Below are 57,671 nucleotides of genomic sequence, written 5' to 3' on the forward strand. Positions count from 1 at the left end.
CATTTGTCATAAATCCGAATAAGATTGTTTTCAACATGCTGGTCGGGTTATACCTGATACGTCCAGCAAAGTGAGCTGGAACATTTTTCAGGTATTTCTCCAAGTCGATTTCCTCCATAAATCGGTCAAAAACCAGCACGGGATCACAGATATTCAGATAATCTGAAATAAACAGTGGCAAAACTGCCTGTTTTGTTTTAAAATAATGTATGTTTGAATTTTTCATGTGCTATGTAAAATTTTAACACAAAAAGAGGATCAGCGGCTCTTTCGAGCTAGTGATCCTCTTTTGTTTTTATAGGGGCATTATTTCACAGCCCCTTTTTCATTCAATGAATTCTATACAGTATGAGCCGGCTCTACTTCCGGTTCTTTATGCTCATACATCACGTTTTGAAGCTTTTCTACATCTAATTCATTTTCCCATTTTGCCACAACAAAGGTAGCAATTCCATTGCCAATGAGATTTGTAAGTGCACGACCTTGTGTCATAAAACGATCTACGCCAAAGATAAGGGCCAATGCGCCTACCGGAATGGAAGGAATGGTCGATAAGGTTGCCGCCAATACAATAAACCCACTGCCGGTAACACCCGAAGCACCTTTTGATGTTAAAAGCAAAACTGCAATAATTGTAAATTGCTGCATAAACGTAAGATCGGTATTCGTAGCCTGCGCTAAAAAGATAGCTGCAACTGTCAAATAAATAGATGTCCCATCTAAATTAAATGAATAGCCCGTTGGTATAACAAGCCCTACAATCGATTTGGAGCAGCCAACTCGTTCCAATTTTTCCATCATACGAGGTAAAACACTTTCGGAAGATGCTGTACCAAACACGACCAATAATTCTTCTTTAAAATAAGCAATATATTTTGTAAAACTAATTCCTGCCCATTTGGCAATCGGCCAAACAACCAAAACAATAAATAAGAAACAAGCAAAGTAAAAAGTTCCTAATAACTTCATCAAAGGACCTAAGGATGCAATCCCATATTTACCGATTGTAAAAGCCATCGCCCCGAATGTACCAATTGGTGCCAAACGCATAATAAGATCAACAATACCAAAAAACACACGAGATACATCACCAATTACGCCTAAAAGCATTTTGCCTTTTTCACCAAACTTTGATAAAGCCCAGCCAAACATAACCGAAAATAAGAGGATCTGTAAAATTTCACCTTTCGCAAAACCATCCACTACGGTATTTGGAATAATATTCATAAAAAACTCACCGACCGTGTGGGTTTGCGCGCCCGTTGTGTACATTGCTACCGAGGCAGAGTCCAATGTACTAGCATCTACATTCATGCCAACCCCTGGTTGCAGCCAATTCACTAAAAAAATGCCAAAAAAAAGTGAACTCGTTGTAACCGCTTCAAAATAAAGCAAAGCTTTACCACCCACACGTCCAACTTTTTTCATATCGCCCATGCCTGCTATTCCACAAACAATTGTACAAAAAATAATTGGTCCAATAATCATTTTAATAAGTTTTATAAATGCATCCCCTAAAGGTTTCATACTTTCACCAACAGACGGATATAAATATCCCACTAAAATCCCAATGATAATAGACGCAAAAACCTGAAAATGCAATGATTTAAAAAAATCTTTTTTCAAAATGACTACACCTGCTTTCAGCTCATATGAATTCGTATACACATAAAACCTGTTACATATCTTCCTATAAAAACTATCGCGCTATATATGAAAGTGCTTATATTCACAAATTGGCGCATTCTGCTGCTTTGCAAAAAGTCTTCTTAGAATATCGGCCTCCTTTTACGCTTAACCCATTAAAATTGTCTTTATCGATAGAATTAAACTATCAAAGCGATGCTTTCACGTTATTATACGCCTAAAATAAAAAAAATACCACCCAGTTTCATAGCATTTTCTAATAAATTTTTTCATTTTATACACAATACACAAAAAAATCGTTAAAAGTATTATATTTTCTGATAATCAGCCATTATTAAAAAAAATAAAAGTTAGAGACGAAAAACATCTCCAGCTTTTATTTTAATCAATCTATTTATTGATGCTATTTGTTGGAAGCCCTAAAGGGTTTTGCCTTACTGGCAAAATACACCCAAGCAGCAGATAGCCTTCTTTATCCGGCTTTTGCAAATCACTTGTTGTTACAGTTTCGCGAAAAGGTGACAAATCGCTTTTTCGTAAGTCAAGCGTAAGCAAATCTTTCTTGATCGCACAGATAAGACCAACCTTAACTAATTTGTCCACTGGGTTATATTGTATCGTGATTGTGCCGATTTGTACTTCATTACAGTCTAAAGCCGTCACCCAGCCTGCCGCCTGAGCATTTTGAATCCATTCTTTCACATTACCAGTCCAATTGGCTCCAGGAGCTGGTGCTATTTTATCAAATTCCTTAATCATATATGTTGGCGCCCAATATTCTTTGAAGCTCTTATAACGAGGTTCTTTCGTCTTCAGCTGATCCACAGAAGACACTGTATATTTATCTGGATTTTGCTCATAGTCACTTTGTCGTACCGGCCAGATATATCCCATAAATTTTTTATTATCCATTTTCAAAAGATCACTATATAAAATAGAACGTATGCTGATTTTATTCCAGCCATCCGTCACTGGTGATTGATGGCTTTCCCCGCCAAAATTATACACAGCCGTTCCCGTAGTAGTTCCTACGTTCATTTCTTCCACTATAATACGATTTGCCAAAACTCGCCTTACGATTGCAACATGACCGCCATCACGTTTAAGTCCCTGCCACTCAACAATAGCACCTGGTATCACATCTCGAACGCTCGTCTTAACAACCCAGCCTGCCTGCCTTGCCTGCAGTACCCAATCATAATTGTATTTCAACCAATTTACGCCTGGTTGAGGTGCAATTTTTTCAAATTCCTGGGCAGCATACTTTGCACAAATTCCATCAGGCAGTCCCTGCCAGCTGGCACCATATGCACTAGCATAAAAGCAAGCAAAAAAAACTCCTATAAATACAAGAACCTTCTGCATAACAAAACACCTCTGTCCTACTACATCTCCCCTTATTCAAAATCAATACGAAATAATTACAATCAATTCAAAACAAAGGATGTTATTATCTAGAATACCACATCAAAGCCCTTTTGTCCTTCTAAGATATTTTTTATTTTCCTGTTGAAAATTTACAAACTATAGCTAGATGAATAATCTTACGTAAGAATTATGAAAAAACTATTTATTTTAACGAAAAAAGCAAAATCGTGTAATATTATTTCAGCATATTTATGATTTTTTATTCAATATTGAAACAGCACTCCAAAAGGTGTTAAATCTATAGAATACCTTTTAGCTCAGTGCTATAGTGTAAACTAGTATATTCATAAATAAATTGAGGTGATCTACAACATGTCAAGGTTTTTAGGATTGGATGGTATAAGAACCATTGCCTGCTTGCTGGTAGTTTTTCATCACATGGTACAACGTTTTGGTGTACCAGCAACCAATGAATTTTTAGCGGCGCTCCAGCGAGCTTTTTGGATTACAGCACCATCCGGCGTCAGTATTTTTTTGTTTTAAGCGGCACCTTGCTTGCCTATCCTTTTTGGAAGCACTATTTAGACAATCAACCGCTGCCGAATTTACGAGAGTATACCTTGCGACGGGCCGCTCGTATTGTACCTGGGTTTTATCTTGTCATAGCCGCGTCTCTGTTATTGGAAATGTTATTTTTGCCAAATTCACCAAACCGCCTTTTGCGCTTCCTAACTGCCCTTACGTTTACTGGTGGATTCCATTATACAACGTTTTTCCCTGTACCAGAACTAAACGGTCCCTTATGGTCCATTAGTTTTGAGGTTTTTTCATATATACTTCTGCCATTTTTCATGACTGGCTTATTTTACTTAGGAAAACGCCATACCTTTCGCAAAGCCCTGTATTATTGGTTTATTGTATTGCTGGTAATTTTTGGTTTAAACAGCCTCATTCAAATGTATTGCCAGCCGGATAACATTAACCGGGGCTGGCAATATGGTGTTGTGGGGGGCGCCAAATATTGGATGCCGAATTACAATCCAATTGGGTTTTTCGCTCACTATATAATCGGAATTTTTGCTGCGGGCTTTTTGGTATGGTTCAGTAAACATCAAATAATTCGAGAAAAATTAGCTGGTTTTCATTTTTTTGATTTACTTTCCCTTGTTGGACTTTTTTCATTTATAATGATTTTATGGACACAAAAAACAACCCCTGATTTTGGTTTCAGCTGGCAAAATCAACCATATTATTATCCATTTCTTGCTTTAAGCATAGGAATAGTCGTTGCAACAGTTCCTTATAGTAAAATTATTGGTCATATTCTAGATAACCCATTTTCTCGTTATACCGCTAAAATTTCCTTTGGCATTTACATTTGGCATTATATTATCATGACACTTGTAATGGTATTTGCTGCACCAAACCATATTCCATCTCCCCTCAAAGATTTTTCCAGCTGGATCACTATTATGGGAATTTCTTTACTCTTAACCTATGCAATTGCTTCTTTATCATGGTACTACCTAGAAAAACCTATTTTGGATTTTGCCCATCAAAAGTTTAAACATCCCAAATAAAAAAGAGGCTGTACATCTGCAAATAAATCTGCGGCTGCACAGCCCTTGTTGTATAAAGATATAGTTTATAGCAAGGAAAAATTGTTCATGCTTTATTTTTTTGTTCTGTAAGATAATAAACAAAGGCAGCCAGCGGCATGCTCAGCCCAATTATAGATGTAAAAAACCATCCATACTGTGCATAAGACCAGCCGCCTATAGCAGAACCAACCGCTCCGCCGAGGAAAAATATTGCCATAAAAATACCATTCAGCCGGCCTCGTATTTCACTTCCTAAAGAATAAATAGCTCGCTGTCCTAAAATTAAATTTCCAGAAACCGCCATATCTAACACAATAGCAGCCACAACCAAAATAGGTAAAGCAAAAACCGTATCTTGCAAAAAATGTGTTAACAAAAAGGCGAATGATCCAAGTATAAAAGCTGCCCCCGTCAAGCAACGTGTCCATCCTCGGTCAGCAAGTCTTCCCGCAATTGGAGCGGCAAGCGCACCAGCAACTCCAGCTAAAGAAAACAAAGCTATACCATTTTGTGATAAAGCAAACGCATCTACCAGCCACAAAGGCATAACAGTCCAAAAAAGACTAAAGGCACTGAATAAAAAAGCTTGGTAGATGGCACGACGTCTTAAAATAGAAATTGTTGTAAAAAGGCCCCATAACGATTTGATCAGTTGTCCATACTTCATCGTAGGTACTGGCTTTCGTTCAGGAAGATATTTTCTAAGCATGACCATGATCAATACAATCAAAACTGCCGCTAAAATAAAGACTGCGTTCCAATCCCAGGCTGCCGTAATAAAGCTGGCTACTGGTCTGGCCAGCATAATACCAAATAGTAAACCACTCATTACATTTCCTACAGCCCGACCGCGTTGCTCATCGGAGCTGAGATACGCCGCATACGGAACTAAAATTTGAACAGCAACCGCACCTATTCCAATAAAAAAAGATGCGATGAAAAATATGTTTGCTGTTGGAATTACGACGAGAGCCACCAATGCCAGTAACAGAATCACCAATACGGACAAAATTAATTTTCTATTTTCGATCAGATCACTCAACGGCACGATAAACAGAAGCCCTAGTCCATAACCAATTTGTGTCAACGTAACAATCATTCCTGATAGCTGTGGTGAAATGCCTAACGCTAGGCTGATTGGTCCGATGAGCGGCTGCGCAAAATATAAATTTGCTACAATAACACCACAGGCTATTGCCAGCATAAGCATCAACCACTGCGGAATTTTTTGATTTTCCTGAGATTTTATATTCATTATTCCTACCTCTATTCATTATTATTTCTTTTACAAAACTGAACGTTTAGTTTTATTAATTTAATAATAAACTAAACGTTCAGTTTTGTAAAGTATTTTTTTATTCGCTTTCCAAATTTAATTTTATTTTATATAATGTACGTATAGTTTTATAATACAGGCCATAAATTGGGAGGTATTTTATTGAATAAAAAAACTGGACGCCCCCGTAGTGCACAGACAGAACAAGCTATACTAGCCGCTTCCTATGATTTACTGCTCGAAAATAATTTTGCTGCGATAACCGTTGATAAAATAGCGGAACGAGCCAAAGTTAGTAAAGCCACAATCTATAAATGGTGGCCAAATAAAGCCGCGGTAATCATGGACAGCTTTATGGCAACGGCTTCGGCAAAACTTCCGCCGCCTGATACTGGATCAGCGATTAAAGATATTACGCTGCAGGCAACAAACTTGGCAAATTTTTTAAATACGCACGAAGGTAAAATCTTAACTGCCTTAATTGGTCATGGACAATCCGATACCGGCCTGGCAGAAGCTTACTTACAACGCTATTTCAAGCCACGTCGTCTTGATTCTCATCATATTTTAAAACGAGGCATTGCCTCGGGTGAATTTAGGGCAGATATCGATATTGAGTTATCAATTGATTTGATTTATGCCCCAATTTTTTATCGATTGTTAATAACTCATGAACCAGTGAACGATCGATTCGTTAATAAAGTAATACAGACCTTACTGTTAGGCATTCAAGGCGCACTACAAGAAAAAGAACATAAATAACAAAAAGATAACTCGTATTCTATAAAAGAATTATGAGTTATCTTTTTTAGTTTCACTACACCTTACGGTATCTACTAAAATGAATTATCAAAATGGTGATATCATTTTTGCAATATGAATATTTGTATTTTTGGATAAATCAATAAATTCTCCATCCAATGTTTTTACAATCGGTAAGCTATAGGCACTAGAATTAAAAAAGACGATTTGCGCTTCTTTTCCATTCGAAAGCATAATCCGATTGTTAAGCAAGCTGTTCTTTATTTGGCCAATAAAAATCATGCAAATTTTCAAATCAAATTTATCAAACATACCTGCCGTAAGTGTATCTAAGACAGGAAATGGATTATTACACGTATCCTTATAAGCTACATTATGAAAAAAATCAGCTACGCCAATGACTCTGGCATAAGGGTGAATCTTATCGCCTTGTGCACCAGTTGGATATCCACCACCATCCGAACGTTCTCGGTGCTGTACAATCCCCAAAATAACCTGATTGGAAAGGCCTTGTGTCTTTTTTAGCAACGCTGCTGTTTTTGCAAAATCAGTTTTTGTCCGCAAATCATCAATTGAATGCATTGATAAATTCCCTATATCGTGCAGCAAACTTGCCATGACAACGCCCGCAATATCAGCTTCACTCCACTTTAGCTGATGGGCAATCATCCCTGAAAAATAAGCTACCATAACAGAATGACGAGGAATAAAGTCGGTCAATGTCGCTTGGTTAATAAGTAAGGCATTCATCACTTCAAAACTATGAACCGGACTAATTGCCGAACAAATAAGCTGCACTGAATTTCTTATCTGTGCAACCGGAATAATATCAAATTTACGAACAATATCAAAATTCACGCCTACCGTTTGAACAATTTCATTCTGCTCATTTAAACAAGCTAAACACTCTAGACTTTCAGTCGGTCTTTCTGTTAACGTTTCCACTGGTTCAGCCTCTGCTTCGGTTGAATCAACAAAAACACTTTGGACATCCCAAGTTATCAATAAAGTGATATGTCGCGGTGTCAGGTCTACACCTTTACCGAGTAATACCTTTCCATTTAGTGAAAGTGCCGCATCCGCCAAAATCATTCCTGGTATCAAATTGTCTACTGGCATTAATTTAGCTGCCATACATCCATGTCTCCCTTCAATCAAGAGCATTGATATCCCTCAATGCACAGCAAAATCAATATTATATATTTATATATAATGCATTAAAGAAATTATAACGTATTAGGCTGTCAGGAATTGGCTATAGGGCATCGTTTACGTCCTCCATAATGCCACTCAACCCTATATCCAATTCCTGACGATTGCCATATAAAATATTTAATTCAATTCTATATAGAGAGATACTTCAATTCTATTAATTACCTAAATACAGTTCAATCGCTTCAATATAGTTATCGGTTGTTTTGCAAAATACTTAATAAAAATTCATTTTTCATACAAAAAATAGAACTTTTGTCTAGCTTATCATAAACCATCAAAATAAAAGAGCCCTTTACACCGCGCAAATCCCATATTTCGGCAGCAATTCATTTAAGATATAGGTGCGGTGAATTTGCAAAGCATCATGAAATAATTTCCAATCCGACAGAAGAAAAGCATCGCTATATTCGACAGTCTGCTCAAGTTGATGAACATCCAATTCTGTTCCCAACGCCAGATATTCCCATGATTTTTCACCTTGCTTATAATATTCTGGAATTTCATCAACACCAGGAATCGAATGACTATTTATTTCTCGCTGCCAGTCAGTATGCCGCACCTCTGTTTCATGACCCGTAAAATTGGTAAATGTTTTCCGCAAAATTTGTTCTTGTTCCGCCGAAAGCCCAATAGTCGTATCAAACATTGTTTCAATATCTTCAGGAATCGTGCCTTGTTTGAATAAACATAGTGTTTTATAAATATGGTTCGCTGCATCAATAAAAATCTCTATGTTATTGCGCTTCATAAAGTTTTCCGTTCCGGCGCCCGGATTTCTGCCATCTTCATATTCAAAAGACCATTCGCTCACATAAGGTAAATCCGGATATGTGAATACAGCCCCATGACCGAGTGGCAGATATTTATTGATCCAAGCATGGGTTTTATCTTCCGCTTTAAGAATAAATTCATCAACAGTTTTTATAATTCCGGTACCACTTTCTTTATATTGCAGATTTTTTATTTGGTTCTTTTTACTGATGATCCCTGAAAACCCTTGATGTGCCCAGCTATCGGCATAGATATGCAGGGTAATACCCAAACGATGCAGCTCTGTTCGGCTGCCTTTTTGCTTTAGGCATTCCAATATCATTTCACGACCTACATAGCTGTTGGGATAGCAAATCAAGCGATCTGTCATGTCTTGTTCCGCTGCCTGTCCAGCAGGTAAGCCTAAGTTTCCTGGTAAAAAATGAAAAGGAACCCATACAAACTGATCTTCAATTTCATTTATATTATGGCATAGATCAAAAGCTGAATGAGCTGAACTCACCCTGGAAAACATTGCTCCATTGGTAAATTTGACGACACCAGAGTGAATGGCATCATCAACATATTGTGAGCTATGCGCTATCGTATCCGATTCAACTGCACTATAGCCTGCCCATTGTGCTAAAACATAAACTACATCATAATGGAAATCTTTTTGCATTATAACAACTCCCTTAAAATATATTTCATATACAGTTTTAAATTCTCTGTCATTACCAGATTTACTTCTTATTTATAAAAAAATCCATCCTGCTGTATTTACTTCGCTATATTCAGGGACATTTCCTTGTCCTTCTTGAAATATATCTATTTTCAAGCACTTTGCTTTACCCATTATAGTTTAACCAAACCCCCGTAATATAACGCAGTATCCTTTCATGCAGCCTATATTATATGTTCACTCTTAACAGAAATTTAAGTATTATTTAACAAATTAATAACATGATTATCCGCATAGCGTGCTATGCTTTTACCGTAATAAAAAATAGTATACTGCGATCTGAGAGGTGATCTTTATTGTTTATTCCCCCCCAAAAGAAGAGTCTATGGCCACTGGTTCAAGGTTTATCCTATTTAGCTCCCTCCCTTTTATTGTTTATATGTTTTGTATTCTATCCTTTATTAAAATCAATCCAGCTCAGTCTCTTCAATACTGATTTAATCGGACAAGAAACAATATATATAGGCTTTCAACGCTATATCGACATGTTTTCTTCATTGCAGTTCCTTCATAGCTTATGGGCAACCGTGCTATTTACAATATACACTGTATTGCCTGGTATGCTAATTGCGCTGGGTCTTGCCTATATTGCAAATTGGCAGCTGCGAGGTATTGCTGTTTTTCAGACAATTTTTGCCTTTCCCTTATCGATTGCCGTCGCTGGCGCATCCATGATTTTCATGATGCTTTTCAATCCAACGGCCGGAGTTTTTGCTTATTTTCTGCAAATATTTCATCTACCGGCCATTTCTTGGCTAGCCGATCCAAATTGGGCTCTTATCTCTGTTTCCCTCGTGGCAATTTGGCGTGGTCTGGGGTTTAACATCATTATTTTCCTGGGCGGATTGCAATCCATTCCCAAGCACTTATATGAAAGTGCTGGAATGGACGGTGCCTCTCCCTGGCGGCAATTCATCGACATTACCTTGCCGCTTTTATCTCCAACGAGCTTTTTTGTTTTTATTGTTTCTATTATTAATTCCATGCAGACTTTTGGTGAAATTAATATTTTAACCCAGGGCGGACCATCCGAAAGCACCAATGTAATTGTGTATTCAATTTATCGAGAGGGTTTTTTTAACTTAAATTATAGTTATGCTAGTGCAGAATCGATTATATTATTCTTTATCATCCTGCTTCTTACTTTATTTGAATTCTGGTTATTGGAAAGAAAGGTGTTTTATCGATGAAAGATATCCTTCGATATTTCTTTTTAACAGCAGCCGCTTTTTTCATTCTAGCACCTTTTTTATATGCTGTTGCCGTCAGTTTTGAGACTGCATCAGAAGCTGCGACTTTCCCGCCCCAATTTATTCCTTCGGGCTTTTATACCGACAGTTATAGCAAAGCTATTGCTACTGCTCCCATTTTCCATTTCATTTTAAACAGTTTTATTGTTTCTATTTTAGTTACAGCCGGACAGGTATTTACCTGTAGTTTAGCGGCTTTCGCTTTTGCTTTTTTAGAGTTTCCTTATAAAAAATTACTATTTTCCTTATTTCTCTCTACCATGATGATTCCTTGGGAAGCTACCATTATACCGAATTATTTTACAATACGGTCCTTGGAATGGCTGGACACCTATCAAGGACTTTCCGTACCGTTTTTTGCTTCAGCTTTTGGCACTTTTTTATTGCGGCAATATTTTCAAACTTTACCGCGAGAAATTTTTGAAGCTGCCCGCATGGATGGCTGTGGGCATTTCCGTTTTTTTATCACGATGGTATTGCCATTATCGCGCCCGGCTCTGGCTACATTAACGATATATGCTTTTTTAACTACATATAATCAATATCTGTGGCCTTTATTAATAACCAATACCGATACTATGCGAACGGTACAAATTGGTTTAGCCATGCTGCAATGGGATCAAGGAATCTCTTGGAATACGACAATGGCAGGTATCGTGCTTGTATCTTTACCTACCATCCTATTACTGGTCTTAGGGCAAAAACAATTAGTCCGAGGGCTGACTGCAGGATCTACAAAAGGTTAAAGATAAAATATGAGGATGTGACAAAATGACAAAAAGCTTTTTAAAAAAATTAATTACTTTCGCAACACTTATTATTACAGTATTTGCCATCAGTGGCTGCGGCACAAAAACTGAACCTGTCTCTGAAAACAAACCTGTAAAAATCGTTTTTTGGTATGCAGTCGGTGGCAAAGTCGGTGAAGCCACAAAAACACTCGTTGATGAATTCAATTCCTCCCATCCCGATATTCAGGTTGAAGCTGTATTTCAAGGTGATTATGATTCAGCCATTAACAAATTGAAACAATCCATCCCTTCGAAAGGGACACCAAATGTAATGCAGGTATATGATATTGGCACACGTTTTATGATTGACAGCAAAGCTGTCATCCCTGTTCAAAAATGGATTGACCAGGAAAAATTTGATATGTCCACTTATGAACCAAATATATTAGCCTATTATACCGTCGATAATAAACTATATTCGATGCCATTTAATACATCCACACCAATTTTATATTATAACAAAACAATGTTTAAAGAAGCGGGATTAGATCCAGAAAACTCGCCAAAAACATTTGAAGACGTTACAGCTGCGGCTCAAAAACTGACTAATAGAGATGCCAATGGTACTGTTACAAGACCAGGGCTTTCAGTAGCTATTTATGGTTGGTTTTTCGAACAATTTTTGGCTGAACAAAACGCTCCTTATACAAACAATGGGAATGGTCGTGACAGCCTGACAACTGCTGTTTCTTTTAATTCACCACAAGGCGAAAAAACACTAGCTTGGTGGTCCGGTATGGTCAAAGATGGTACGGCTTCCAATATGGGTCGAAAGACAGCGGATACATTAAAAGCCTTCATTGCCGGTCAGACAGCCATGACAATTGATTCTACTGGAAATCTTGGTGATATCATGGACGGTGTGAATGGAAAATTTGACGTAGGTACAGGGTTTATGCCGCATCCAGCTGATGCAAAAGACGGTGGAGTTATCATTGGCGGCGCTTCGCTCTGGATGCTTGCCGGTCATTCAGACCCTGAAGAAAAAGCCTCCTGGGAATTCATTAAATTCATGACAGCAGCAAAACAACAAGCATTTTGGCATATAAAAACAGGCTACTTCCCAGTAACAAAAGCAGCATATGATGACCCGGACTTGAAAAAATATGAGGAAAAATATCCACAATTTAAAGTTGCGATTGAACAGCTTCACAATACGCCAATTAATCGTAATACGCAGGGTGGCTTGCTTGGTGTATTTACGCAGTCACGCCAAGAAATTGAAAGCGCGATCGAACAAGTATTAAATGGACAGAGTACGCCGCGTGATGCACTTCAGAAAGCATCTGATACGGTAAACGGTGCAATCGAACGATATAATCAAACAACCAAGTAGAAAGGAATTGCCCATGGCTACAATAAAACTACAACAAATAAGCAAATCATTTACAGATCATATTGCCGTAGCGCCATTTGACTTAACAATAGAAGATGGTGAATTTCTCGTACTGGTTGGTCCCTCCGGCTGTGGCAAAACAACGACACTGCGAATATTAGCGGGCTTAGAGACACCAAGTGCCGGACAGCTGTTCCTTGATGAAAAAGATATTACAAATTGCGAACCTAAAGATCGTGATATTGCGATGGTTTTTCAAAATTATGCTTTATATCCACATATGAATGTATATGATAATATGTCCTACGCCTTAAAACTGCGTAAATTATCAAAGTCACAAATTGCAGCTGCCGTTGAAAAAGCAGCTACAATGTTAGGACTGAAAGATTTGCTTAAACGATATCCCCGTGAACTGTCTGGCGGTCAGCAGCAACGGGTAGCATTAGGTCGGGCTATTGTGCGGCAGCCTAAGGTATTCCTTATGGATGAACCACTCAGTAATCTCGATGCCAAGCTCCGTGTTCAAACACGTGCTGAACTGATTGCTTTACACAATAAGCTCAAGACCACCATCGTCTACGTAACCCATGATCAAGTCGAAGCGATGACGATGGGGACTCGAATCGTCATTATGAAAGATGGTTTTGTTCAGCAAATAGGAAAACCGATCGACTTATATAATCGACCCGTCAATCGGTTTGTTGCCGAATTCATCGGTGCGCCGCCCATGCAATTTTTAAGTGGCTCTATTGTTAAAAATGAAGAAAATCTTATTTTCCAAGGCGATGGTTTTGCACTAAACCTACAAGGTCGAGGTGAAGCAGCGTCAGAAATTTATCTTGGTATACGTCCTGAAAATCTGCACCTGTGCACCGAAAAAACTCCCAATTCTTTTTCAGCCCAAGTATTGATTGTAGAAAATATCGGTTCCGAAGCCATTATTCATTGTGACGTGGGACATGAAAAAATAGCTATAAAAATCCCAGTACCACAAACTTTGCCAAAAATCAGCGAAATTCTATTTGTGATACCGGGTAAAGGTGATTTGCATATTTTTGCCAAAGGTAGCGAAAAGTCTATGGCTATTGTACAACTATCGCTTTAACCAACAATCTGGATAATCGCTAAAAATCCCCTGAATGTTTAGCTTCTTGACAAAGTTAAATTCTTCCAAAGTATTCACTGTATAACTATTAACGCCGATTCCAGCATCATGTGCTATCTTGATCCATTTTGCATCAAGATAATACCAATGTGAATGCAGGTAATCGGCGTTTGTTTGTTTGATGAAGCTAAGAACATCCACCGGATAACAGGAAAATAATACGCCTGTTTTAAAATGATTATCTAACTCTTTAATTTTACATAAAGAAGGGTGATAAAACGAAGATATGTTGAGTCTACCATAAAGGTCAAAATCCTTCGGTGCAATTGTTTTCATGATATGAACTAATTTTTCTTCAATGCCTTCGTAAATGACTGGGCCATTTTTGATTTCAATATTTAAATACAAAGGCGTTTTTACATACCATGTAAAAAACTCAATGAATGTTGCGATTTTGATTCCTACAAAAGACTCTCCATACCAAGACCCAAAATCAAATTGCTGGAGCTCTTGCAATGTAAAGTCACGAATCCAACCACTTCCATTACTGGTGCGATCAATCGTATGGTCATGACAAATAACAAGTTCTCCATCTTTGGTCATCTGTACATCAAGTTCTATACCATCAACCTTTAGCTCTAATGCTTTTTGAAACGCAGCCATCGTATTTTCTGGTGTATAACCACGAGCACCGCGGTGGGCATAAATCATCATGATAGTTTCCTCCTTACATTTAACAAACGAATATATGCAAACTATTTAATTTTATACTACGACATTAATTGACAGGCTTAATCTCTGTATCATAGTCACGACCTTGTACCATCCGTTTACGGCTGGCATCAAACTGAGAGTTAATGATGCTTTTCGCCGGATCAAATTCACTGGTCTTTATGTCAACAAGATCCAAGACCGTATGAATCATATCATCCGTCATATAAGGCTTGTTTACAGCAGCTTGAATCTGTCGCCATTTTTCCGGATATTTCGCTTTAAACAGATCCGATGCCCAAATAATCATCGGTACTTCCAGCATATAACGATTCGGGTTTTCTTCCACATGACCAGCAAAATTGCTATTGTCATAAATCGTTTCACCATGATCTGGCAGATAAATAACCAGTGCTTCCTGCTCGCTGAACTTATCGATAATACCACTTACAATATAGTCGTTATAGTAGATTGCATTCGCATATTGCGCCAAAACAATTTTCTGTTCCTCTGTCGCTTCGCGCGTAATATCATCTTTCGTAAATTTAGCAAAACTATAGGGAAAACGACTATAATACAAGCTATGTCCCCCCATAAGATGAATCACATAAAAATTTTTTGCTGCTTGTTCTTGCATAGCACCATCGAGCATCGGAAATAATTCTCCGTCTAAACTGCCAAAATCTTCATGAGAATCACGCAGCCGCGTAAATTCATGTTTGGTACTCCGTTTGGCATAAAGCTGGGCTACATTCCCCCAAATACCTGCACTTTCCTGATTGGACAGCCAAAATGTCTTGTAACCGGCGTTATTCATGACATCAATCAAATTATTGTACTCATACCATTCTTTATCCGATTCATAGTCCGCAAAGGTAAATAAATCGCGTAGTACAGCCACCGTTGTTGAATGAGGACTGATACAATCGGTAAAAACACTGATTTCATTTTTGCGTTTCAGTTCATCTAAATTGGGTGTGTTCGGTAAATCATAACCATATAAATGCATGTGATGACGACTCGTTGCCTCCCCTAAAATAAATACAACCTGCGGAATCTCACTTTTATTATCCGTAATGCTGCTCTCCACATTGAGTTTCGAAGACAGTTCCTGATACGCTTCAATATTATTCACTGCCGTCTGTATGGATGCATAGGTACGCTGTACAGGCAAGTCCAAGGAACCATTTTCAAGCAAACCTGCATAAGCTGTACAAATACGCAGAGTTGCAAGGCTGCTTACGATTAATAATAAAAACACCAGTCGATTTTGTTTGCGCCGACTTATTTTTATACGAGCTAAGATACGATATCGCTGCACAAAAACTAAAAATAAAATCATACCAACAACGGCTGCCACACCTTGAAAGCCAATGTACATTTTCCAAAACTCAACTGCTTCATGCGAGTTCGTTTCTAAAACAGCATTGATAATTCCGGCACCAATTAATGCTTTATAATTATACATAGCAAACATTTCAATAAGAAACGGTAGACCACTGATGAAAAGCAAAATTCCCTTCAACACCTTTTTTATTTTAACGGTAGGAAAAATTTGCACCACCATAGTCACTGCCGTCACAGCCATAAAAAGACTAAATCCATACCCAATCACAAGTTCTATTTCTTTCGCACGCCAAAGCGACCAAGCCATTGTCGTATAATTCAATAAAAACAGCAAACCCATAAACCCAAAATTATTTTGAAAAAGTTTTTGCACCCACCCTGCTACACGCAAAAGCTTCCATTTTTTTTGATTTGTCCTCACGAACTCAACCTCATTCTGCTCTTTTTATATGTTAAAAAGACTATTTTTTAAACAAGTTTAGCATTATCACTATAGCCCATTCTTTTAAACTTTTCAATATTTTTCAGAAAATTTCCGACAACTTTTTAGGGTGCACTAGAAAAAAGACTACCTTACATTGTAAGGCAGTCCTAAGCATTTTTTTATTTTCGTTCGATCAGAGCAGATAAAGATTCATCTGCCGATTCATCAATATTTTGTTTGTTAATACCAAAAGCATAATAGCAAATCGTGATAATAATACAAAAAGCCGCGCCCACCAACAAGGATAGCTGCGTTTCTTCATTAAAGCACATCCCAATAAGAACCAAACATAAAAAAACAATTACAACATAATTACTGATTGGGAAAAATAGGGATTTAAACGGATGATCTTTCATTTTCTCTGCCCATTTTTTCCGAAATTTAATTTGACTAATGCATAACACAACCCAGGGAATCATCCCCGGCAAAATACTGGCACTATAAATATAAACAAAAAGCTTCGAATGAGGATAGATATAATTTAACAAGACACCCACTAGCAAACAGGCAATCGTCACCTTAATTGCATTCGCCGGGACACCATTTTTTGAAATTTTCCCTAAGAACTTTGGCGCCTGTCCATTTTTCGCTAACGTATAAAGCATGCGACCGGCACTATAGATTCCGCTATTACAGCCTGACATTGCAGCTGTAAGCACCACAAAATTAATAATTCCAGCCGCTGCCGCAATACCTATTTTGGCAAAGGTCAAAACAAATGGACTACCTAATGTGCTAATTTGATCCCATGGATAAATTGTTGTAATAACAAAAATTGCTCCAATATAAAAAATCAAAATACGCCAAATAATATTTTTCGTTGCCTTTCTAAGGGTATTTTTCGGGTCTTGTGCTTCGCCAGCTGTAATACCAACCAATTCAACCCCTTGGTAAGAAGCAGTTACCAGACAAAGCGCAAAGACAAACCCTTGCCAGCCACCGGCAAAAAATCCACCGTTATTATACAAATTCCCCAGGCCAACGGCCTGTCCGCCATTGCCAAAGCCAAAAAATATCATACCAAAGCCAATCAACAGCATCGCTAAAATAGTCACAACTTTAATCAACGCAAACCAAAATTCACATTCACCATAATATTTTACAGAAGCTAAGTTAGCGGCAGCGACAATGCCCACACCAATCAAGGCCGGCAGCCAAGCTGGCAGATCCGTAAACCAATAATTCATATAAATACCAATGGCCGTAACTTCTGACATCCCGACAGTTACCCATAAAAACCAATAACACCAAGCGGTCAGATAACCAGCCCAAGGACTGATATACTTATTTGCATATGTTGCAAAAGAACCCGTAACCGGTTCTAAAAAGAGCATTTCTCCCATAATACGCATGACAAAAAACATCACAGCTCCAGCTAAAGCATACGCAAGCAGCACGGATGGCCCCGCCCATTTAATCGTACTTGCTGATCCCATGAATAATCCTACGCCGATCGTACCGCCTAAAGCAATCAATTCAATATGGCGTGCTTTCAGCCCACGGCTTAATTCTTTCTCTTCCACCAAACGTTCCCCTCTCAAATCGTAATGAAATAAAACATTGAAACAATATTTGTCTTGTTACCATAGACTATTTTACTCTTTTATACACATTCTTGCAAAAAAATATTGAATTTATCACAACATATAAAGAATTATAAAAATATTGAATTTATATGTCCTCTTCACAGAGACTATTAATTGGAAACAATAATAATCAGCAAATTCCAAACTCTTTAAATACACCAGTAAAATAGGTGCTTAATTTTACTAAACCTATTTTCATGATAAAACATGCCGAAAAGAAGAAAGATTTCTCATCAAAATGTACTCTCACAAAAAACATTCATTTGAAAATAATTTTGTTCTTTGTCTGAATACATTTCACAGTGCAAATCAATGTTTTCAATACTTTTATTTCAAAAGTAAGGGGTATCGCACTAGACAAAAACATGTCTTGTTTTAATTTTCATACCAAACGTATGCTTTTGGTCCATCATAACTCATAAATATTACGAGCAAAATAGAAAAAGTGGATTGTTTATATGCCTCAACATAAACAATCCACTTGTCTTTCTTACTTCACAAAATTTTTTTGAGCGATTTCTCAACTAATTAACAGCCAAGGATGCATCCCTTATACAGAATAATCGATTGTATGTGTTGTTGTTGGTATAATAGAACTTTTTGCATCTGGCAGGGAATTCAGCATAGATGCCATACTATCTTGCTTTTGTTGATAATACTTGTCAATAATTGAATCAATCGTTGTACCATCATCTTTTACTTTTTCACCAAACATTTTTGCAACAGTCTTATCCGCAAGTTGTTCAATTTCATCCACCGCGGAAGAATTAATCGTTTTCGCCGCTTCACCTAGAGCATCTTGTGAGTCTTTGATATCTTTCGTATAGGTATCCACTTGCTTACTCAAAGCATCTTCTTTTTTATCGCGAAGCGCCTGTGTTTCATCAGATACTGGACCATAAAGAGCAAATTCTGTATCTTGTTTTTTCATAGATTCTAAGTCTTTTTTTGCACTTACCAGATAGCGCTGTGAACTCTTTAGTTTTATATTTAAACCAAATACCTGTTTAAATGAATTTCCAAATTTCGTGTAGGCATCCTCATCTCTTGCCGCGGCACTTATCGTTGCCGTATCCCGTTCACTGGCAACCTGCGTTTGACCGGTTCCACTTTTTTGTAAATACGGCTGAAATACACTTGCCGTACTCGTTTTACTAATATTCATACCCGCTTCCTCCGCCATGATATTTATATCTCTTACATCCTACATAAATTATTCTCCACACAAAAAAAAAATCCTGTGAAACATCCTAAATTTAAAATCATACCGTACAATCTACATTATGTGGCACAGAACTTCCGCCCCTGCCCGAATCATGAGCAGTTGCCGTACTCGGCAGTAAGCTGAGCATGGCGTTTTGACCTGCCTGATGTTTTTTATAATATTTAGCGATAATTGCATCAATCGTTACCCCATCATCTACGACTTTTTCCCCAAACATTCTCGCCACGTCTTTATCCGCCAACTCTGAAATCTCCGCGGCGGCCCCAGCATCTATATTTTTCACAGCTGTCCTTAATGAATCTTCCGTGTCTTTGATATCTTTTGTATACGTATCAACTTGTTTTGTCAAGACATCTTCTCTTTTCGTTCGCAGAGCCTTTGTTTCATCCAGTACAGGACCATATAAAGACATTTCATGATCCTGCTGCTTCATTGATTCCAGATCTTTTTGCGTACTTTTTAAGTAACGCTGCGAACTCTTTAATTTGATATCCAGTCCATACACTTGTTTATAAGGCATGCCAAAGTCATTCGAAGCTTCATTTTCGCTGTCATTCACTTCAACAACTGCGGCATCAGCCTTTTGCCGACTCGTTTGCAGCGTCTGTTGAAATATACGTGCCGTGCTTGTTTTGGTAATATACATAATATCGTCCTCCTCCATGATATTGACTAGAGATGTATATCAATCCATTGATACACAGATAAGTCTAGTTTTTGTACCCTGCATAAATTATTCTTCACAAAAAAAAAAATCCTGCGAATGTTCCATAATTTTTCAGTCATTCAGGGACACTCGTAAAAAATGACAAGCAAGCCTGCAGCATTATGATGGCAATAAACATCACTTTTCACCTTCTTTTGAAAACATGTATGTTAAAACAAAAATAGGCCATCTTTTATATAGAATTCAATTCCAGATAAAAGATGGCCTACACTTCTTACTATTTATATTATTTTTCGTCTTTAATGGCCGATTCAAGCGTATGCCAGGATAAAACAGCACACTTCACCCTTGCCGGCATATTCGAAATGTTTTTTAAAGCAATAGCTTCATCTAAAATTTCCAAATCATCATCATCCGTAATTTCACGTTTAATCATGCCTAAAAATGTATCAATGAATTCTTGGGCTTTTTCAACATTCTGTCCACGAATCAGATCAATCATCATTGAAGTAGATGCCTGTGATATGGCACAACCAATTCCGGTAAAGGCTGCATCTTCAATCACACCATTACAAACTTTCAATTCCAAAGAAATTTCATCGCCACAGCTTGGATTTCGTCCCTTTAGCACAATCGTCGGTTCCACTAAATGTTTTTTATTACGACCCGATTTATTATGCTCGGCAATCATTTCTGTATAGACACCACTAAGATCCATAACCTAATACTCCTCTCACGCGGCTTAGGCTGTCAATCAGCTTATCTACATCCTCACGTGTATTATAAAAATAAAGACTCGCCCTGCATGTTGCATTCACACCTAAATACTGCATCAATGGATGCGCACAATGATGACCGGCACGAATCGCAACACCATCCGCATCTAAGATCGTCGATACATCATGTGGATGTATATCGGCAACATTAAAAGCAATAACGCCTGTTTTAACCGATAAATCGTCACTGCCATAAAGTGTAATATAGGGAAGTGCCTTCAATTTTGGAATGGCATACTGAATCAAATCCGCTTCAATCGCTTCTATTTTGTCAAAGCCAATTTTCCCAATATATTCAATAGCTGCTGCGAGACCTGCCGCCCCCCCGACATTTTGCGTACCAGCTTCAAATTTAGCCGGAAGCGGTGCAAAGGTCGTCTCTTGCTCCCATACATAATCAATCATATCACCACCGCATAAAAATGGCGGCATTTTATCAAGAAGTGCTTCTTTTCCATAAAGTACGCCAATCCCCATTGGTGAAAGCATCTTATGACCGGAAAAAACAAGAAAATCAATATCTAACGCTTGTACATCAACTTTAAAATGTGGTACACTTTGTGCCCCATCCACAATCACTATAGCGCCTACACTGTGCGCTTTTTTCACAATATCAGCGATCGGATTTATAATCCCCAAAACATTTGAGACTTGCGTTACCGCAACAATTTTTGTTTTATCAGTAATTTTCGCATCAATTTCTTGTTGCGTAATCCGTCCGACTGAATCCAGATATATATATTTTAAAGTAGCACCTTTGGCTTTCGCCACCTGCTGCCATGGCACAAGATTACTATGATGTTCGGCAATCGAAATTACAATCTCATCGCCAGATTCAATAAAATTCATTCCATAACTATAGGCTAATAAATTTAAAGATTCTGTCGCATTTTTCGTAAAAATAACTTCATACGAGTTTGCCGCACCAATAAATTTTTGTACCGTTTCACGAGCACCTTCATAGATTTCTGTAGCCTTAACGCTTAAATCATAAGCCCCACGATGCGGGTTGGCATTAAATGTCGTGTAATAGTCATCAACCGCTTGAATTACCGAAAGAGGTTTTTGCGTTGTTGCCCCATTATCTAAGTAAACCAGCGATTTGCCATTCATTGGTTTTTGTAAAATCGGAAAATCTTTTATATATTCATTCGGCATGGCTCAACCGCCTCCTAATATAAGTCGAAATTTGTGTTTTGATTTCAGACACGGGGATTTTATCAAGCGCTGGCTGAAAAGAAGCTTCTACAACTAATTTTTCTGCATCACTCAAACTAAGTCCCCGGCTCATGAGATAAAATAATTTATCTTCATCCATTTTCCCGATACTGACGGCATGATGACCTTCAACATCTGATTCACCCGAAAGCATAAGTGGCACGGAACGATTTCGCACGTTAGGACTGAGCAAAACAATTTCTTCCGCTTCATTGCCAATTGCACCACGAGAACCTTTGAGAAAATCTAATGTTCCTCTAAATGTTTTTTGACTTTTATCCATCAATGCACCATGAATTTCCATGTTCCCGATTGATTTTTTACCTTTATGTGAAACTACATAATTCATATCCAATTTGCGTTCTTTATCACCAAAGTAAATCGCCTGTACCTGCACCGTGCTGTTATCACCTGCTAAGTTCGTCCTACAGCTTGTAATTGCCTGTGCTGCGCCAAGCTCAACCGTTGTAATATCCACCTGTGCATCCGATTCAGCAAATACATTGATGGCATCTAGATGAATATCCTGCTCGGATAACATTTGTACTTTTATCAAATGAACGCTGGCACCTTGTTCGGCATAAACTTTGGTAATCCCATTATGAAATCCTCTGGATTCATCCGCTGCTTGATAGCCAATGACGATTGTGGCTTCACTGTTTTTGCGAGCAAGAATCATATGCTGATCAACAAGCGTCTTATCTTGATCATCAAGTTCATATTGAAGCAAAATCGGATCTTTCACCTGATCGTTTGCTGCTATTTCAATGTAAAAGCCGCTGTTTTGATTGACTTGCACAAATTCTTGCAATTCTTCATTTAGCCCTGCATTCAATTCGTCTAAAACCGGATACTCTTGATTGTTCTGATCCAGATTTATAATTGAAACAGCCGGATTGCTTGTTTTAAGCGGCTGCTTTTTATAGGTCCCGATTGCTGGGATTTCATTTTCCAGCTTGGTTCCATTAACCCCCAACCAGTTCCAAGTCCGTACTGGAATAGGATTTACAATTGTATTATATTTTTCCATACTATCATCCCCTATCCCATCGTACCTTCAAGTTCAAGATTAACTAAGTTATTCATTTCCACCGCATATTCGAGTGGCAGTTCTTTCGCAATCGGTTCCACAAAACCTCTGACAATCATTGCTTTTGCTTCTTCTTCGCTAATGCCACGACTCATCAAGTAAAAAATCGCCTCATCACTGATACGACCAATTTTCGCTTCATGACCGATATCTACATCATCATTTAAAATATCCATAACTGGGAGTGTATCCGACCGTGAAAGATCATCCAGCATCAACGATTCGCAATTAACCGAGGATTTCGAATGATGCGCATTCGGAGCAACTTTAATAGCACCACGATATACAACAACCCCACCATCTTTGGAAATAGAACGTGTACTAATATTAGAAGAGGTATACGGTGCCGCATGAATCACAGCCGCGCCTGTATCCAAGGTCTGCCCTTTCGCCGCAAACGTAACACCCGTAAATTCTGCCCGAGCATGCTCGCCACGCAAAATACTACGCGGATACAGCATTGAAATTTTCGATCCGAATGATCCCGAAACCCATTCAATTAAACCATCTTTATCCACTAAGGCACGTTTGGTATTGAGATTCAACATATTACGTGACCAGTTTTCAATTGTTGAATACCGGAGACGTGCCCCTTCTTTTACATATAATTCTACACAACCAGCATGTAGATTCGTTACATTATATTTCGGTGCCGAACAACCTTCGATAAAGTGAAGGCTCGCCTCTTTATCAACAATAATCAACGTATGTTCAAACTGCCCGGCTCCTGGTGAATTTAAACGAAAATACGATTGCAACGGAATATCAACATGCACGCCAGGTGGTACATAAACAAAAGATCCTCCTGACCATACTGCACCATGCAATGCGACAAATTTATGATCTTTTGGTGTCACCAACTGCATAAAATATTCTTTGACCATGGATTCATAGTCGCGAAGCGCACTTTCCATATCTGTGTAAACTACACCCTGCTTCACCAAATCTTCTTTAATGCTATGGTAAACAACTTCTGAATCATATTGCGCACCGACTCCAGCGAGTGATTCTTTCTCTGCTTGTGGAATACCCAAACGATCAAACGTATTTTTAATATCTTCTGGAACTTCTTTCCAATCGCCCTTCATTGTCGTGTCAGGGCGAACGTAGGTAACAATATGATCCATATCTAGTTCATCAAGGGCTGGTCCCCAACTAGGAAGTGCTGTATTATTATAAACTTCAAGTGACCGAAGCCTGAAATCCAGCATCCAATCCGGATCATTTTTTTCTTTTGAAATTGCTCGGACGATGTCTTCCGTCAAGCCTTGGTTTGCTTTATAACTATAGCGATCTTCATTTTTTATATCATAAAGACTGCGTTCAATATCTTCGACAAATGTTTTTTTCTTCTCCATAAACTTGGATCACCTCACTTATATCAATTCTAAATCAAAAAATCCTGTTTATACCTTCATTATTTCAAATGAAGGAAACCATTTTCACTAATTTCATCAATAAGTGTCGCATCACCATGTTTAATAATCTTCCCATCCATTAAGATATGTACATGATCCACTTTTAGATGTTCTAATATCTTTGTGTTATGTGTAATAATCAAACAGGAATTTTCTTTGGTATGAAAATGTTTTACACCAGCCGATACGATCTGCACTGCATCGACATCAAGCCCGGAATCCGTTTCATCTAGCATTGCCAGTTTTGGATTAATCATCATCATTTGCAAAATTTCATTGCGTTTTTTTTCACCGCCGGAAAAGCCAACATTCATATAACGAGATGCATAAGACTCATCCATTTTTAGAGTTGCCATCGTTTTTTCTAATGATTTTTTAAAAGCCATTATTTTTATATTTTCGCCATCAATCGATTTTTTTGCTGTCCGAAGTAAGTTTTCCACCGTAATACCAGGAATTTCTTCTGGATTTTGAAACGATAAAAAAAGACCCCTTCTCGCACGTTCATACGTTTTAAGTGTTGTAAGGTCTTCTCCTTCAAAAGCAATTGATCCCGCGATTATTTCATATTTTGGATGTCCCATAATCAAATTCATTAATGTAGATTTTCCTGAACCATTCGGACCTAAGATGACATGAATTTCACCTTTATTTACTTGAAGATCTAACCCCTTCAAGATTTCTTTTCCGTCAATGGCTGCATGTAACCCACGTATTTCTAAAAATTTTTCTGCCATTTTTACACCTCTTATTCTAGCAATCATCTGCAATTTATATTAAAAGTAAACTATCCTTATCGAAATACTAGGAATTAAATTTATTGTATTGCTTTTTTTATCCGCTGTCAAGATATGCAATAAATCAAAATCACAGATTTATGAGTTTTATCATTAATATCATTTATACTTGTTTTTCTTATCAAATACGCTGTCATACTCTTGAGCAACGCTCAGCCCTTATGATATAAGGGTTAGTCAAATTTCTATAGCAGGCATTGATAAATCTGATATGAAAGTATGCTTTTTTTCTCTTCACATAATAATTTTATTTAGTGTGAATTATTATTAAATAAAAATTAATATCCGTACTATATCTTGTTAAATCTAAACCAGAAAAAATATTCGCTTAGTATTTCATCTATTTTAACCTATAACTTTAAAAGCAACGCAAATAAATCCCGTTTTATTAATCTCAACATACGTAAAGAATTGCATCAAAATCACAAGCTCCTTTAACATCTTAGTCAATCCACAAAATGTAACCCGTATCAGCCTTATTTTAAAGCCAGAGAACGTTTATCTATGGCACGCTCTGTCGCTAAGATACCATCTAAATGGTCATATTCATGCTGAATCAATTCAGCTAAATCACCTTCTAATAAAGTGCTTTGCTGTTTACCAAAAAAATCTGTATATTCAAGCTGGCAGCGTTTGAACCGCTGTACCTTGACCAACAAATTAGGAAAGCTCATGCAATCATCCCATAACTCTATCATCTCCGTATCGGGAAAGCACAGACTTGGATTCACTAAAAGTTTAGGTTCACCTATATTCAAATAAATAATCCGCTTCATAACACCAATCTGCGGTGCAGCTACAGCCCGCCCCGCTTTATATGTATGTCGAAAGTCCATTAAAGTATCATGAAGATCTTTCATAACCACTTCCAGCATAGACCATTCTTTGAGCAAAACAGGTTTTGATATATCGTAAAGACATGAATTACCTAATTTAAGTATTTCTTTCACTGCCATCAAAATCCGCCTCCTTATATACATGTATAAAAAGCAGACAACTTTTCAGTTCTCTGCTTTTTGTTTTCTATTTTATACGAATTAAGCCCTAGGCTTTAAGTATTTATAAATTGTATAACGAGAAATGTTTAATTTTTCAGCAATAATTGGAATGCCCTTCGTAAAGTCAAAAGCACCACGTTCCATAAGCAATTCAATCATTTTTAGACGATCGCCTCGATTAAACATAGCCACTGGCTTTCCCACTATTTTCAAACATTCATCAAAAATATCCTGCAATAAATTACCCGATGAAGAAATGGCTTCTTCAATCGGCTGCCCGACCGCCGTAAATTCTTCTAAGGATGCTTTTGCCATAGCCAAATGCGTGTAATCATAATTGATGCCTAATGCATAATGATAATCGTCGCCGCGTAAATGAAACGTTGAGCTTTTAAGCAAACGTCCATCTTTCATTTTGCCTAAACAATTAACCAAATCTTTGCCCTCAAAAAAATCATCAACCTCTTTGACTCCCAAAATTGTCAGGCTCTCACCCTGTTTACGCTGTGTTACTTGTCCGTGATAGATGGAAACAATCGATGATTTTTTATTGTTCATATCGTGAATGAGTGTCTCACAAGAATTTCCAAACATGTTTGCCAAACCAGCCGCAACTCGGTTCAAAAATTCTAAGGCTTCTTTTTTTTCCAAAACTGCCACCGCCTTCTCTATATAAAATACCATTTGCGGCAGTTTTTTTCAATTCAATTATTTACTCGAAGGTTTACCACTGCCGGTTCAGAGCTATACGTATTGGCAATACGATTTTTGAAAAAGCTTAAAATAAGCGATATTACAACAATCGACAATGCGGAAAACAAAGTATCCGTTAAACTCACAGCAAATGTTCCTATGCCGATAATAACACTGTCAAAAACCAAATTAAGCCGCCCTGGATTCCAGCCAAAACGCTTTTGCAGATAAACAGTTACGACACCCGTTCCAGCGATTGAACTTCGACCCGAAAATAAAGCAGCGAGTCCAATGCCCATTAAACAGCCGCCAAATAAAGCACCGCCCCATGGTGAAATCACAAGTTCCGGTAAAAAGCGTTCGATACCAGTAAAACAAGAAACGATTCCCACCGAAAAAACCGTTGCCACTGTGAAGTTCCATCCCATGCCACGAATCGATAATATATAAAATGGTAAGTTGACCATAAAAAATACATAATCAAACGGAACCGATAATATATAGGATAAATTCAATGCAAGCCCCGTTGTTCCGCCCGTCGTAATATGTGCATGTTTAAAAATCAAAATGCTTAGACTTATCAATAAACACCCTAAAATAAGTTTTATACCTCGTTTCATTGTCTGCACTCCCTTTGTTTGTTAATGTATCTATCATAAGTCGAATTATTTTTATTGTCAACAAAGTTTGTTCATTATAAACAAAGTGTTTATTTGTGAAAAAGAGGTATATATAACTTGCATTAAATATTCTATATGGCAAAACTTTAAAAATATTAACACAACATTAATCATTTCTTAACGCAAACAAACGTTATAAACTCTATTCTAGAGTTGAGAAGATGTTCTCAGTGAAGAGGGGGATACTATGAAAAAGTACTATGTCATAGATACCAATGTTTTGCTGCATTCACCGAATGCTTTATATGCATTTAGTGAACACAATGTCGTCATTCCTGAAGTTGTTATCGAGGAATTAGATCGCTTTAAAAAAGAATCCACGGAACGTGGTGCAAACAGCCGTCATATTAGCCGTATCATTGATCGGCTGCGCCTGCAGGGAAATTTACTCGAAGGCGTCCCACTGAATGATAACGGTGGTATTTTGATTCTGGAAGCAAACCATACAGCTACACAAATGCCGTCACATTGGGACAAATCAAATGCCGACAATCGTATCCTGCAAGTCTGCAAAGGTTTAGCAGAAAGCGGCAATCAAACGATTTTAGTCAGCCGTGATACAAATATGCGAGTAAAAGCCTCCATTTTAAATATTCAAGCTGAAGACTTTCGTAACGACAAAGTTTCCAGTATTGATCAACAATATACTGGACGTGTCGTTGCCTATACTTCGAGTGATATCATCAATGACTTCCACAAAGACGAAACGCAAACGATTGATCCAGCAAATTTGTATATTTTTGATGAATCAGCCAGCGTCTTAACTTCAGCCACGTTCGTCACCAACCAATTTCTCTTGATAAAATCAACCGACAAAGAGCGGCATACCGCTCTAGGACGTTTTGATGGGAAAAAAATCGTTCATTTGCGCTATCAAAAAACCAATCCATTTGGCGTTACACCAAAAAATGTTGGGCAGATCTTTATGCAAGAATGTCTCATGATGAACTCTACCGAAGCTCCGCTTGTTATCTTAAAAGGAATCTCTGGAACTGCCAAAACGTTTTATTCCTTAGCCGTGGGGCTCCACAATTACATGGACTGCCAGCCAAAAGTATATCAGCATATCCTGATTTGCCGCCCCAATGCCATGCTTGATGAAGGGATTGGTTTCCTGCCTGGTACGGAAGCCGAAAAAATTGAACCTTATATGCGTGCCATTAAAGACAATTTATTTACCTTAATGTCAGGAAGCAACTCTACGGAAGAAAAAGATGTCCTGCAAACCGAAGATACAGTCAATATGTTATTTGAAAAACGAATCATCCAAACCGAAGCACTGGCTTACCAACGCGGTCGTTCCTTGCAAAAATACTGGGTAATTTTTGATGAAATGCAAAACTCTACCCCACGCCAGGCAAAAGCCGTTTTAACCAGACCGGGGCTTGGCACAAAAATAATTTTACTTGGCGATCCAGCACAAATCGATAATCCATTGTTGGACAGCCAATCAAATGGTCTCAGTTATGCGAGTGAAAAAATGATGGGTTCCAAACTCTGCTTTCAAGTGACGATGCTGCCAGAAGAATGTGAACGATCACCGCTTGCCGCCGAAGCTGCTATGCGGTTATAAAATAAAAGAGCACCGGGCGCAAAAATGCACGGTGCTCTTTTATTTTTCATTCATCGTCAATAACAAATCTGTTAATCTTCTTCATCATAGGCATGCAGCGCTATTGGTAAAGCCGCAACAACTTTATTGCCAACGGCTGGAAGTGGCAGCAAAACTGCACTTTTTATTTCGTCTCTTGTTGCGCCTAATTCTTTTGCATGTTTTACGTGAAATGGCAGCCCCGTCAATAGTCCAACCGTACTAAGTACTGCAATATACGCAATTTCTTCTGTTTTTGCATCCAAGGTACTGGCATCATCTAATTTTTTTACCGCATCCAGCCAAACCTGAGCGTGCTTTGGGGCTTCTTTTAAAAAAGTTTCAAATGTCGTACTTACTTGCTTCATAACAATTCCTCCCCTATTTCCCTTGATACAATCAATCACCTTTTATGGCAATATGTAAAACATAAAAGACCAAAAATGAATATGCTATCATTTTATGGATCGTTCGCAGCTTTTTATTTTGCGGCATGCATCGAATTTTATGTCCTATATACAATAAAAATAATAACAACAAAAGTGCCAAAATCCCAAAAGCAATACTAAGATTAAAATTATGTACCCCACGAAACCACACAAAATAAACGTGCAAGATTCCGGCATAAATTGCTACCGTACCGACCAAAGGATGCAACAAGCGAACATCTTTCATTAGATTCTTATATAGCTGGTTCATCGTTTGCGAAAGAGCAATTTTATTGCGTGTGATTTGAAGATAAATTTCCCGCAATACGTAATTCATAAAAGCAATTATGGCGATGATAATTGTTATAGTACCAAATTCTTTACCAATTCCTTTGATCGCACGAAAGGACAAATTCGTCCCTAAATACCCCATATGATCCATGCCAATGACCAAAAAAGCTAAAATCAATAAGCTTATATTTAACCCAATTAAATTTTCACTCAAATGAGCTACTCTATTTTCAATTGGTTTGTACATACGACCACACTCCTTTTTTCTAAAACCGACCCGTTATTTTTTTATATTGCCTAATTTATTTGTAGTCTTATCTATATATGGCATTAAACATTTTATATGGCAATCGGATGTAATTTCTTTAATGCGTTCTATATACATAAGTAATTTCTGTATTTTATCTTTAACTCCTTTGATTCATTAAGAATAATATTTTTCAGCCACCATTAAAGGGCAAAATATCATGCTGAAATATTGACCCTTAATGCATATCCGAGCGATAAACAGGTTCTGCTTTTCGAGTGCGTTTATGTCTTTGATGGGCTTTCCATGATACGAAAAAGACCAGCACAAAAATGAACATACTCCAGAGTGTTGCTTTGCTTAGTAAGCCTGCGAAAGCGATCATTAAAATTGAAATCGCAAATTTCAATTTTACATTATCTAAAATACGAAACCCTGCCGCTAAACCAATCATGGCATTTGCCAAGAAAAAAACATTAGCACAGGCAACCAAACTATCCAATGTTAAAACATCCCCAGCAAGCAAACTCAGTGTAATCATATGAATTCCCGTAAGTGTAAAAATAGCATTGACCGGACTTCCATAGCGATTCGTTTGTGCCAAATAAGCTGGCAGCCTGCCATTTTCAGCTCGTTTTGCATTCATTCTGGTAACAGCACCAACAATCATAAGATATGTAGAAATACAAAGTCCTGCCGCTACAATACTTAAAAACGGCACAGCTAGACTACCAAATAAAGGCTGCATGATAGCGATTATTGTATGTTCACCTAAAAAGCTCTGCAGTGATAAGGCCACCAGAAGGTATACACCAGTTATAATGATAACACTGATCGTCATGGCTTTACGTAATGTTCTTTCAGGATTCTTGATGTCCTCGATATAATTACCAATAACCTCCCAGCCAACAATAGCCCAAAACAAAAGTAACAAGCTATAACCAAAATCAGGCAAGGAGACCATCGTCTGTGGTAATTGAATATCGGCTGCCGTCACTAAAGTATATAAACTACCGGCCGCTAATGAGACAACCGTACAAGCCGTAACGAGTAAATTAAACCGAGCAAAGGATTTAACGCCGCTTACAAGTAAGCCAATACAAATAAAAACTAAAATACATACAATAAATTCGCTATTTAGCATCTTAAGAAAGCTGAAGTTTTTTAAAAATCCAGCTGCCGTCAACAAAACCGCCATCGGACCGAAGAAAACAGCCGTCGTAAGAAAATTAGAGCAAAGTTCTTGCCAGAAAGGCCCCAGCATTTTCCCCACCGCCAAAGCAACCCCTTCATTCCCTGGACTTTTCAAACTTAAATAGATAAATACATAGGCAAATACACTGCCTAATATCATAATCACCAACCAAGCCACAATTGCCCAGTCACCAATTTTGTCATAAACAATCGGCGGCAGTAATAAAATTGCTGACCCAATAATCGGACCAATAATAAGTCCACAAAGTGAAAAAAGACCAATACCCTTACTTTTATTCATTAAATTCTCCTTCTTAGCGAAATTTATTCCTATTAGAATACCACCCACCTGCTGATTTGTAAAACAATTCACATAAAAAAATTTTCTATTACAAAGCGGTTGTACAATAGTTTCTTTACCTTGGTACAAAATAGGTCAATATCATACAAGAAATCCCTATTGTTTTATAGTATGATTACGGAAGACGAACAAAGGAGCGATGTCGATGGTACCTGAAACAAGGACTGTTTGTTTTGATGCCGATTTAAATATTGAAGCCTATAGTTTTAAAGGAATCAGGCAAAAATTTCCTACACATTTCCATGAATATTATGTAATCGGTTTTATTGAAAATGGTCGACGGGAATTATTTTGTAAAAACAAACATTATATAGTAGAACGCGACACTTTAATTATTTTTAATCCACAAGACAGCCATATGTGTCAGCAGCTGGATAACCAGCCTTTAGATTATCGCTGTATTAACATTTCTGTAGACAATATGCAAAAAATCGTCCGGGAAATAACGCAGAAAACATATCTGCCCTACTTTACAGAGCCAGTATTATGCGACAGCGAATTGGTCTCTGCCTTACATGATTTGCATGAAATGCTTATGCATCAGGAAAAAGACTTCAAAAAAGATGAATTGTTTTTGCTGATCATGGAAGAATTAATTTTTGAACACGCCGATACGATCTTTGATCAAAATTCAATAGAACCTTCCGCTGAAATAAAAATCATTTGTGATTTTTTACAAGCGAATTACAGTGAAAACATAAAATTAAATGATCTGAGTCAGTTAGCTAACATAAGCAAATACCACTTATTACGATCGTTCACAAAACAAAAAGGCATATCGCCTTACTGTTATTTAGAAGCGATTCGTATCAGCGCAGCAAAAAAACTGCTAGAACAACAATGTTCACCCCTAAACGTCGCCTTGCAAACAGGTTTCTCAGACCAAAGTCATTTTTCAAATTTCTTCAAAAGAATCATTGGGCTCACACCAAAACAATATATGAATATTTTTATAACGGAGACAAAACATAAAAAATGAGGAGAATTTTGTATGTCAATAGAAGAAAATAAATGTGTAATGATTATCGATTCAACCCTGCCGCTTGGCTTGATTGCCAACACTTCAGCAATTCTTGGTATTACTCTTGGCCATAAACTCAATAGCATTATCGGAGAAGATCTCATTGACGCTTCTCAGACAAAACATCTTGGTATAACCAATATTCCCATCCCAATTTTAAACGGGAGCACGACAACAATACATGAAGTACTAGAAAAAATCAAGAATAATAACTGGAATGATCTAGTCATCGTTGATTTTTCTAACACGGCCCAAACTTGCAAAGATTATCAAATTTATAAAGAAAAAGTTAAATCCATTCCCTCTGCCATGTTTCAGTACTTAGGTATCGGCCTCTATGGTTCGAGCCGCAAAATAAACAAATTGACTGGCAATATGCCCTTACTGCGATAAAAAAGCCCTCTACCTTTGACTTTGTTGTGATTTTATACTAAACTATAATTGATAACAATACTCATCTATTTAACATTTGAATTTTCTTACAATTTGCTATATCCTATAAGTGGTAGTCTAAAATTAAAACAAAGTAGTTAAAGGAGTGATTTACATGGAATATCGTATTGAAACAGACTCGCTCGGAGAAATTAAGGTTCCAGCAGATAAGTTATGGGGTGCTCAAACACAGCGTTCTTTCGAAAACTTTCAAATTGGCACCGAAAAAATCCCCCAGGAAATGGTGGAAGTCTTCGCTTTATTAAAACGTGCCTCTGCGGCCGTAAACAAAAATTTAGAAACACTAGATTCTGGCAGAGCTGATGCAATTATTGAAGCCTGTGACGAAGTATTAGCTGGTAAACTTGACGGGAATTTTCCACTAGCTGTATGGCAGACAGGCAGCGGCACACAGTTTAATATGAATATGAATGAAGTTCTGGCTCATCGGGCTGCACAAATTTTAGCCGAACAAGGCAAAGAAATTGCCGTCCATCCAAATGATCATGTAAATTGCTCTCAAAGCTCAAATGATATATTTCCCACCGCCCTACATGTAGTTGGGCTCACCCTCATTAAAAAACAGCTTTTTCCCGCACTGGACGATCTAGCTGCAACGCTTGAAAAAAAGTCAAAAGATTTTATGGATGTTGTCAAAACCGGACGCACACATCTTATGGATGCTACCCCACTCACATTAGGGCAGGAAATTAGCGGCTGGGCACGAATGATACGCCGCAATCAGGAAATGTTGACTGCTGGTATCAATTTTCTGCGTGATCTCGCTATGGGAGGCACTGCCGTCGGAACAGGAATCAATACCCATCCCCTGTTCGCCGTAAAAATTGCCGAAGAAATCAGCAAATTGACTAATGAACATTTCCAAACCGCACCCAATAAGTTCCAAGCATTATCGAGCCGAGATGAAATTGCTGCTGTCCATGGCTTGCTCAAAGCATTAGCCGCTGATCTTATGAAAATAGCCAATGATGTACGGTGGCTTGCCAGCGGACCTCGTTGCGGACTCGGTGAAATCACGATTCCTGCCAACGAACCAGGCAGTTCAATCATGCCATCAAAAGTAAATCCAACCCAGGCTGAAGCCTTAACCATGGTGGTCACACAAGTCTTTGGCAATGATACTACCGTTTCATTTGCGGCCAGTCAGGGAAATTTCCAGTTGAATGTATTTATGCCAGTTATGGCTTATAACTTAATTCAAAGCATCCGCTTACTGAGTGACAGTATGAATTCTTTTAATCATAACTGTCTGGTTGGTATTGAACCAAACCGCGAAAAAATTGAATTCAACTTAAGTCAATCCCTTATTTTAGTTACTGGTTTAGTACCATTAATTGGCTACGATAAAGCCGCTGAAATTGCCCATCGAGCTGAAAAAGAAGGCATTACGCTAAAAGAAGCTGCTTTAGCAACTGGCTATGTAGATGCAGCCATCTATAATCATTACATGGACCCCGCCCGCCTCACAAAACCACAATCACAAGGCTAACTTAAAAGACATATCAAGCAAAAGATTCGATTTTTCAACCTTTGCTTGATATGTCTTTTTTTTATAAAATATAGTCATATATAGAACGCATTAAACATTTTATATAGCAATCGTCAGGAATGGGGTATAAGGTTGAGTGGCGTTACGTAGGAAGCAAACGATGCCCTATACCCCATTTCTGGCAGACTGATAGACTTGGATGTACTTTCCGTTCTATCTAAATGAAGTATTCTCAACCTTATAATTCCTGTCTGGTAAACGAATCAGCAGTTTAATATTCCTCAATTTATCTAGAAAATAGTTTGAGAATTTACGGCATTTTCTTTAGCAGTTACGATATCCGCCTGAATTCGATATATACCTACACCATTTCCATCGAGTGAAGATTTATATTTTTCCATTAGATTTCCCGTTAACGGCTGACTATAATAGTTTGGCATATATTTGTCTATCATTTTTTGCATAACAACTGCCGATTCTGCAAAATCAATTAATTTTTCTGCTTTGCCAAAAATCATGACACTCATATAAGCTGTATCAGCATGACACGGTACTGGATCGATTACAGTACCGTGTTCTGCATAAATCGTAAAACACACTGGCGGGTTCTGAGCAAGAAGGACATTTTTCTTGCCTGATCCCATTCCATGAAAATAGATGGCATTTTTATGCCAGATATAATTAACCGGTACTGCATAGGGAAAAGACTCACCCGTTAAAGCAAGTATACCAATACGGGATGATAAAAGAAAAGCTTCGATTTGTTGTTGATCACTGCAAATCCGTTGTGTATAACGAACCGTCTCCATTAAAGAACACCCTCTCTGTCCATTTTTTCCAATTGCGTGAGAAAACAAAACATCCATTGATTATCCTGTTTGATATATTCCACATGAGCCTCTAATTCTTCCGCCGACTGCACATAGGGGCCTGGTCTCATTTCATTTTTACAATGCTCAACCAGCGCCCGGATAATTTCAACTGTATTTTCCAGATGGAACTGAAATCCAAAAATTTTTCTCTTATAGATAAAAGCTTGGTTTTTACAAGCTTCATTTTCAGCAATACATATTGCATCCTCGGACAAAATACTGAAGGTATCTCCATGCCACTCAAAAACAATGGGTTCTGGTGGAAAAAAGGAAAACAAGGGAGATTTCCTTGCTTCTTCACTTAACTGAACCGGAAACCAGCCAATTTCCAGCTGCGGATTTTTGGTAACTTTCCCGCCAATCACGTCGGCAATGAGTTGTGCGCCCAGACATAAACCAATAATAACCTTCCCTTGCTGAATGGATTTTTTTATGAAATCTTTTTCAGCTGCCAGCCAAGGATAATGTTCTTCCTCGTAAATATTCATTGGCCCGCCCATAATAACCAGCCAGTCAAACTCGCTCTGTTTCGGTAAAATTTCATTTTTATATAAATGAGTACTCGTTACGGTATACTGATTTTTTTCAGCCCAGACCAAGATACTACCAGGATTTTCAAATGGAACATGCTGTAAATAATGGAGTCGCATCGTTTTCAATCCCTTCTTAACGGCTCGTAAAGCTCAGATTTTACTTTTCAATGCAGAAATTTTATGTTGATCAAATAGCCCTTGTACTTTTTGGCATAACCTAATAACTCGCTTACCATCTTCTTCCTCTGGTGTGCCATGCTGATAATTTTCCAGTGAACAAATCCCAAAAATCACATCCAACGATCTTATTTCGGCACTTAATAAAGGCGGAATGATCATAAAAGTTTCAATGGAGTCCATAAGGCAGATATAATTATGATTTCGTGGCTCTACACCATGCAGATTCGATAAGGCAATTAAATAATTTTCCAAGGCAATAGCCGCCACATTGAACACCACACTATTCGCTTGACCTTCTTGTAAAAAATTCTCCGCTCGATGATGAAAACCCTGCGCCGTATGATAGGCTTCGACAAAACTATCGATGTCTGCTTCATTTTGTATGCTATTAATCATAATTTTTCAGCCTCTTTTTTTAGGAATGCTGCCAGAACTGATCGACATCAGAAACTGACAGCATTGCCTGCTATTTATTCTATTTACAATGCCGCTGCACTGCTAAAATGTGATTCAGTTTACCATACATTGAGTAACCATTCTTTATTTTTCTTATGTTCCATATCCTCAAATATCGTATTGGCCATGGTTTCCGCTAACCAAGTAGCACCAGCATAACCCACAACCGGGTGACGATACAAACCCGCACGATCATAGGTTGGGAAGCCGACACGTACCATCGGGATATTATAATCAATGGATATAAACCTGCCTTTGGAGTGTCCTAAAATAAGATCCAATTCAATTTCTTTATTTTTGATCCGACTTTCCAGTTCCCATAAATCGGCATTGGTTATGACCTCCATCTCGAAATCGACTTTTTCTTCAAAAGCTTTGAGACGAGCATCTTTCTTATAAGTTGAATTATCATCCCCTAAAAGCAGTAATACCGGTTTCATTTCCAAATCCAGACAAAATTCAGCCAAACCAATCACCAAATCCGGATGTCCATAGATAGCAACTTTTTTATCCGCAAAAAACATGTGTACCAAATCCGTGAGTGCATCAATCGCAATACCGCGTTCCCTAACTAAAGAAAGAGGAATTTCTTTACCTGTCATTTTTTTTAGATTTTGTAAAAATGTGTCCGTATTACGTATACCAATCGGTGTTGGTCCAATCACCGCCGGAACGTTAAATTCACTTTCTAGGTATTCCGCTGCAGCGCCGCCCTCATACCGATTTAAGGCAATCGTCCCCATAGCATTCGCCGTTCCAATGATATCTTCAACTGGTGTACTGCCATGTGAAACAGCATCACCATTTGGCATTAATGGTGAATCAAAACTCTCGATTTCAAACAGAACCGTAGCTGCAATATCCATTTCAGCCAAAAGATGCTTCAGTGCCGTTACATCTCCCGGATTAACCCAACCCGTAAACAAGTTAATTTTCCCATTGGGTTGATCTTTTTTCGCCAAAGTTCTGACAAAAGCATCCAAAGCCACATCATAGCCAGTAACCTGACTTCCTTTAAAGCTTGGCGTATGAACACTAATCAAATGAACTTCACGACCAGCATATTTTTCTTTCAATAGTCCAGCATTTAATTTACGAACAACCCCATCAACATCATCACCAATGACTTCCGTTGAACAAGTTGTGATGATTGGAATCACCTTCACATCCGGATATCGCATCAAAAGAACATCTACCGCTTCTTCAACACGATGAACCGCCCCGAATACAGCACCATCTTCATGTACGGACGAAGATGCTATATCAAAATTATCTTTAAAATGCTGGGCAAATAGCAGCCGAACAAACATTACGCAGCCTTGACCGCCATGAACAATCGCAATACAATCTTTGATTCCGATGCTGGCATATTGAGCACCGCAAGGCTGACAGGTAAATATCGGGTTGATAATGCCGGCACGCTCTTTTTCTTTCACTTCACAAGACATCATAAAAAATCGACTCCCTTTTTGATTTTCTTTGCCGCTGTAACAGCGCACCGTATTTATTTAACTATATAAGTTGCATTAAATATTCTATATGGCAATCGTTAGGAATGGGGTATAGGGTTGAGTGGAATTAAGACTGCTAGGCTAGATGTAATTTCTTTAGTGCATTATATATAGTTTAATACCGTTGATCGGTAAGTTCTTTATTTAATGAACCCGTAATTGTCAAATAATCTATGCGATCTTTCAGGTCCTGCATAAGAAGTTTAATATCCTTTTTATCCATTGCACCAAGCCATGGATAGGTTGCTTTAAAATCTTTAGCTAAAACCATTGCATCGACCCAATAACATTTATCAGCAGGCGTTTCACAATCAACCGGTTCTTCACATAAAAGCTGCATCGTTTTCGTTAATACACCCTCATTTTGTTTTTCACGATCCCAGGCCCGTGAATGAAACTGCCATAAACACCATTTCATTATATAATCCACAAGCTGCTCAACCTTGTCTTTTCTTGAATCATCCATTCTCCAGCACCTCCTTATACTACCTTCACAAGTTTATGGCTTGGTTCGGGATATGTTTTATCACGTAATTTTGTCACGCAGTCATAATCTCCAGTATAAGGCTGTTCTTCCGGTGGAGTGATTGCCGTTTTATCGATATTCACATCCGAAATCAGCTGTCTGGTTGAAAAACCGCTGCCATCTACTTCTGTCTGGCTGATATCAATGCTGGCAAGTTGATGAATCGGCGAATATAGTGCATTGTAAATATCTCTTGCAAAGCGAACCCAGCCTTCAAAGCCTTTGTAAGGTCCATTGTGATAAGCATGGGCATTTAGATATTGTATCCCTAATTTTTTAGCAACTTCGCCCGGACGAACGCCTGTAAAAATAATATCTGGTTTTAGCGTCTTCATCGCTTCGATTCCTTCCAGCTCATTTGGATCGTCAATCGCAAGTGCACCTTCACTGCAGCGAGCGATACCTTTTTCAAAATCCCCCTGATGCCCGAATTTAGAATAAACCGAAACGACATCCAGACCCATTTCTTCTTCAATGACATGAGCCCAATGCCAAAGTTTTGATCCACCCGGCCACAAGCATACTTTTTTACCTTTCAATCGTTTCGCATACCAATCCAGTTCCGGCTTCCAACGAGCTGTTTCTTCATCGATGATGGCCTGCGCTTCTTTTTCAAGTCCAAAGAACATGGCCACTTTCATCAGCGACTCGGCAAGTGGTTTAAAGCCAAATCCATCAATATCAAGGCGTGGAATTCCATATCTGACTTTGAGTTCATTACAGATATATTCGGAAGATCGCGCACATTCCAATACATTAAGCTGCGCCCGGTGCATACCTCTTAGTTCATCATACGAACCATTACCCGTAAAAGTTGACAGAACCTGGATTCCCATCCGCTTAAAATAATCCACCATCACTTCGGTGTCACCTTGGATATTATAATCACCCACATAGTTAATCACATGGTCACTGGTTATTTTCGGCTCAACCGTGCCAACTTTTTGGTTGATCCATGCAATATTGATTTTGTGATGGCCCCCTGATTGACTCGGTCCGCCAAAACCCGGTGAATTACAAACGAAGATATCTACATCACCCAATTCATCCGTCACTTCCTGGGCAACTGCTTCTATATCATCACCAATTAAAGCCGTAGCGCACGTTTGATAAATCGTCATACGTTTGATATCGGGAAAAGCTTTAAATGCTTCCAGCATATTTTGTTTTAGTTGTTTTTCAGCCCCAAATATAATATGTTTTTCTTTTACATCCGTCGCATAGGTATATTTTAGTTGAAAATTATCATTATCACTGATATACCGTTTTGTCTGCCACGTATCATAAGTACACCCCACCGGGCCATGGCTCATATGGATAACATCCTTCATTGGTGCACCGATAACGTGCTTGGCCCCACAATATGCACAGCCGCGTTCGGAAATCGTTCCCGGTATTGTATTTAAATAACCAAGCGGCAAACAAGATGTCAAATCTTCCCCGGGACCCTTGATAACAGCATGTTTTGCTCTTTCAGGAATACATTCACTGCATTTAAATGTATGATATGGCATGATTTTTCCCCCTCACAAAAATTCGTTCATTCACTGAGCAGCCTCTTAAATTGCGGCATCGCCATGTTCATTCGTTCTGACACGAACAGCATCTAATAATGGCAGAATAAATATTTTCCCATCGCCCACATTATGCTGGGTTTTATTAACTTTAATAATGGCTTGAACGATTGTTTGAACCTGCTCATCATGAGCCAAAATCGTAAACATTCGGCAGGGAAATAATCCCCGGCCATCTAAAAACTCGGTTGCCACCTGTTCTGCCTTGGGATCTTCCGGATTCGTCTTTGCCAGTAATTGTTTTTTGCGGTCAGCAATGATTTCTATATTTTCGACAACTTTACCGCGGCCTATCGCTTTTAAAGCAGTAAACCCCGCCACACCAGCCTCAACTAAAGCTTTTTTTGTAGGACCAACTTTATTCATTCGAATCACAGCTATGATTTCTTTCATAACGCCACTCCCTTATAACCCAGCTAAACCGCTGGAAACCGTATAAACTTCGTCGATTGCACTGATAAAGATTTTTCCATCACCAAATGATCCATTTTCACCGACTTTTGCATGACGTAAAATAACATCCAGTATTTTATCTTTTTCGGCCTCTTCAATAACTACCATAATAAGGCTTTTCGGAATCTCATCATAAACAATATCGCCAAATTTAATACCATTTTGTTTTCCGCGCCCCACAACATCAACAACAGTGGCGGCATTAAACCCCGCTCGTGAAAGTTCCTGAAGAACACTATCTTTTTTATCTGGTCTGATAATTGCACGAACCATAATCATAAATAACTACCCCCTTACGTTTTAGTATTTAATCAGCAAGACCATATTTCACAACCATCGCTTCTAGTTCATCCATACTTAATGGTTTCGGAATAACAAAATTGTCATTTTCAATAATTTTGCGGGCTAATTCACCATATTCATGAGCCTGATTACAATCAGCATCATACTCAACCACTGTTTTTTTATTAAATTCTGCTTTCTGTACAATATTATCGCGTGGTACAAAATGGAGCAGTTGAGTGCCAATAGCGGCAGTAAATTCTTCTAAAAATTCTCTTTCCCGATCTACTTTACGGCTATTGCAAATGATGCCGCCAAGTCTGACCCCGCTTTGTTTTGCATATTTTAAAAGTCCTTTACAAATATTATTAGCTGCATAAACAGCCATCATTTCTCCAGAGGCAACAATATATACTTCTTGTGCCTTTCCTTCCCGAATCGGCATTGCAAACCCGCCGCAGACAACGTCACCCAGAACATCAAAAAACACAAAATCCAAATCCGATGTATATGCACCATTTTTTTCCATGAGATCAATAGAGGTTATAACACCGCGTCCTGCACAGCCAACACCAGGTTCCGGTCCACCAGATTCCACGCAGCGGATGCCGCCAAAGCCTGCTTTAACTACCCGGTCCACTGTAATTTTTTCTTCGCCCTCATCACGCAAAATATCCATCAGTGTTTTTTGATTCATTCCCCCAAGAATTAACCGCGTTGAATCTGCTTTAGGATCACAACCATGAATAAATACTTTTTTGTCATAAAAATGCATCATTGCTGCTGCCGTATTTTGTTGTGTAGTGGATTTGCCAATACCGCCTTTACCATAAATCGCAATTTTTCTTGTCATTTTATACACTCCTCATATTTACATACTTTTTATCCATTGCTAAAAAAACAAACTCTTTGTATAAAAAGTGCTGCTCCCACGATTGCCAAAATTCGCCCGCCTCTTTTTACATTGTTCTTGAAAAAAGAAAATCAACCTGTTATAATCGAGAATGGGTAAATTAAATAGACCTAGTACCACTGGGAATAAAAGATTTGCCTGCGCTTCATGGATATTCGTGGTATCCATGAAGCTTTTTATTTTTTCGGATTTTATTCGTTTGACCACCTCCTTGCGATATACTCTTAAAATCAAATGAGTTTGCCTGTACGGCAATAGCTAGCGTCTTGAATATAAAAATGGGTAAAGTTAATAGACCTAGCACCACTGGGATAGAAAAACGATAAAGCTGGCAAAGTTCCCTGGATATTCGTGGTATCCATGAAACAATTTTGTTCAATTGTCAAAATAAAATAAAAAAAATCAACCAACCGAATTGCAAAACGGTCAATTGATACCTCTTTGTACCTGTATTTAATTTTGGATTTACATATAACATATACCAAAAAAGATAGAGAGTCAACATATTTTTCACGAAATACGGACAATTGTGTAATTATAGTGAATTGTTAATACAATTCAAAAAAAACATTATTAAATTCGGCAAATCATTTTTTAACTTAATATAAGCAGATAAAAGAAAAGAAAACCTGTTATTTCATTGAACATCTGTAAAATGAATGCCAGGTTTTCCCTGTTTTTATATGTTTTTTTACTTATTACGAGCCCATTTTGCAATCGCCCGAATATCATCCGGCGTTGTTCGGCAGCAACCGCCAATTGCCCGCGCCCCGGCCTTATACCATTGTTTTGTATAATCAACAAAAGAATTTTCCGCCGCAGCCCCATGCCAGTCTTTCGTTGTTGCATCATATTGTTCACCTGAGTTTGGATAAACAAGAATTGGTTTATTTGTTTGTGAACGAATGATTTCTATAAGCGATTTTACATATTGCGGCGCCGTGCAATTGATGCCAATCGCCGCTACCTGATTCTGCTGGTCAAGCCAGGCTGCACAATCCAGTATTTTTTCGCCACTACTAATATGTTCTTCATCTTTGGCACTAAAACTAATCCATGCCGACATATCTTTATACGTTTGCAGTACGGCAACAATCGCTTTTGCCTCCGCTAAACACGGCAAGGTTTCACAAGCTAAAATATCCGGCTGTGCCTCAATCAAAGCTTTTAAACGCGGTGCGTGAAAATCACGTAATTCACATTCCCCAATCTTATAATGACCTCGATATTCAGACCCATCTGCTAAAAAAGCTCCATAAGGCCCTACAGATGCGGCAACCACAGGTTTGGGACGATTCGACCTGTTTTCAGGATGCACCCAAAATTCATCACGCTCTTTTTTAGCAATCTCGACCGACAAACGGATTAATGACAAAGCTTCTTCTTTTGTCATCCCTCGACGCATAAACCCTTCAATCGTTGCCTGATAACTTGCTGTAATTGCCACATCGGCACCCGCGGCAAAATAATCAGCATGGACTTTCCCAATCATCTCCGGCTGCTCCATTAAAATTTTAGCAGACCAAAGTTCATCATTAATATCGCAGCCCCGCCGCTCAAGTTCCGTTGAAAAAGCTCCATCTAAAATAACCAAGGGAAACTCTTTTAATATAGATTGAATTGCATTATTCATTTTTCCTAACCTCCAGCTTGCATTTTCTCTCTTCTATTATACGTAAAGAGGCGAACTTACGGCAACCTATTCAACTGGCGGTTTTTTACCAAACCATTTCACATAGATCTTTTCATATTCTCCGTTTTGTTTGATCTCTGCCAAACCCTTATCAATTTTAGCCAAGAGTTCCGTATTGTTTTTTGCCACAGCAATTCCTAGATCTTCACTATTAATTGGTGTATCAACCGTTTTGGTTTCTTTGCTTTTATCTTGTAATGTGTAATATTCATTTACCGGAATATCATTAATAACGGCATCTACACCACCCGCCTTTAATTCCAAAAAGGCATCTGCAATGGTATTGAATTCACGGATTTTTACATTTTCTATCTTACGTGCGGCTTCAGCTCCAGTCGAACCAATCGAGACCGCCACATTTTTCCCTGCTAAATCAGCTACCGACTTAATATCAGTATTATTCGCACGAACCACAATGCCTAAACCTGCTTTATAATAGGATTGTGAAAACTCCACTTTTTGCGATCGATCGTCATCGATTGTCATATCAGAAATGGCAATGTCCAAATTACCAGTCTGTAATGCCGGGATTAATCCATCAAAATTCAAATTATTAATTTCCACGTCAAACCCGGCTTGTTTGGCAACCGCTTTAATCAAATCAATATCAAAGCCAATATAATCCTTCGTCTTTTCATCTTGAAAACCAAATGGTGCATAAGAAGCATCCATTCCGACTTGAAGGGTTTTACCTGCGGTAGTCTCTTGTTTGCCGCACCCCGCTAATCCTATAATGAAAAGGAATAATAACAAAATTACACTTACAGTTTTTTTTGACACTAAAAAAACCTCCCAGTCTCGTTTGCAATAAATATAGGCTAAAAAAGGTCAAAGTCCACCCTATCCAGAGTAACTTTGACCTTCAGATGTCTGATCAGCCTTTGCTGTGTAATATAATACCATTATATTTTTTATAATGCAATATTTTATTCCCATTTTACTTTGCTATAAATCCACAACCATTAGACAATCTTCTATGAAACTGAATATAGTTTTTCTTTAATATACATCTATGCTGTTTTTTTAAGATACGATTGTGCATTCCGTCAAACAATAAAAGCTAAATTTTATCTTTGCAGACTTGTTTTTCTTACTTTAGCATACCATAATTTATTTTGAAATTCACGGACTTGCTTGGACGAAACACAAAAAAGGGGGTATAATAGGAAATAAATACTACATGGTTTTTTCTTAATATTCTATACATACTTGATGACAAAGTGCACCAAAATAATAGATGTAGACTTAAGAAAAAGGGGCGTATGATGATGAATCCATTGAATGCTTTAAATGTAAAACAAAAATTACTTCTTTTGATTGGCGTATTCAGCATTGGTCTAATAGGAGTTGGGTTTGTAGGATTTTATTCGTTACAGCAAGTAAATCAAAATATGAATTCACTGTATACGAATGAATTAACTGGTATTGATTTAGCACATTCTAACAAATTTATCACCGGTCGAATCGAATCCAATATGGCAAGTTTAATGGCGACTACAAATATCACCGAAAAAAAGACATTTTATAATGATATCAACCAAAAAGTCAATGATTTTGATGAAAATCTTGACAAGTATGAAAAATTATCATTAAATTCAGAAGAAACAAATAATTTAGATGAACTTCGTAAAGCACTGCCAGCCTATCGCACAGCGCGCAAAGAAACCATTGAATTATCCATGCAAAATAAAAATGCCGAAGCCAGCCTCTTATATAAAACAAAAGTTGCTCCGCTATCAAGAGAATTTGTTCATAAAATGGAAGTCATGACCGATTTAGCAAAAAAAGCCGCTGATCAAATGAATCAGACTGCTCAAGCGAGCTTTACAACTACCATCGCTATATTTTCCGGTATTATTGTGATTTCAATTTTGGCCGGACTCACTTTGGGATTCATTATTGTTACACAAATTAGTACAAGACTGAATGATGCTGTCCATTTTTTAGCTAAAATTGCCGATGGTGATTTTTCTCAAGATGTCCCCCAGCACAGTCTGCTTGATCGCAGTGAATTTGGCACCTTATCCAAAGCGGTCGACAAAATGAATAAAAGCAACCGCAATTTAATTCAACAACTTACAACTACCTCAGCGAACCTCGCCGATTCCTCACAAGGTTTATCGGCAAGTGCTGAACAATCAGCGCAAGCATCCAATCAAGTGGCCCAGTCTATAACCACCGTTGCCCTGGGAGCCAATAAACAACTGGAACTAGCCAATATAACGAGTACAGTCGTCAATGAAATGACAAAAGGTATTCAGCAGGTTACAAACAATACCATGATTGTCGCAGAATCTGCCCAAAAAACATCATTAACCGCAGATGAAGGCGGAAAAGCAATCCAGACTGCAGTACACCAAATGCAGGTCATTGAAGAAAAGACGCACCATACCGCTGCTGTTGTCAGTGAATTAGAAGAAAAGTCCAAACAAATTGGTAAGATTGTGGAAGTCATCTCCACTATAGCCGGACAAACAAATCTGCTGGCTTTAAATGCAGCCATTGAAGCAGCCCGTGCTGGAGATGCCGGTCGCGGCTTTTCCGTTGTTGCTGAAGAGGTCCGAAAGCTTGCTGAGCAATCCAGTCAATCGACAAAAGAAATCATCGATTTAATCACAGAAATTCAAGCTAAAACAAATAATGCTGTAACGTTTATGACAGACAGCAAAAAGGAAGTAAATGCCGGAACTGCCGTTGTAAATATCGCCGGACAAAGTTTTACTGGCATCGTGCAAATGGTACAACAGATCTCTGAACAGATCCATGAAATTTCCGCTGCCAGTGAGCAGTTAGCCAGTGGCAGCCAAAGTGTTATCGATTCAGCAGAGAAAATTGCACAGGAAAGCAAGCGTAGTGCCGAACAAACGCAGACCATCTCCGCTGCAACCGAAGAGCAATCTGCCTCGATGGAGGAAATCGCTGCCTCGAGTCAAAAGTTAAACAGTATGGCTCTCGACCTGCAGACAACGATTCACAATTTCAAAGTTTAGAAAATTTTTAAATCAGGCAATTTTTTTATTCATGTCCACAAATACAATATCATTTGAAAATAAAATACTATTTTTATGGACATATGCGACACCGTATATTATTCTATAGATAGTACTTGTGTATGAGATTTCATAGGCGAAATCTCCGTTCGATTCGATAAAGCATCGTCTCTTGCGGGAATTTTTACTATGAAATTTTTTTGTCTAAATTCACTTGATGCAGGATAATATTTGGCTTTTACACAAATAAAAAATAGCGTATAATTTTATTTTCGTGTAAAATAAGAATATCGTGCCTATGTTTTACATCTTTTGTCGAAAAGAGACCTTTACACATCCCTTTTCCAGAAAAGATGTAATCTCAATATAGAAGCTACAGTTGCAGCAAAATGAAAATCAGGCAAAAGATAAACGGTAAAACTTTTAGTTTAAAGAGAATGGAGTGTATTCGGTGAGTATTAACGAAGAAGAACTTTCCCTCCCTATGGGAAAAGAAGCAGAGGCTGCGCAGCCACAACAACTTAAAAGAAGTCTTAAGACGCGTCATATGAATATGATTGCCATCGGCGGGGCCCTGGGAACAGGCTTATTTTTAGCAAGTGGTGCTTCCATCAGCACAGCAGGTCCAGGCGGTGCTTTAACTGCATACGCCGTAATCGGTATTATGGTATATTTTATTATGACAAGTTTAGGCGAAATGGCAACGTATTTGCCGGTATCAGGCTCATTCGGCACCTATGCTTCGCGGTTTGTCGACCCCGCTTTAGGCTTTGCAATTGGCTGGAATTATTGGCTTAACTGGGCCATTACATTAGCGGTAGAAATCGTTGCGGGTGCATTGGTCATGAAATTTTGGTTTCCCGATACGCCCGCAATTATCTGGAGTGCTGCTTTTTTAATTATTTTATTTGTATTGAATTATTTATCAACCCGCGCCTATGGCGAAAGTGAATATTGGTTTGCCAGTATTAAAGTTGCGATGGTTGTGGTTTTTCTAATTATTGGTACCTTGTTGATTTTTGGTGTAATCGGTGGACCATCGCCTGGTTTTTCCAACTGGACAAATGGTGATGCACCATTTGTTGGCGGTGCTGGTTCCATTGTCGGCATCTTCATGATTGCTGCCTTTTCTTTCCAAGGAACTGAATTAGTCGGCATTGCTGCCGGCGAGAGTGAAGACCCTGAAAAAAATGTTCCGAAAGCAATTAATAATGTTTTTTGGCGCATCTTGCTATTTTATATTGGTACCATGATTGTCATCGGTTTTCTATTACCGTATACGGATGCTAACCTTTTAAAAACAGATGTTGAAAGCGTTGCGGTAAGTCCATTTACCCTGGCACTTGATCGTGCCGGCTTCAATGCTGCTGCATCATTAATGAACTTTGTTATTTTAACCTCCGTATTATCCTGCGGAAATTCCGGACTTTATGCTTCAACACGCATGTTATATGCAATGGCAAAAGAAGGCAAAGCACCAGCTATGTTTACCAAAGTCAATCGTCGCGGAGTACCGACAAATGCGTTATTCCTTACAACGATCTTCGGTTTATTAGCATTTCTTACCTCTTTACTCGGGGAAGGAACAGCTTATACCTGGCTGCTCAATCTATCAGGCATGACTGGATTTGTCGTTTGGGTAGGCATCGCCATTTGCCATTATCGCTTTCGCCGTGCCTTTGTTGCACAGGGAAAAGATTTAAGTACTTTAAAATATCGTGCTACACTATTCCCTTTCGGTTCATTTTTCGCTTTAGCATTATGCCTGGTCGTAATGCTTGGACAAAATTATGGTGCCTTTATGGGAAGTTCCGTCGACTGGAACGGTGCCTTAGCAACTTATATTGGTATTCCTATTATATTGATTTTCTATTTCTGGTATAAAATTAAACATAAAACAAAATTAATTCCATTAAAAGAAATTGATCTTGACCCAACAAACTTAAGCGATCACTAATCCTATTGATAAAGATTATATAACATAACAAAAGCCGATGAAACTAGCAGTCCCCCTGCAGGTTTCATCGGCTTTTTTCATTTTCTACTATTTAGACTTTAAACTTAACAATGAGATCTTGCAGTTCTGTGGCCAAATGAGCCAGGCTCTGACTGGCTGAGGCAATTTCCTGCATTGATGCGGATTGTTCTTCGGTTGCCGCAGATACAGACTGTGCTTCCGCTGAACTGTTTTTACTGATTGCATCAATTTCTTCTATCGAGTGCAGCATAGCCTTACTACCATCCGCCATAGAATCAATCGATCCAGAAATGGCTGCTATCTCATCCGATAGATGATGGATAACTTGAACTATATTTTTAAATGTTTCATCGGCTGAATTCACAGCTTCGATACCACTAATAATACTTGCTTTTCCATCTTTACTAACCATAACGGCTTTTTCCATATCTATTTGATTGCGCTTCACAAGTTCAGCAATTTGTTGCGATGATTTATGCGATTCTTCCGCTAGTTTCCGTACTTCTTCAGCGACAACCGCAAAACCGCGACCTTGCTCCCCAGCTCTGGCTGCTTCAATCGCAGCATTCAGTGCCAGCAAATTGGTCTGCCCGGCAATGTTTGCGATTAAATCAACGATATTGCTGATTTCTTGTGATCCTTGTGCTAATTCTTCTACTGCCTGCTGAATTTGTTCTGACCCAGTGCTGATCTGCTGCATCTGTTCCACCGCATTCGCAATTGCACTGCGTCCTAAATCAACATCACCGTTCGCCTTATGAGTAACTTCCCCCACACCTTTAGCCTTCAAAGCGATTTCCGCTGCCGTCTGAGCAACGCCATTCGCAATCCCATTCACTTTTTTAGCTGCGTTGGATTGTTTTTCTACACCTTCGGCAATACCAGTAATGGAAACAGCCACCTGATTAGATGCTTCGGCGGATTGGCCAGCACTTTCTTTGAGCATTTCACTGGATGAGGCAACTTGCTGCGATTCATTTTGGATCTTTTTAATGAGCGTACGTAAGGTGGTCCTCATATCACGGAATCCTTTTGCGAGCTGCCCAAATTCATCTTCCCCCTCAACACTAAGAGGCTTATCTTGAAAGTCTCCATCATTTAAGAGTTTGCATTCATCACGAATCAATTGGATTGGTTCAGCAATTTTTTTTGCAAATAAATAAATGAATAAACTAGCAATTATAATAAAAAAGATTGATATACCAATCATATATGTGGATAATTTCTTAATTGGAGCTGCAACTTCAGCTTCTGGAGCCGTAATGATCATAACCCACCGTTGTCCATAAAGTTCAATCGGCGTCAATTCAGCTATATCTTCACGACCAAATAAATCCGTATAAGAAACCACTTCGGCGGTCCCTTTTTCCACGACCGTTTTAAATGCTGCCATCAAATTTTTGTCCAATTCCGTTTTATCAGCTTTGATAGCTGGATTAATCTGCTTTTCTGTCAAATTCAAAGTGTTAATCAGTTCAGGGTTTTTGTTATTTGCAATAACGATCCCTTCGGTTTCAGCGATATATCCATATCCTGAAGTCTGGAATTCGACTTGATCCAATACTTTTGACAATTTTTCCAGCGTAATGCTCCCCATCATCATACCAACAAATTTACCATTTTCAAAAGCTGGTGCTGTCAAAACCAAAATAAGTTTACCAGTATCTGCCGAAACTACCGGCGATGGTACATAGGCTTTTTTTGTTTCTTTTACTTTTTTGAAGTATTCCCGATCAGCCCGATTAAAATGCTTACCATCGGCACGAACACAGTTCCCATTCAAATCTGAATAATATAAGGAGTCAAAACCCAATCGTTTTTGTGATTCTGCCAAATATGCTATTTTAGCGTTATCATCTGCGCCCCGTAGGACTTTATCCGTTCCCAGCTCTTCCAACCGAATAACGCGTTCATCGATTCCCTGTTCCACTTCTGTTGCAGCTTTTTGTCCCATTGCCTTTACTGTTTCATTATTTGCCCTATTTAACGAAGTATTCGCCATATAATAGCTGATACTCGATAAAATAAGAAAGCTTAAAATAAAGATCGGCATTAGCATGACTAAAAATTTTGTCTGCACATTTTTAAAATTCAAATTTACCACAACCCTATTCTTTTTCTTTTTATAATAAAAACCACAAATTTGAAATTACTTTTGAAAATTCTTGCGATAAGACAAGCTGCCCTCTACTTTCAGCAAAATCAATTGCAGTTCCATTTTTTGCAATTATCGAAACAATAACTATAGTTTATAATTATATCATATGAAAAATACACTGCACAGTAGCCAAAGTGCTTATTTTTACCAGTTTACAAAAATGTAAAATATTTCTATTTTGTATTACACCTCCAAAGCATATTTATTGTAGAGTCAAAAAAACAAGCTGAAAACGCTCTCATAAGAGTTATTTCAGCTTGTTTTTTCTAAATACTATTATTATTTTGTGTTCGTAGTTTTGCCTTCATCTACTGATACAACATAATCTTTATTCAACCCAAAACCTTCTAATATTTTAGTCAATGTTCCATCCGCTTTCATATCATTGAGCGTTTTATTGACTTCCGCTAAGAAATCTTTGTCTTCAAAGCGTAAAGCCGCCCCTATTTTACCGGCTGCTTCTGCATCATATGGACTTAAAACACGAAGATCCAAACTAGAATTTTGTTTAAGTGTATAAGAAGCTACAATACCATCTGTGACACAGGCATCAATCTTCCCCGTATTAACTGCCATCATCAGTTCAGCCTGGCTGTTGAATATCTTTAGGTCTTTGGCTTTGCCAGCATCCAGCCATTTTTGAGCAACTTCCAGGAAGGCTGTTCCTTTTTGTCCACCGAGAACTTTATCTTTTAAATCATCTTTTGTTTGAATCGTAGAATCTTTTTTCACAACAACGGCTTCACCCTCTTTATACCAAACATCGGTAAACAAGGCTTTATCCAACCGTTCTTTTTTGATATACATCGCATCCGTTACCATATCAATCGTTTTATTATTTAACTCCAATAAGAGATTCTCAAACGGAATCTGTTTCATTTCCACTTTCTCAATGCCCAGTCGTTTTGCAACTTCTTTAATAATCACCGCATCAACGCCAGAAAATTGATTTGTACTTGCATCCATATAAGCAAACGGAGCATCATTGGATGATCCTACAACCAATACCCCTTTTTCTCTTAAAGCCGTCAAGGTTTTACTGGTTCCAGAATCAGCTTTCGCCGCTGGAGCACTTGATTTTGCCGCCTCGTCAGAAGACCCACATCCGGATACAAGCATAGCGAATACAAACATGCACACTGTCAAAAAGGTAAATTTTTTACACAAATTATTCATAGTTTATCAGCCTCTCTTTAATAAAAATAAATTATAACGGAAAACTCGCAATATACCCTATTTTCTAGTTATTACAACAAAACTCAACGCCGATTTGTTTTTAATTTATATTCAATGAATTTTACAAGATGTGACAATGGTATACTAATCACCAAATATGCCAAAGCCAAATACGTATAAGATTCTATTGTAAAAAATGTTTGTGAGGCAAAGCTCTGTGTCCTAAGCAGCAATTCATTCACTGCAACATATGCCAGCAGCGAGGTATCTTTTACCATCATAACCAAATAATTACCTAATGATGGAATAATACTTCGTAAGGCCTGCGGAATCACAATCCGAAACAAGGCTTGGTATTTACCGAAACCCAATACCAGAGCAGCTTCCGTCTGTCCACTATCCACGGCAACAATAGCCCCGCGAATGACTTCAGACATATAACAACCATAGTTGACACCAAGCCCCAAGATCCCTGCGGTCAGCGGTGCTATCTGCATATCTACTTTATAGCCAAATAAACTTGCCAGTAAATTAATTAATAATGGTACTACATAGTAGATATAAACCAACTGTACCAAAAGTGGCGTGCCACGAATTATTTCCAAAAAAACATATAAAATGCCTTTGATGATTTTCAGACTGGAAAGTCTGCCGATAGCAATAATCATCCCAATGATGGTTGCCAGTAAAAAACCTAAAATAGTTGCTTGAATAACAACGCCAAAACCATGCATAAGGGAAGGAACTAATAATTCAGCGGCTTGGCCAAAATGAAGCTGCATTAAAGTGTTCATATAATCTGACCTCCTTATAAAACTCTTGCCAAAAACGCCTGTGTACGCTCGTGTTTGGGGTTGTTAAATATTTTTTCTGGTGGACCTTCTTCGACAATATAGCCCTTATCCATAAAAATAACACGGTCGGCCACATCTCTCGCAAATCCCATTTCATGTGTCACAACCACCATTGTCATTCCATCAGCTGCCAGCTGTTTCATGACTTCCAAGACATCGCCCACGAGTTCAGGGTCTAAAGCGGATGTTGGTTCATCAAACAAGAGCATATTCGGCTGCATAGCCAGAGCCCGAGCAATCGCTACGCGCTGCTGCTGTCCACCTGATAATGTGGCTGGATAGACATCAGCTTTATCAGCTAATCCGACTTTTTCCAGCAAACTCATAGCCAGTTCCTTTGCCGCTTCTTTTTTCATATGATTGATATGGATCGGTGCATACGTAATATTTTTCAATACCGTAAACATCGGAAAGAGATTAAACCGCTGAAAAACCATGCCCACTTCCCGGCGAAGCTTCTTACTATCTAAATCCGCATCCAAAATTATTCCATTATAATAAACCTTCCCACTCGTTGGTACTTCTAATAAATTCAAGCACCGCAAAAATGTGCTTTTCCCTGAGCCCGACGGTCCAATAATGCAAACGACTTCACCTTTTTCAATATTCATGCTGATACTCTTTAATACGTCTAAATCACCAAATTTTTTCCCTAACTTATATATATTAAACATAATTACCTCCAGCATCTTTCCGTGTTATTCAACACCCTATTTCAACAATTGGAATATCTCCTGTGAAGGAAATCACTACTAAAAAAAGCACAAAAAGCAAAGATCTTTTATTAGCATCTTTGCTTTTTAACTCTGCTTTATTCACTTATTGATTCTAACCATCGGTAATAACTAAAAATGGCGCTCACAAGTATTCTAAAATACTCGTGAGCGCCATTACTCAACAAATTTATTATTTCTTTCATTCTACCATTCAATAATCCTGTCGTCAATGTTAATAATGCACAAAGATCATTTATTTTTTTAGTAAATATTTTGATTTTGAATTTAGGCTTTTTTGTTTTCCACAATCAACAACTATACATTGTTTCCAGTAAATGTTTACCCGTTTTTGTTTTAAAAATTTTCTCTTCAATGCTTTGAATTGCCTGTTGTGACATCCCGTCTTCATATATATTTACCAAAAAATCCGCTTCTACCAGAATTTGATAATCGAGCCCATCAATATCCTTATAGGTGTGATGATGCCCTATCAAATAGCAGACTCGCTCAATTACCGCTTCGGTATAACCTACGGAAACCAACATAGGTTTGGCAATGGCAGGACCTTCTTTTTCCTGATAAGTTCCCGCACTGCTCTGATATTTTTCTTCACTCACTTTAATGCCAATATCATGAACAATCGCTGTTATTTCTAAAAGAAACTGCACATCTTCCGGCAAATTTTCTGATTTTCCAATAAGTCTTGCAAAGTCATAAACTTTTAGAAAATGCTGAACCCGTTTTGCATCTCCAGCATAATAATCAATCATTTTATGAAGTAATTTAACCTGCATAACATCGGCCACAGCTCTATCCATAAGGTTTCCTCCTTTTTTCTCACAGTACAACTATAGAATATAGTTTACCGTAGTCAGATGCTTCTAGCAATAAAAATTTCACTATCTATATTGTTCAATCTGTTTGCATACACAGTCCGCGGCATTTTCCAGCTCGCCCATATCAAACAATAATTGTAATATTCCATAACGATTACGTAATTCTTTAGCGTAAACAATACTATTTTTGAGCAATTCGGGCGTCACACCAATCTCTTTTGGCAGATATGGTGCCTGAATTTTTTTCATGGCAGCAATGATTTTTTCCGGTGTAGGCAAGGCATCCGCCAATTTTATAAAATCTTCTCGATGCTGCTGCAATACGGCTAATCGTTTAGCTACTGCGACATCACTATTTTTGTGTACATTTTCTTCTAAAGACAAAACCCCAGGAGCAGATATTCCATAGGCTTTTTTGATGGATTTTATCCAGATCTTCTCATCAAAGGAAGGCTGTGGAAAAGCTTTGCCGCTTGCCAATATTTTTTTTGCATATTGATAAAGTAATAATGCAATAACCGTACCGACACCGACCTTTGTTCCATGCAACGGATCCTCTTGACCACTTTGTAAAAACATCATCTCCCAATAATGCGCTAAATGATGTTCGCTGCCCGATGCAGGTCTTGAATTGCCTACATAACTCATCCCTACTCCGGCGAGTACCAAGCCCTCCATAATAGCTCCCATCGCTTTTTTATTGCGTGATGGGATACCATCAATCGAGGTTTCCAAAGCTTTTAAGGCATCCTGCATAATACCATCAACAAACTCACAATAATATTCTCCCGTAATCAAATGAGATAGTTTCCATTCCGTAAGGCAGATATATTTGCCAAAAACATCGCCGACACCAGCCGTAATCATACACATAGGTGCTTTTGACAAAACATCCACATCACCAAGAATCGCTTTAGCATGACCCATTTTTTCATAAGTTGTTTTTAAATTATGAATCAGCATTGGTGTAACATCCGAAGCATAACCGTCCATAGATGGTGCTGTTCCAACAATAAAATAATCAATTTTCATCTTGTGAGAAATGAACCGACAGGAATCATTGATCGTTCCTGAACCTACGGCTATAATCAAATCTGTTTCCGCTGCTATATCAGCAATAAGATTTCCTAGCGTAATTTCATCCGGGATGATTTCAGCGGCTTCTAATCTGATTTTGTCAAAAAAGATTCCGCCCTTTTCTAAAACGCCATACACCGTCTCTCCGGCTGCTTTTTCTGTGTTTTTATCAACAACTACGGCCACATGCTGATAACCTTTTTCTTTGATATACGCTGTTAAAGATGCAATGGCAGCAACGCCAATAGCAACATTCTTAATATCGCAACGATGTTTCCTGCCGCAGGAACATTCTATTTCTTTATTCAAATAACGGTTCCAATCCATTTTATATGCCTCCATCTATTTTTAGTTCTTCTTAAAAGCCTATGATAAAAATCGGTAATTTAGCGTAATTCATTTTACCAAAAGCACTACCAGTAAAATCGGATTTTTTTATATGGCAATCCTCCGTAATAGGCTATAGGGTTTAATTGTCTTACGGAGAAAGTAGCTTCACTAGATGTCTTTATTATAACATATTGGGAAAAAATGCCGCGAGCTCTTATAAAAAACAACACATACCATCAGCATGTGTTGTTCGAAGAAAAATTTTATTTTTTATAATAGGTTTCCCGAAGTGGCAGTGACGTCCTGAATTTCCCATCATAACGATAATATGCATGAGAGCAGGCTGGTGAGGTCGGAATGAGGCAAAGTTCGCCAACGCCTTTGGCTCCAAATGCATACGGAAGTTTTTCGCCAGGCGCTTGTACCAGATGAACTTCAATTGGCGGCGCCTCCGTTGCCCGCATCAGTCCGAGTGTCCCGAATTTTAACAGTGGATATCCACCTTGAACGGGAAAATCCTCGGTAAGGGCAAATCCCAGCCCCATGATGATGCCGCCCTCAATCTGACCTTCAACCGATTGAATATTGACTGGTGTTCCAACATCATATGCTGCAACTACTTTTTCAACTTTTCCCTGCGAATCTAAAACGACAACCTGTGCCCCATAGCTATAGCTTACATGGCTGACAGGAAAATCCTTTGGTGCTCCCATCGGATCAGTAATAGCAGAAAATTCATCATAAAATTCCTGTCCGTTTAAATCTACCACACTTTTGCCGTCAGCTAAAGCCACTTTGAGTTTTTGCGCGGCACGCCGTGTAGCTTCTCCTGTCACGACGGTCTGCCTGGAGGCTGTACTAGTTCCTGAATTGGGTGTTCTGTTGGTATCGGGACGTTCATGCACAATCAGAGCTGGATCTAAACCGGTTTCCTGACACACCATATGCGTACACATTGTCGCAATTCCCTGCCCCATACAAGCTGCAGAAGTTCGAATGTGGACGAGTCCCTTTTCAATCGAGAGCAAGCAGCGACCAATATCCTTAAGTCCCACACCGGTACCACTGTTTTTAAAAGCACAAGCAATTCCAGCGTAAGGATTCGCTTCGTAAACAGCCTTAACTGCCTCTAAACATTCCACCATCGCACAATTTGGATCTGCGATCTGTCCATTTGGCAAAACCTGCCCCGGACGGATTGCATTTTTATAACGCATTTCCCATGGAGAAAGTCCTGCCATTTCAGCTAAAAGGTTGATATTATTTTCCGTGGCAAAACAACTTTGGGTTACGCCAAAACCTCGATAAGCTCCACCAATTACATTATTCGTATAAACCGACATCCCTAAAATATCTATATTTTGATAATTATAAGGACCAGCCGCATGGGTACAGGCGCGTTGGAGTACTGGCCCTCCCAACGATGCATATGCTCCCGTATCGGCAAGCAAAATTGCTTTCATTGCCGTAAGGATTCCCTGTTCATCACAGGCCGTCGTAAATTCCATTTCCATTGCGTGACGTTTTGTATGATAATTTAAACTTTCCTGTCGCGAAAACTTCACTTTCACCGGTTTTTTCGTATACCAAGCCATCAATGCGGCATGATGCTGCACACTCATATCTTCTTTTCCGCCAAATCCGCCCCCAACCAGCATTGAATGGCAATGTATTTTTTCTTCAGGAATCGCTAACATATGCGAAATTTCATGGCGTTCATCATAAACGGATTGTGACCCTGTATAAAGTAAGAGACCATCCTCTCCTTCTGGTAATGCAATTGCACATTCTGGTTCCATAAATGCATGATCATTAAAAGGCGTACTGTATTTACGTGTCACAACATACTTTGATTTTTTAATCGCCGCATCGGCATTGCCGCGTTTGAGAACTTCTTTGCGCATAATATTGCCCTGCTCATGGATAAGCGGTGCCGATGCTTTCAGAGCATCGGT

At 38.4% G+C, this 57,671-nt stretch carries 53 protein-coding genes (1 of these 53 running past the window's edge); 13 read left to right on the forward strand and 40 right to left on the reverse strand.

Features of this window, described 5'->3' with window-relative positions; translation table 11 throughout:
- The 3 genes from BMY14_RS18250 to BMY14_RS18260 form a co-directional block, all read right to left on the reverse strand.
- Positions 1-226 (reverse strand): transposase (locus tag BMY14_RS18250; protein WP_483878443.1); only part of this gene is annotated, 226 nt, incomplete at its 3' end.
- 113 nt (positions 227-339) lie between these two features.
- Complete coding sequence (locus BMY14_RS18255; RefSeq protein ID WP_091835198.1) at positions 340-1,626, reverse strand: dicarboxylate/amino acid:cation symporter; 1,287 nt, start codon at positions 1,624-1,626, stop codon at positions 340-342.
- Positions 1,627-2,037: 411 nt separating this feature from the next.
- A complete protein-coding gene (locus BMY14_RS18260; protein ID WP_091835076.1) occupies positions 2,038-3,012 on the reverse strand; it encodes a CHAP domain-containing protein in 975 nt (324 codons plus the stop codon).
- 375 nt (positions 3,013-3,387) lie between these two features.
- Between BMY14_RS18260 and BMY14_RS20695 the strand changes: the two genes are divergently transcribed.
- Both BMY14_RS20695 and BMY14_RS18265 read left to right on the forward strand, forming a co-directional pair.
- Positions 3,388-3,558: a hypothetical protein gene (locus BMY14_RS20695; RefSeq protein WP_177177662.1), complete on the forward strand. Its 171-nt coding sequence runs from the start codon at positions 3,388-3,390 to the stop codon at positions 3,556-3,558.
- On the forward strand, positions 3,516-4,595 hold the full coding sequence (locus BMY14_RS18265) for an acyltransferase family protein (protein WP_177177663.1): 1,080 nt from the start codon (positions 3,516-3,518) through the stop codon (positions 4,593-4,595). The genes BMY14_RS20695 and BMY14_RS18265 overlap by 43 nt, the downstream gene beginning before the upstream one ends.
- A gap of 85 nt (positions 4,596-4,680) precedes the next feature.
- Here BMY14_RS18265 and BMY14_RS18270 read toward each other — a convergent pair whose 3' ends face one another.
- Positions 4,681-5,871 (reverse strand): MFS transporter, encoded by a 1,191-nt coding sequence (locus tag BMY14_RS18270; protein WP_091835082.1) that lies wholly within the window; start codon positions 5,869-5,871, stop codon positions 4,681-4,683.
- Between the two features lie 183 nt (positions 5,872-6,054).
- On the opposite strand from BMY14_RS18270, the gene BMY14_RS18275 reads away from it, so the two are divergent.
- A complete protein-coding gene (locus tag BMY14_RS18275) occupies positions 6,055-6,654 on the forward strand; it encodes a TetR/AcrR family transcriptional regulator (RefSeq protein ID WP_091835086.1) in 600 nt (199 codons plus the stop codon).
- 87 nt (positions 6,655-6,741) lie between these two features.
- Here the strand turns inward: BMY14_RS18275 and BMY14_RS18280 are convergent, their stop codons facing one another.
- Positions 6,742-7,788 carry an HD-GYP domain-containing protein gene (locus BMY14_RS18280; RefSeq protein WP_177177664.1) on the reverse strand — a complete coding sequence of 349 codons (1,047 nt, stop codon included), beginning with the start codon at positions 7,786-7,788 and terminating at the stop codon, positions 6,742-6,744.
- Between the two features lie 373 nt (positions 7,789-8,161).
- A complete protein-coding gene (locus BMY14_RS18285; RefSeq protein WP_091835092.1) occupies positions 8,162-9,301 on the reverse strand; it encodes a DUF6765 family protein in 1,140 nt (379 codons plus the stop codon).
- Positions 9,302-9,888: 587 nt separating this feature from the next.
- Here BMY14_RS18285 and BMY14_RS18290 point away from each other — a divergent pair.
- Genes BMY14_RS18290 through BMY14_RS18305 form a run of 4 tightly spaced genes read left to right on the forward strand, consistent with a single transcriptional unit; the run spans position 9,889 to position 13,843 of the window.
- On the forward strand, positions 9,889-10,551 hold the full coding sequence (locus BMY14_RS18290; RefSeq protein ID WP_245741479.1) for a carbohydrate ABC transporter permease: 663 nt from the start codon (positions 9,889-9,891) through the stop codon (positions 10,549-10,551).
- Entirely contained in the window at positions 10,548-11,357 is an 810-nt protein-coding gene (locus tag BMY14_RS18295) for a carbohydrate ABC transporter permease (protein ID WP_091835098.1), read from the forward strand. The genes BMY14_RS18290 and BMY14_RS18295 overlap by 4 nt, the downstream gene beginning before the upstream one ends.
- 25 nt (positions 11,358-11,382) lie before the next feature.
- Positions 11,383-12,738, forward strand: coding sequence for an ABC transporter substrate-binding protein (locus BMY14_RS18300; RefSeq protein WP_091835101.1), 1,356 nt, complete (start codon positions 11,383-11,385; stop codon positions 12,736-12,738).
- A 13-nt stretch (positions 12,739-12,751) separates the two neighbouring features.
- Positions 12,752-13,843: an ABC transporter ATP-binding protein gene (locus BMY14_RS18305; protein WP_091835103.1), complete on the forward strand. Its 1,092-nt coding sequence runs from the start codon at positions 12,752-12,754 to the stop codon at positions 13,841-13,843.
- Here the strand turns inward: BMY14_RS18305 and BMY14_RS18310 are convergent.
- The 13 genes from BMY14_RS18310 to BMY14_RS18370 form a co-directional block, all read right to left on the reverse strand.
- Complete coding sequence (locus BMY14_RS18310) at positions 13,832-14,557, reverse strand: glycerophosphodiester phosphodiesterase (protein WP_091835106.1); 726 nt, start codon at positions 14,555-14,557, stop codon at positions 13,832-13,834. The genes BMY14_RS18305 and BMY14_RS18310 overlap by 12 nt on opposite strands.
- Before the next feature lie 64 nt (positions 14,558-14,621).
- Positions 14,622-16,322: a phosphoethanolamine transferase family protein gene (locus tag BMY14_RS18315; protein WP_091835109.1), complete on the reverse strand. Its 1,701-nt coding sequence runs from the start codon at positions 16,320-16,322 to the stop codon at positions 14,622-14,624.
- A 182-nt stretch (positions 16,323-16,504) separates the two neighbouring features.
- Positions 16,505-17,908 (reverse strand): amino acid permease, encoded by a 1,404-nt coding sequence (locus BMY14_RS18320; protein ID WP_091835112.1) that lies wholly within the window; start codon positions 17,906-17,908, stop codon positions 16,505-16,507.
- Positions 17,909-18,521: 613 nt separating this feature from the next.
- Positions 18,522-19,136, reverse strand: coding sequence for a hypothetical protein (locus tag BMY14_RS18325; RefSeq protein WP_245741483.1), 615 nt, complete (start codon positions 19,134-19,136; stop codon positions 18,522-18,524).
- Positions 19,137-19,233: 97 nt separating this feature from the next.
- Entirely contained in the window at positions 19,234-19,842 is a 609-nt protein-coding gene (locus BMY14_RS18330; RefSeq protein ID WP_091835117.1) for a hypothetical protein, read from the reverse strand.
- 307 nt (positions 19,843-20,149) lie between these two features.
- Positions 20,150-20,581 (reverse strand): Fe-S cluster assembly sulfur transfer protein SufU, encoded by a 432-nt coding sequence (gene sufU, locus BMY14_RS18335; RefSeq protein ID WP_019552144.1) that lies wholly within the window; start codon positions 20,579-20,581, stop codon positions 20,150-20,152.
- Positions 20,571-21,797, reverse strand: a complete 1,227-nt coding sequence (locus BMY14_RS18340) for a cysteine desulfurase (RefSeq protein ID WP_091835120.1) — start codon at positions 21,795-21,797, stop codon at positions 20,571-20,573. The genes sufU and BMY14_RS18340 overlap by 11 nt, the downstream gene beginning before the upstream one ends.
- The gene (gene sufD / locus BMY14_RS18345; RefSeq protein WP_091835123.1) at positions 21,787-22,887 is read right to left on the reverse strand and encodes a Fe-S cluster assembly protein SufD; all 1,101 of its coding nucleotides are present in this window, start codon (positions 22,885-22,887) and stop codon (positions 21,787-21,789) included. Before sufD ends, BMY14_RS18340 begins: the two co-directional genes overlap by 11 nt.
- 11 nt (positions 22,888-22,898) lie before the next feature.
- Positions 22,899-24,305: a Fe-S cluster assembly protein SufB gene (gene sufB, locus BMY14_RS18350; protein WP_019552141.1), complete on the reverse strand. Its 1,407-nt coding sequence runs from the start codon at positions 24,303-24,305 to the stop codon at positions 22,899-22,901.
- Positions 24,306-24,364: 59 nt separating this feature from the next.
- Positions 24,365-25,102, reverse strand: a complete 738-nt coding sequence (gene sufC / locus BMY14_RS18355) for a Fe-S cluster assembly ATPase SufC (RefSeq protein ID WP_019552140.1) — start codon at positions 25,100-25,102, stop codon at positions 24,365-24,367.
- A gap of 536 nt (positions 25,103-25,638) precedes the next feature.
- Complete coding sequence (locus tag BMY14_RS18360) at positions 25,639-26,118, reverse strand: peptide deformylase (protein WP_091835126.1); 480 nt, start codon at positions 26,116-26,118, stop codon at positions 25,639-25,641.
- An 81-nt stretch (positions 26,119-26,199) separates the two neighbouring features.
- Positions 26,200-26,811, reverse strand: coding sequence for a helix-turn-helix transcriptional regulator (locus BMY14_RS18365; RefSeq protein WP_091835129.1), 612 nt, complete (start codon positions 26,809-26,811; stop codon positions 26,200-26,202).
- Between the two features lie 53 nt (positions 26,812-26,864).
- Positions 26,865-27,473 carry a YitT family protein gene (locus BMY14_RS18370; RefSeq protein ID WP_091835132.1) on the reverse strand — a complete coding sequence of 203 codons (609 nt, stop codon included), beginning with the start codon at positions 27,471-27,473 and terminating at the stop codon, positions 26,865-26,867.
- Positions 27,474-27,720: 247 nt separating this feature from the next.
- On the opposite strand from BMY14_RS18370, the gene BMY14_RS18375 reads away from it, so the two are divergent.
- Positions 27,721-29,106 carry a PhoH family protein gene (locus BMY14_RS18375; RefSeq protein ID WP_091835135.1) on the forward strand — a complete coding sequence of 462 codons (1,386 nt, stop codon included), beginning with the start codon at positions 27,721-27,723 and terminating at the stop codon, positions 29,104-29,106.
- A 71-nt stretch (positions 29,107-29,177) separates the two neighbouring features.
- Here the strand turns inward: BMY14_RS18375 and BMY14_RS18380 are convergent, their stop codons facing one another.
- The 3 genes from BMY14_RS18380 to BMY14_RS18390 form a co-directional block, all read right to left on the reverse strand.
- On the reverse strand, positions 29,178-29,492 hold the full coding sequence (locus BMY14_RS18380) for a carboxymuconolactone decarboxylase family protein (RefSeq protein WP_019552135.1): 315 nt from the start codon (positions 29,490-29,492) through the stop codon (positions 29,178-29,180).
- Between the two features lie 31 nt (positions 29,493-29,523).
- On the reverse strand, positions 29,524-30,090 hold the full coding sequence (locus BMY14_RS18385) for a hypothetical protein (RefSeq protein WP_091835138.1): 567 nt from the start codon (positions 30,088-30,090) through the stop codon (positions 29,524-29,526).
- Between the two features lie 238 nt (positions 30,091-30,328).
- Entirely contained in the window at positions 30,329-31,585 is a 1,257-nt protein-coding gene (locus BMY14_RS18390) for an APC family permease (RefSeq protein WP_091835140.1), read from the reverse strand.
- 205 nt (positions 31,586-31,790) lie between these two features.
- On the opposite strand from BMY14_RS18390, the gene BMY14_RS18395 reads away from it, so the two are divergent.
- The 3 genes from BMY14_RS18395 to fumC all read left to right on the forward strand — a co-directional run bounded on the left by BMY14_RS18395 (position 31,791) and on the right by fumC (position 34,608).
- Entirely contained in the window at positions 31,791-32,624 is an 834-nt protein-coding gene (locus tag BMY14_RS18395; protein WP_091835143.1) for an AraC family transcriptional regulator, read from the forward strand.
- A gap of 12 nt (positions 32,625-32,636) precedes the next feature.
- A complete protein-coding gene (locus BMY14_RS18400) occupies positions 32,637-33,059 on the forward strand; it encodes a DUF2000 domain-containing protein (RefSeq protein WP_091835146.1) in 423 nt (140 codons plus the stop codon).
- A 154-nt stretch (positions 33,060-33,213) separates the two neighbouring features.
- Positions 33,214-34,608 (forward strand): class II fumarate hydratase, encoded by a 1,395-nt coding sequence (fumC, locus tag BMY14_RS18405; protein WP_091835149.1) that lies wholly within the window; start codon positions 33,214-33,216, stop codon positions 34,606-34,608.
- Positions 34,609-34,898: 290 nt separating this feature from the next.
- On the opposite strand, the gene BMY14_RS18410 is transcribed toward fumC, so the two are convergent.
- The 11 genes from BMY14_RS18410 to BMY14_RS18460 form a co-directional block, all read right to left on the reverse strand.
- Positions 34,899-35,417 (reverse strand): pyridoxamine 5'-phosphate oxidase family protein, encoded by a 519-nt coding sequence (locus BMY14_RS18410; protein WP_091835151.1) that lies wholly within the window; start codon positions 35,415-35,417, stop codon positions 34,899-34,901.
- A complete protein-coding gene (locus BMY14_RS18415) occupies positions 35,417-36,130 on the reverse strand; it encodes a type 1 glutamine amidotransferase (protein WP_091835154.1) in 714 nt (237 codons plus the stop codon). Before BMY14_RS18415 ends, BMY14_RS18410 begins: the two co-directional genes overlap by 1 nt.
- A 33-nt stretch (positions 36,131-36,163) precedes the next feature.
- On the reverse strand, positions 36,164-36,589 hold the full coding sequence (locus BMY14_RS18420; RefSeq protein ID WP_091835157.1) for a HEPN domain-containing protein: 426 nt from the start codon (positions 36,587-36,589) through the stop codon (positions 36,164-36,166).
- 119 nt (positions 36,590-36,708) lie between these two features.
- Positions 36,709-38,100, reverse strand: a complete 1,392-nt coding sequence (anfK, locus tag BMY14_RS18425; protein ID WP_019552126.1) for a Fe-only nitrogenase subunit beta — start codon at positions 38,098-38,100, stop codon at positions 36,709-36,711.
- Between the two features lie 175 nt (positions 38,101-38,275).
- Positions 38,276-38,626 (reverse strand): Fe-only nitrogenase subunit delta, encoded by a 351-nt coding sequence (gene anfG / locus BMY14_RS18430; protein ID WP_091835160.1) that lies wholly within the window; start codon positions 38,624-38,626, stop codon positions 38,276-38,278.
- Between the two features lie 14 nt (positions 38,627-38,640).
- On the reverse strand, positions 38,641-40,200 hold the full coding sequence (gene anfD / locus BMY14_RS18435) for a nitrogenase iron-iron protein, alpha chain (protein ID WP_091835164.1): 1,560 nt from the start codon (positions 40,198-40,200) through the stop codon (positions 38,641-38,643).
- A 45-nt stretch (positions 40,201-40,245) separates the two neighbouring features.
- Positions 40,246-40,653, reverse strand: coding sequence for a P-II family nitrogen regulator (locus BMY14_RS18440; protein ID WP_019552123.1), 408 nt, complete (start codon positions 40,651-40,653; stop codon positions 40,246-40,248).
- A gap of 12 nt (positions 40,654-40,665) precedes the next feature.
- A complete protein-coding gene (locus tag BMY14_RS18445; RefSeq protein ID WP_019552122.1) occupies positions 40,666-40,992 on the reverse strand; it encodes a P-II family nitrogen regulator in 327 nt (108 codons plus the stop codon).
- A gap of 28 nt (positions 40,993-41,020) precedes the next feature.
- Entirely contained in the window at positions 41,021-41,848 is an 828-nt protein-coding gene (nifH, locus tag BMY14_RS18450) for a nitrogenase iron protein (RefSeq protein WP_019552121.1), read from the reverse strand.
- A gap of 751 nt (positions 41,849-42,599) precedes the next feature.
- On the reverse strand, positions 42,600-43,541 hold the full coding sequence (gene mmuM / locus BMY14_RS18455) for a homocysteine S-methyltransferase (RefSeq protein ID WP_091835167.1): 942 nt from the start codon (positions 43,539-43,541) through the stop codon (positions 42,600-42,602).
- 66 nt (positions 43,542-43,607) lie between these two features.
- Positions 43,608-44,381, reverse strand: coding sequence for a basic amino acid ABC transporter substrate-binding protein (locus tag BMY14_RS18460; RefSeq protein WP_091835171.1), 774 nt, complete (start codon positions 44,379-44,381; stop codon positions 43,608-43,610).
- Between the two features lie 482 nt (positions 44,382-44,863).
- Here BMY14_RS18460 and BMY14_RS18465 point away from each other — a divergent pair, with 482 nt between their 5' ends.
- The gene (locus tag BMY14_RS18465; RefSeq protein WP_342741778.1) at positions 44,864-46,591 is read left to right on the forward strand and encodes a methyl-accepting chemotaxis protein; all 1,728 of its coding nucleotides are present in this window, start codon (positions 44,864-44,866) and stop codon (positions 46,589-46,591) included.
- A gap of 451 nt (positions 46,592-47,042) precedes the next feature.
- Positions 47,043-48,548: an amino acid permease gene (locus tag BMY14_RS18470; RefSeq protein WP_019552117.1), complete on the forward strand. Its 1,506-nt coding sequence runs from the start codon at positions 47,043-47,045 to the stop codon at positions 48,546-48,548.
- A gap of 91 nt (positions 48,549-48,639) precedes the next feature.
- Here the strand turns inward: BMY14_RS18470 and BMY14_RS18475 are convergent, their stop codons facing one another.
- From BMY14_RS18475 to xdh, 7 genes are all read right to left on the reverse strand, one after another.
- Positions 48,640-50,664: a methyl-accepting chemotaxis protein gene (locus BMY14_RS18475; RefSeq protein WP_091835201.1), complete on the reverse strand. Its 2,025-nt coding sequence runs from the start codon at positions 50,662-50,664 to the stop codon at positions 48,640-48,642.
- A 342-nt stretch (positions 50,665-51,006) separates the two neighbouring features.
- A complete protein-coding gene (locus tag BMY14_RS18480) occupies positions 51,007-51,903 on the reverse strand; it encodes an ABC transporter substrate-binding protein (protein ID WP_091835177.1) in 897 nt (298 codons plus the stop codon).
- Positions 51,904-51,986: 83 nt separating this feature from the next.
- Positions 51,987-52,697 (reverse strand): amino acid ABC transporter permease, encoded by a 711-nt coding sequence (locus BMY14_RS18485; RefSeq protein ID WP_245741485.1) that lies wholly within the window; start codon positions 52,695-52,697, stop codon positions 51,987-51,989.
- Positions 52,698-52,711: 14 nt separating this feature from the next.
- Positions 52,712-53,431: an amino acid ABC transporter ATP-binding protein gene (locus tag BMY14_RS18490; RefSeq protein WP_019552113.1), complete on the reverse strand. Its 720-nt coding sequence runs from the start codon at positions 53,429-53,431 to the stop codon at positions 52,712-52,714.
- A 350-nt stretch (positions 53,432-53,781) separates the two neighbouring features.
- Positions 53,782-54,291 carry an HD domain-containing protein gene (locus tag BMY14_RS18495; RefSeq protein WP_218144931.1) on the reverse strand — a complete coding sequence of 170 codons (510 nt, stop codon included), beginning with the start codon at positions 54,289-54,291 and terminating at the stop codon, positions 53,782-53,784.
- An 81-nt stretch (positions 54,292-54,372) separates the two neighbouring features.
- Positions 54,373-55,713: a sn-glycerol-1-phosphate dehydrogenase gene (locus tag BMY14_RS18500; protein ID WP_091835180.1), complete on the reverse strand. Its 1,341-nt coding sequence runs from the start codon at positions 55,711-55,713 to the stop codon at positions 54,373-54,375.
- A 266-nt stretch (positions 55,714-55,979) separates the two neighbouring features.
- Positions 55,980-57,671, reverse strand: the 3' portion of a protein-coding gene (gene xdh / locus BMY14_RS18505) for a selenium-dependent xanthine dehydrogenase (RefSeq protein ID WP_091835183.1). Its footprint extends 867 nt past the window's final position; 1,692 of the gene's 2,559 nt are visible here — the last part of the coding sequence; its start codon lies off the right edge, out of view; its stop codon occupies positions 55,980-55,982.

The sequence above is a fragment of the Propionispira arboris genome, from assembly GCF_900109225.1.
In the GTDB taxonomy this organism is placed as follows: domain Bacteria; phylum Bacillota; class Negativicutes; order Selenomonadales; family Selenomonadaceae; genus Propionispira; species Propionispira arboris.

Bases quoted from the DNA above. Each gene is read 5' to 3' on its own strand.
- BMY14_RS18260 (WP_091835076.1), bottom strand. From the start codon at position 3,012: ATGCAGAAGGTTCTTGTATTTATAGGAGTTTTTTTTGCTTGCTTTTAT.
- BMY14_RS20695 (WP_177177662.1), top strand. From the start codon at position 3,388: ATGTCAAGGTTTTTAGGATTGGATGGTATAAGAACCATTGCCTGCTTG.
- BMY14_RS18270 (WP_091835082.1), bottom strand. From the start codon at position 5,871: ATGAATATAAAATCTCAGGAAAATCAAAAAATTCCGCAGTGGTTGATG.
- BMY14_RS18280 (WP_177177664.1), bottom strand. From the start codon at position 7,788: ATGGCAGCTAAATTAATGCCAGTAGACAATTTGATACCAGGAATGATT.
- BMY14_RS18285 (WP_091835092.1), bottom strand. From the start codon at position 9,301: ATGCAAAAAGATTTCCATTATGATGTAGTTTATGTTTTAGCACAATGG.
- BMY14_RS18295 (WP_091835098.1), top strand. From the start codon at position 10,548: ATGAAAGATATCCTTCGATATTTCTTTTTAACAGCAGCCGCTTTTTTC.
- BMY14_RS18300 (WP_091835101.1), top strand. From the start codon at position 11,383: ATGACAAAAAGCTTTTTAAAAAAATTAATTACTTTCGCAACACTTATT.
- BMY14_RS18305 (WP_091835103.1), top strand. From the start codon at position 12,752: ATGGCTACAATAAAACTACAACAAATAAGCAAATCATTTACAGATCAT.
- BMY14_RS18310 (WP_091835106.1), bottom strand. From the start codon at position 14,557: ATGATGATTTATGCCCACCGCGGTGCTCGTGGTTATACACCAGAAAAT.
- BMY14_RS18325 (WP_245741483.1), bottom strand. From the start codon at position 19,136: ATGAATATTAGTAAAACGAGTACGGCAAGTGTATTTCAGCCGTATTTA.
- BMY14_RS18330 (WP_091835117.1), bottom strand. From the start codon at position 19,842: ATGTATATTACCAAAACAAGCACGGCACGTATATTTCAACAGACGCTG.
- sufU (WP_019552144.1), bottom strand. From the start codon at position 20,581: ATGGATCTTAGTGGTGTCTATACAGAAATGATTGCCGAGCATAATAAA.
- BMY14_RS18340 (WP_091835120.1), bottom strand. From the start codon at position 21,797: ATGCCGAATGAATATATAAAAGATTTTCCGATTTTACAAAAACCAATG.
- sufD (WP_091835123.1), bottom strand. From the start codon at position 22,887: ATGGAAAAATATAATACAATTGTAAATCCTATTCCAGTACGGACTTGG.
- sufB (WP_019552141.1), bottom strand. From the start codon at position 24,305: ATGGAGAAGAAAAAAACATTTGTCGAAGATATTGAACGCAGTCTTTAT.
- sufC (WP_019552140.1), bottom strand. From the start codon at position 25,102: ATGGCAGAAAAATTTTTAGAAATACGTGGGTTACATGCAGCCATTGAC.
- BMY14_RS18360 (WP_091835126.1), bottom strand. From the start codon at position 26,118: ATGGCAGTGAAAGAAATACTTAAATTAGGTAATTCATGTCTTTACGAT.
- BMY14_RS18370 (WP_091835132.1), bottom strand. From the start codon at position 27,473: ATGAAACGAGGTATAAAACTTATTTTAGGGTGTTTATTGATAAGTCTA.
- BMY14_RS18375 (WP_091835135.1), top strand. From the start codon at position 27,721: ATGAAAAAGTACTATGTCATAGATACCAATGTTTTGCTGCATTCACCG.
- BMY14_RS18380 (WP_019552135.1), bottom strand. From the start codon at position 29,492: ATGAAGCAAGTAAGTACGACATTTGAAACTTTTTTAAAAGAAGCCCCA.
- BMY14_RS18385 (WP_091835138.1), bottom strand. From the start codon at position 30,090: ATGTACAAACCAATTGAAAATAGAGTAGCTCATTTGAGTGAAAATTTA.
- BMY14_RS18390 (WP_091835140.1), bottom strand. From the start codon at position 31,585: ATGAATAAAAGTAAGGGTATTGGTCTTTTTTCACTTTGTGGACTTATT.
- BMY14_RS18395 (WP_091835143.1), top strand. From the start codon at position 31,791: ATGGTACCTGAAACAAGGACTGTTTGTTTTGATGCCGATTTAAATATT.
- BMY14_RS18400 (WP_091835146.1), top strand. From the start codon at position 32,637: ATGTCAATAGAAGAAAATAAATGTGTAATGATTATCGATTCAACCCTG.
- fumC (WP_091835149.1), top strand. From the start codon at position 33,214: ATGGAATATCGTATTGAAACAGACTCGCTCGGAGAAATTAAGGTTCCA.
- BMY14_RS18410 (WP_091835151.1), bottom strand. From the start codon at position 35,417: ATGGAGACGGTTCGTTATACACAACGGATTTGCAGTGATCAACAACAA.
- BMY14_RS18415 (WP_091835154.1), bottom strand. From the start codon at position 36,130: ATGCGACTCCATTATTTACAGCATGTTCCATTTGAAAATCCTGGTAGT.
- BMY14_RS18420 (WP_091835157.1), bottom strand. From the start codon at position 36,589: ATGATTAATAGCATACAAAATGAAGCAGACATCGATAGTTTTGTCGAA.
- anfK (WP_019552126.1), bottom strand. From the start codon at position 38,100: ATGATGTCTTGTGAAGTGAAAGAAAAAGAGCGTGCCGGCATTATCAAC.
- anfG (WP_091835160.1), bottom strand. From the start codon at position 38,626: ATGGATGATTCAAGAAAAGACAAGGTTGAGCAGCTTGTGGATTATATA.
- anfD (WP_091835164.1), bottom strand. From the start codon at position 40,200: ATGCCATATCATACATTTAAATGCAGTGAATGTATTCCTGAAAGAGCA.
- BMY14_RS18440 (WP_019552123.1), bottom strand. From the start codon at position 40,653: ATGAAAGAAATCATAGCTGTGATTCGAATGAATAAAGTTGGTCCTACA.
- BMY14_RS18445 (WP_019552122.1), bottom strand. From the start codon at position 40,992: ATGATTATGGTTCGTGCAATTATCAGACCAGATAAAAAAGATAGTGTT.
- nifH (WP_019552121.1), bottom strand. From the start codon at position 41,848: ATGACAAGAAAAATTGCGATTTATGGTAAAGGCGGTATTGGCAAATCC.
- mmuM (WP_091835167.1), bottom strand. From the start codon at position 43,541: ATGAATAATGCAATTCAATCTATATTAAAAGAGTTTCCCTTGGTTATT.
- BMY14_RS18465 (WP_342741778.1), top strand. From the start codon at position 44,864: ATGATGATGAATCCATTGAATGCTTTAAATGTAAAACAAAAATTACTT.
- BMY14_RS18480 (WP_091835177.1), bottom strand. From the start codon at position 51,903: ATGAATAATTTGTGTAAAAAATTTACCTTTTTGACAGTGTGCATGTTT.
- BMY14_RS18485 (WP_245741485.1), bottom strand. From the start codon at position 52,697: ATGAACACTTTAATGCAGCTTCATTTTGGCCAAGCCGCTGAATTATTA.
- BMY14_RS18490 (WP_019552113.1), bottom strand. From the start codon at position 53,431: ATGTTTAATATATATAAGTTAGGGAAAAAATTTGGTGATTTAGACGTA.
- BMY14_RS18495 (WP_218144931.1), bottom strand. From the start codon at position 54,291: ATGGATAGAGCTGTGGCCGATGTTATGCAGGTTAAATTACTTCATAAA.
- BMY14_RS18500 (WP_091835180.1), bottom strand. From the start codon at position 55,713: ATGGATTGGAACCGTTATTTGAATAAAGAAATAGAATGTTCCTGCGGC.